The organism is Flavobacterium sp. U410, assembly GCF_053570605.1.
In genome coordinates this window covers 115,344-171,409 of sequence record NZ_JBSEFI010000001.1, presented here as the reverse complement: position 1 = coordinate 171,409, position 56,066 = coordinate 115,344, and the positions used below count along the sequence as shown (strand labels likewise).

General features: G+C 33.9%; 63 protein-coding genes, 1 tRNA gene and 1 pseudogene (2 of these 65 cut by a window edge). 49 read left to right on the top strand and 16 right to left on the bottom strand.

All coding sequences use genetic code 11. From position 1 onward, the window contains the following. Nucleotides 1–1,001, bottom strand: partial view of a DUF7619 domain-containing protein gene (locus ACUSJC_RS00855; RefSeq protein ID WP_449267658.1) — the beginning only. The gene continues 1,366 nt to the left of window position 1, outside the view; 1,001 of the gene's 2,367 nt are visible here — the first part of the coding sequence; it begins with the start codon at nt 999–1,001; its stop codon lies beyond the left edge, outside the window. A gap of 86 nt (nt 1,002–1,087) precedes the next feature. Between ACUSJC_RS00855 and ACUSJC_RS00850 the strand changes: the two genes are divergently transcribed. From ACUSJC_RS00850 to ACUSJC_RS00835, 4 genes are all read left to right on the top strand, one after another. Next, nucleotides 1,088–1,849, top strand: coding sequence for a Rossmann-like and DUF2520 domain-containing protein (locus ACUSJC_RS00850; RefSeq protein ID WP_449267657.1), 762 nt, complete (start codon nt 1,088–1,090; stop codon nt 1,847–1,849). Next, a complete protein-coding gene (locus ACUSJC_RS00845) occupies nt 1,830–2,360 on the top strand; it encodes a KdsC family phosphatase (protein WP_449267656.1) in 531 nt (176 codons plus the stop codon). The genes ACUSJC_RS00850 and ACUSJC_RS00845 overlap by 20 nt, the downstream gene beginning before the upstream one ends. A 110-nt stretch (nt 2,361–2,470) precedes the next feature. Beyond that, nucleotides 2,471–3,427, top strand: coding sequence for a geranylgeranylglycerol-phosphate geranylgeranyltransferase (locus tag ACUSJC_RS00840; RefSeq protein WP_449267655.1), 957 nt, complete (start codon nt 2,471–2,473; stop codon nt 3,425–3,427). Next, nucleotides 3,420–4,013 (top strand): Maf family nucleotide pyrophosphatase, encoded by a 594-nt coding sequence (locus ACUSJC_RS00835; RefSeq protein ID WP_449267654.1) that lies wholly within the window; start codon nt 3,420–3,422, stop codon nt 4,011–4,013. Before ACUSJC_RS00840 ends, ACUSJC_RS00835 begins: the two co-directional genes overlap by 8 nt. A gap of 42 nt (nt 4,014–4,055) precedes the next feature. On the opposite strand, the gene ACUSJC_RS00830 is transcribed toward ACUSJC_RS00835, so the two are convergent. From ACUSJC_RS00830 to ACUSJC_RS00800, 7 genes are all read right to left on the bottom strand, one after another. Then, nucleotides 4,056–5,738 (bottom strand): T9SS type A sorting domain-containing protein, encoded by a 1,683-nt coding sequence (locus ACUSJC_RS00830; RefSeq protein ID WP_449267653.1) that lies wholly within the window; start codon nt 5,736–5,738, stop codon nt 4,056–4,058. 72 nt (nt 5,739–5,810) lie between these two features. Beyond that, the gene (locus ACUSJC_RS00825) at nt 5,811–6,788 is read right to left on the bottom strand and encodes a DUF4892 domain-containing protein (protein WP_449267652.1); all 978 of its coding nucleotides are present in this window, start codon (nt 6,786–6,788) and stop codon (nt 5,811–5,813) included. Between the two features lie 125 nt (nt 6,789–6,913). Further along, nucleotides 6,914–7,516, bottom strand: coding sequence for a hypothetical protein (locus tag ACUSJC_RS00820; protein WP_449267651.1), 603 nt, complete (start codon nt 7,514–7,516; stop codon nt 6,914–6,916). A gap of 5 nt (nt 7,517–7,521) precedes the next feature. Beyond that, nucleotides 7,522–8,814 (bottom strand): hypothetical protein, encoded by a 1,293-nt coding sequence (locus tag ACUSJC_RS00815; protein WP_449267650.1) that lies wholly within the window; start codon nt 8,812–8,814, stop codon nt 7,522–7,524. Nucleotides 8,815–8,825: 11 nt separating this feature from the next. Further along, nucleotides 8,826–9,572 carry a hypothetical protein gene (locus ACUSJC_RS00810; protein WP_449267649.1) on the bottom strand — a complete coding sequence of 249 codons (747 nt, stop codon included), beginning with the start codon at nt 9,570–9,572 and terminating at the stop codon, nt 8,826–8,828. Between the two features lie 17 nt (nt 9,573–9,589). Next, entirely contained in the window at nt 9,590–10,213 is a 624-nt protein-coding gene (locus tag ACUSJC_RS00805) for a hypothetical protein (RefSeq protein ID WP_449267648.1), read from the bottom strand. Nucleotides 10,214–10,217: 4 nt separating this feature from the next. Then, nucleotides 10,218–11,102: a hypothetical protein gene (locus ACUSJC_RS00800; protein WP_449267647.1), complete on the bottom strand. Its 885-nt coding sequence runs from the start codon at nt 11,100–11,102 to the stop codon at nt 10,218–10,220. Between the two features lie 104 nt (nt 11,103–11,206). On the opposite strand from ACUSJC_RS00800, the gene ACUSJC_RS00795 reads away from it, so the two are divergent. Next, the gene (locus tag ACUSJC_RS00795; RefSeq protein WP_449267646.1) at nt 11,207–11,752 is read left to right on the top strand and encodes an RNA polymerase sigma factor; all 546 of its coding nucleotides are present in this window, start codon (nt 11,207–11,209) and stop codon (nt 11,750–11,752) included. Beyond that, nucleotides 11,749–12,459 carry a tetratricopeptide repeat protein gene (locus ACUSJC_RS00790; protein ID WP_449267645.1) on the top strand — a complete coding sequence of 237 codons (711 nt, stop codon included), beginning with the start codon at nt 11,749–11,751 and terminating at the stop codon, nt 12,457–12,459. Before ACUSJC_RS00795 ends, ACUSJC_RS00790 begins: the two co-directional genes overlap by 4 nt. Here the strand turns inward: ACUSJC_RS00790 and ACUSJC_RS00785 are convergent. Further along, nucleotides 12,442–15,069 carry a CHAT domain-containing protein gene (locus ACUSJC_RS00785; protein WP_449267644.1) on the bottom strand — a complete coding sequence of 876 codons (2,628 nt, stop codon included), beginning with the start codon at nt 15,067–15,069 and terminating at the stop codon, nt 12,442–12,444. The genes ACUSJC_RS00790 and ACUSJC_RS00785 overlap by 18 nt on opposite strands. 170 nt (nt 15,070–15,239) lie before the next feature. On the opposite strand from ACUSJC_RS00785, the gene ACUSJC_RS00780 reads away from it, so the two are divergent. The 9 genes from ACUSJC_RS00780 (at nt 15,240) to ACUSJC_RS00740 (ending at nt 25,114) form a co-directional block, all read left to right on the top strand. Continuing rightward, nucleotides 15,240–17,678, top strand: a complete 2,439-nt coding sequence (locus ACUSJC_RS00780; protein ID WP_449267643.1) for a PIG-L family deacetylase — start codon at nt 15,240–15,242, stop codon at nt 17,676–17,678. 108 nt (nt 17,679–17,786) lie between these two features. Next, on the top strand, nt 17,787–19,466 hold the full coding sequence (locus ACUSJC_RS00775) for a sodium:solute symporter (RefSeq protein ID WP_449267642.1): 1,680 nt from the start codon (nt 17,787–17,789) through the stop codon (nt 19,464–19,466). A 141-nt stretch (nt 19,467–19,607) separates the two neighbouring features. Continuing rightward, a complete protein-coding gene (locus ACUSJC_RS00770) occupies nt 19,608–20,198 on the top strand; it encodes a hypothetical protein (RefSeq protein ID WP_449267641.1) in 591 nt (196 codons plus the stop codon). 148 nt (nt 20,199–20,346) lie between these two features. Then, on the top strand, nt 20,347–21,501 hold the full coding sequence (locus ACUSJC_RS00765) for a hypothetical protein (RefSeq protein ID WP_449267640.1): 1,155 nt from the start codon (nt 20,347–20,349) through the stop codon (nt 21,499–21,501). 116 nt (nt 21,502–21,617) lie between these two features. Next, nucleotides 21,618–22,118, top strand: a complete 501-nt coding sequence (locus tag ACUSJC_RS00760; protein WP_449267639.1) for a hypothetical protein — start codon at nt 21,618–21,620, stop codon at nt 22,116–22,118. Between the two features lie 206 nt (nt 22,119–22,324). Next, a complete protein-coding gene (locus ACUSJC_RS00755; RefSeq protein WP_449267638.1) occupies nt 22,325–23,041 on the top strand; it encodes a phospholipase D family protein in 717 nt (238 codons plus the stop codon). 169 nt (nt 23,042–23,210) lie between these two features. Then, a complete protein-coding gene (locus ACUSJC_RS00750) occupies nt 23,211–23,888 on the top strand; it encodes a hypothetical protein (protein ID WP_449267637.1) in 678 nt (225 codons plus the stop codon). A gap of 130 nt (nt 23,889–24,018) precedes the next feature. Further along, entirely contained in the window at nt 24,019–24,465 is a 447-nt protein-coding gene (locus ACUSJC_RS00745; RefSeq protein ID WP_449267636.1) for a hypothetical protein, read from the top strand. Between the two features lie 238 nt (nt 24,466–24,703). Further along, the gene (locus ACUSJC_RS00740) at nt 24,704–25,114 is read left to right on the top strand and encodes a VOC family protein (RefSeq protein WP_449267635.1); all 411 of its coding nucleotides are present in this window, start codon (nt 24,704–24,706) and stop codon (nt 25,112–25,114) included. Nucleotides 25,115–25,433: 319 nt separating this feature from the next. Here the strand turns inward: ACUSJC_RS00740 and ACUSJC_RS00735 are convergent, their stop codons facing one another. Then, a complete protein-coding gene (locus tag ACUSJC_RS00735) occupies nt 25,434–26,000 on the bottom strand; it encodes a Crp/Fnr family transcriptional regulator (RefSeq protein WP_449267634.1) in 567 nt (188 codons plus the stop codon). A 76-nt stretch (nt 26,001–26,076) separates the two neighbouring features. On the opposite strand from ACUSJC_RS00735, the gene ACUSJC_RS00730 reads away from it, so the two are divergent. The 4 genes from ACUSJC_RS00730 to ACUSJC_RS00715 all read left to right on the top strand — a co-directional run bounded on the left by ACUSJC_RS00730 (nt 26,077) and on the right by ACUSJC_RS00715 (nt 29,084). Further along, complete coding sequence (locus tag ACUSJC_RS00730; protein WP_449267633.1) at nt 26,077–26,766, top strand: HAD family hydrolase; 690 nt, start codon at nt 26,077–26,079, stop codon at nt 26,764–26,766. A gap of 2 nt (nt 26,767–26,768) precedes the next feature. Beyond that, nucleotides 26,769–27,398, top strand: a complete 630-nt coding sequence (locus ACUSJC_RS00725; RefSeq protein WP_449267632.1) for a CatA-like O-acetyltransferase — start codon at nt 26,769–26,771, stop codon at nt 27,396–27,398. Between the two features lie 61 nt (nt 27,399–27,459). Then, nucleotides 27,460–28,089, top strand: a complete 630-nt coding sequence (gene catB, locus ACUSJC_RS00720) for a type B chloramphenicol O-acetyltransferase (RefSeq protein WP_449267631.1) — start codon at nt 27,460–27,462, stop codon at nt 28,087–28,089. Between the two features lie 371 nt (nt 28,090–28,460). Further along, nucleotides 28,461–29,084 (top strand): histidine phosphatase family protein, encoded by a 624-nt coding sequence (locus ACUSJC_RS00715; protein WP_449267630.1) that lies wholly within the window; start codon nt 28,461–28,463, stop codon nt 29,082–29,084. Nucleotides 29,085–29,099: 15 nt separating this feature from the next. Here the strand turns inward: ACUSJC_RS00715 and ACUSJC_RS00710 are convergent, their stop codons facing one another. Beyond that, nucleotides 29,100–29,534 (bottom strand): Lrp/AsnC family transcriptional regulator, encoded by a 435-nt coding sequence (locus tag ACUSJC_RS00710; protein WP_449267629.1) that lies wholly within the window; start codon nt 29,532–29,534, stop codon nt 29,100–29,102. A gap of 110 nt (nt 29,535–29,644) precedes the next feature. Between ACUSJC_RS00710 and ACUSJC_RS00705 the strand changes: the two genes are divergently transcribed. The 7 genes from ACUSJC_RS00705 (at nt 29,645) to ACUSJC_RS00675 (ending at nt 37,396) form a co-directional block, all read left to right on the top strand. Then, nucleotides 29,645–30,097: a carboxymuconolactone decarboxylase family protein gene (locus ACUSJC_RS00705; protein ID WP_449267628.1), complete on the top strand. Its 453-nt coding sequence runs from the start codon at nt 29,645–29,647 to the stop codon at nt 30,095–30,097. Further along, nucleotides 30,097–30,522: a GNAT family N-acetyltransferase gene (locus tag ACUSJC_RS00700; RefSeq protein WP_449267627.1), complete on the top strand. Its 426-nt coding sequence runs from the start codon at nt 30,097–30,099 to the stop codon at nt 30,520–30,522. The genes ACUSJC_RS00705 and ACUSJC_RS00700 overlap by 1 nt, the downstream gene beginning before the upstream one ends. 276 nt (nt 30,523–30,798) lie before the next feature. After that, on the top strand, nt 30,799–33,306 hold the full coding sequence (locus ACUSJC_RS00695) for a carboxypeptidase regulatory-like domain-containing protein (protein ID WP_449267626.1): 2,508 nt from the start codon (nt 30,799–30,801) through the stop codon (nt 33,304–33,306). Between the two features lie 29 nt (nt 33,307–33,335). Next, nucleotides 33,336–34,364, top strand: a complete 1,029-nt coding sequence (locus ACUSJC_RS00690) for a histidine kinase (protein WP_449267625.1) — start codon at nt 33,336–33,338, stop codon at nt 34,362–34,364. Next, nucleotides 34,361–35,428, top strand: coding sequence for a sensor histidine kinase (locus ACUSJC_RS00685; RefSeq protein ID WP_449267624.1), 1,068 nt, complete (start codon nt 34,361–34,363; stop codon nt 35,426–35,428). The genes ACUSJC_RS00690 and ACUSJC_RS00685 overlap by 4 nt, the downstream gene beginning before the upstream one ends. Continuing rightward, nucleotides 35,425–36,150, top strand: coding sequence for a LytR/AlgR family response regulator transcription factor (locus ACUSJC_RS00680; protein ID WP_449267623.1), 726 nt, complete (start codon nt 35,425–35,427; stop codon nt 36,148–36,150). Before ACUSJC_RS00685 ends, ACUSJC_RS00680 begins: the two co-directional genes overlap by 4 nt. Nucleotides 36,151–36,223: 73 nt before the next feature. Beyond that, nucleotides 36,224–37,396 (top strand): hypothetical protein, encoded by a 1,173-nt coding sequence (locus ACUSJC_RS00675; RefSeq protein ID WP_449267622.1) that lies wholly within the window; start codon nt 36,224–36,226, stop codon nt 37,394–37,396. 298 nt (nt 37,397–37,694) lie between these two features. Here ACUSJC_RS00675 and ACUSJC_RS00670 read toward each other — a convergent pair whose 3' ends face one another. Continuing rightward, entirely contained in the window at nt 37,695–38,792 is a 1,098-nt protein-coding gene (locus tag ACUSJC_RS00670) for a serine hydrolase domain-containing protein (RefSeq protein ID WP_449267621.1), read from the bottom strand. Between the two features lie 202 nt (nt 38,793–38,994). Between ACUSJC_RS00670 and ACUSJC_RS00665 the strand changes: the two genes are divergently transcribed. From ACUSJC_RS00665 to ACUSJC_RS00655, 3 genes and pseudogenes are all read left to right on the top strand, one after another. Next, on the top strand, nt 38,995–39,192 hold the full coding sequence (locus ACUSJC_RS00665; RefSeq protein ID WP_449267620.1) for a hypothetical protein: 198 nt from the start codon (nt 38,995–38,997) through the stop codon (nt 39,190–39,192). Then, nucleotides 39,147–39,566 (top strand): annotated as a pseudogene (locus ACUSJC_RS00660) (conjugal transfer protein TraG); the annotation flags it as partial. The gene ACUSJC_RS00665 and the pseudogene ACUSJC_RS00660, both read left to right, overlap by 46 nt. 80 nt (nt 39,567–39,646) lie before the next feature. After that, nucleotides 39,647–40,153 (top strand): nucleoside deaminase, encoded by a 507-nt coding sequence (locus ACUSJC_RS00655; protein WP_449267619.1) that lies wholly within the window; start codon nt 39,647–39,649, stop codon nt 40,151–40,153. 32 nt (nt 40,154–40,185) lie between these two features. Here ACUSJC_RS00655 and pdxR read toward each other — a convergent pair whose 3' ends face one another. Further along, nucleotides 40,186–41,607, bottom strand: coding sequence for a MocR-like pyridoxine biosynthesis transcription factor PdxR (gene pdxR / locus ACUSJC_RS00650; RefSeq protein ID WP_449267618.1), 1,422 nt, complete (start codon nt 41,605–41,607; stop codon nt 40,186–40,188). 99 nt (nt 41,608–41,706) lie between these two features. On the opposite strand from pdxR, the gene ACUSJC_RS00645 reads away from it, so the two are divergent. The 8 genes from ACUSJC_RS00645 (at nt 41,707) to ACUSJC_RS00610 (ending at nt 45,939) form a co-directional block, all read left to right on the top strand. Next, entirely contained in the window at nt 41,707–42,207 is a 501-nt protein-coding gene (locus tag ACUSJC_RS00645) for a cupin domain-containing protein (RefSeq protein ID WP_449267617.1), read from the top strand. A 21-nt stretch (nt 42,208–42,228) separates the two neighbouring features. Further along, the gene (locus tag ACUSJC_RS00640; protein WP_449267616.1) at nt 42,229–43,128 is read left to right on the top strand and encodes a dihydrodipicolinate synthase family protein; all 900 of its coding nucleotides are present in this window, start codon (nt 42,229–42,231) and stop codon (nt 43,126–43,128) included. Between the two features lie 20 nt (nt 43,129–43,148). Next, the gene (locus tag ACUSJC_RS00635) at nt 43,149–43,379 is read left to right on the top strand and encodes a thioredoxin family protein (RefSeq protein WP_163490640.1); all 231 of its coding nucleotides are present in this window, start codon (nt 43,149–43,151) and stop codon (nt 43,377–43,379) included. A gap of 77 nt (nt 43,380–43,456) precedes the next feature. Next, complete coding sequence (locus ACUSJC_RS00630; protein ID WP_449267615.1) at nt 43,457–43,903, top strand: GNAT family N-acetyltransferase; 447 nt, start codon at nt 43,457–43,459, stop codon at nt 43,901–43,903. 43 nt (nt 43,904–43,946) lie between these two features. Continuing rightward, nucleotides 43,947–44,017: transfer RNA gene (locus ACUSJC_RS00625), tRNA-Cys, on the top strand. A 19-nt stretch (nt 44,018–44,036) separates the two neighbouring features. Further along, a complete protein-coding gene (locus tag ACUSJC_RS00620) occupies nt 44,037–44,756 on the top strand; it encodes an AAA family ATPase (protein WP_449267614.1) in 720 nt (239 codons plus the stop codon). Beyond that, nucleotides 44,753–45,502, top strand: a complete 750-nt coding sequence (locus ACUSJC_RS00615; RefSeq protein ID WP_449267613.1) for a YggS family pyridoxal phosphate-dependent enzyme — start codon at nt 44,753–44,755, stop codon at nt 45,500–45,502. The genes ACUSJC_RS00620 and ACUSJC_RS00615 overlap by 4 nt, the downstream gene beginning before the upstream one ends. Next, complete coding sequence (locus ACUSJC_RS00610) at nt 45,499–45,939, top strand: carboxymuconolactone decarboxylase family protein (RefSeq protein ID WP_449267612.1); 441 nt, start codon at nt 45,499–45,501, stop codon at nt 45,937–45,939. The genes ACUSJC_RS00615 and ACUSJC_RS00610 overlap by 4 nt, the downstream gene beginning before the upstream one ends. A 96-nt stretch (nt 45,940–46,035) precedes the next feature. Here the strand turns inward: ACUSJC_RS00610 and ACUSJC_RS00605 are convergent, their stop codons facing one another. After that, the gene (locus ACUSJC_RS00605) at nt 46,036–46,635 is read right to left on the bottom strand and encodes a DNA alkylation repair protein (RefSeq protein ID WP_449267611.1); all 600 of its coding nucleotides are present in this window, start codon (nt 46,633–46,635) and stop codon (nt 46,036–46,038) included. A 37-nt stretch (nt 46,636–46,672) separates the two neighbouring features. Here ACUSJC_RS00605 and ACUSJC_RS00600 point away from each other — a divergent pair, with 37 nt between their 5' ends. The 5 genes from ACUSJC_RS00600 (at nt 46,673) to ACUSJC_RS00580 (ending at nt 49,250) form a co-directional block, all read left to right on the top strand. Then, on the top strand, nt 46,673–46,822 hold the full coding sequence (locus tag ACUSJC_RS00600) for a hypothetical protein (RefSeq protein WP_449267610.1): 150 nt from the start codon (nt 46,673–46,675) through the stop codon (nt 46,820–46,822). 97 nt (nt 46,823–46,919) lie between these two features. Then, nucleotides 46,920–47,624: a helix-turn-helix transcriptional regulator gene (locus tag ACUSJC_RS00595; RefSeq protein WP_449267609.1), complete on the top strand. Its 705-nt coding sequence runs from the start codon at nt 46,920–46,922 to the stop codon at nt 47,622–47,624. A gap of 69 nt (nt 47,625–47,693) precedes the next feature. Then, nucleotides 47,694–48,323, top strand: coding sequence for a hypothetical protein (locus tag ACUSJC_RS00590; RefSeq protein ID WP_449267608.1), 630 nt, complete (start codon nt 47,694–47,696; stop codon nt 48,321–48,323). A gap of 2 nt (nt 48,324–48,325) precedes the next feature. After that, nucleotides 48,326–48,799: a DUF1905 domain-containing protein gene (locus tag ACUSJC_RS00585; protein ID WP_449267607.1), complete on the top strand. Its 474-nt coding sequence runs from the start codon at nt 48,326–48,328 to the stop codon at nt 48,797–48,799. A gap of 7 nt (nt 48,800–48,806) precedes the next feature. After that, nucleotides 48,807–49,250: a GyrI-like domain-containing protein gene (locus ACUSJC_RS00580; RefSeq protein ID WP_449267606.1), complete on the top strand. Its 444-nt coding sequence runs from the start codon at nt 48,807–48,809 to the stop codon at nt 49,248–49,250. Between the two features lie 74 nt (nt 49,251–49,324). Here ACUSJC_RS00580 and ACUSJC_RS00575 read toward each other — a convergent pair whose 3' ends face one another. Continuing rightward, nucleotides 49,325–49,663 carry a winged helix-turn-helix transcriptional regulator gene (locus tag ACUSJC_RS00575; protein WP_449267605.1) on the bottom strand — a complete coding sequence of 113 codons (339 nt, stop codon included), beginning with the start codon at nt 49,661–49,663 and terminating at the stop codon, nt 49,325–49,327. 92 nt (nt 49,664–49,755) lie between these two features. On the opposite strand from ACUSJC_RS00575, the gene ACUSJC_RS00570 reads away from it, so the two are divergent. The 4 genes from ACUSJC_RS00570 to ACUSJC_RS00555 all read left to right on the top strand — a co-directional run bounded on the left by ACUSJC_RS00570 (nt 49,756) and on the right by ACUSJC_RS00555 (nt 52,474). Further along, entirely contained in the window at nt 49,756–50,394 is a 639-nt protein-coding gene (locus ACUSJC_RS00570; RefSeq protein WP_449267604.1) for a peroxiredoxin-like family protein, read from the top strand. Then, a complete protein-coding gene (locus ACUSJC_RS00565) occupies nt 50,391–51,191 on the top strand; it encodes a DNA alkylation repair protein (RefSeq protein WP_449267603.1) in 801 nt (266 codons plus the stop codon). Before ACUSJC_RS00570 ends, ACUSJC_RS00565 begins: the two co-directional genes overlap by 4 nt. Nucleotides 51,192–51,293: 102 nt before the next feature. Further along, nucleotides 51,294–52,058 (top strand): DUF6597 domain-containing transcriptional factor, encoded by a 765-nt coding sequence (locus ACUSJC_RS00560; RefSeq protein ID WP_449267602.1) that lies wholly within the window; start codon nt 51,294–51,296, stop codon nt 52,056–52,058. A 29-nt stretch (nt 52,059–52,087) separates the two neighbouring features. Then, on the top strand, nt 52,088–52,474 hold the full coding sequence (locus ACUSJC_RS00555; RefSeq protein ID WP_449267601.1) for a VOC family protein: 387 nt from the start codon (nt 52,088–52,090) through the stop codon (nt 52,472–52,474). A gap of 85 nt (nt 52,475–52,559) precedes the next feature. Here the strand turns inward: ACUSJC_RS00555 and ACUSJC_RS00550 are convergent, their stop codons facing one another. Continuing rightward, nucleotides 52,560–53,339 (bottom strand): helix-turn-helix domain-containing protein, encoded by a 780-nt coding sequence (locus ACUSJC_RS00550; protein WP_449267600.1) that lies wholly within the window; start codon nt 53,337–53,339, stop codon nt 52,560–52,562. Between the two features lie 92 nt (nt 53,340–53,431). On the opposite strand from ACUSJC_RS00550, the gene ACUSJC_RS00545 reads away from it, so the two are divergent. The 3 genes in view from ACUSJC_RS00545 to ACUSJC_RS00535 are tightly spaced (at most 10 nt apart) and all read left to right on the top strand, a layout consistent with a single transcriptional unit that may run on beyond the window. Continuing rightward, a complete protein-coding gene (locus tag ACUSJC_RS00545) occupies nt 53,432–53,692 on the top strand; it encodes a hypothetical protein (protein ID WP_133713638.1) in 261 nt (86 codons plus the stop codon). Beyond that, nucleotides 53,679–55,013, top strand: a complete 1,335-nt coding sequence (locus tag ACUSJC_RS00540; protein ID WP_449267599.1) for a TolC family protein — start codon at nt 53,679–53,681, stop codon at nt 55,011–55,013. Before ACUSJC_RS00545 ends, ACUSJC_RS00540 begins: the two co-directional genes overlap by 14 nt. A 10-nt stretch (nt 55,014–55,023) precedes the next feature. Then, a protein-coding gene (locus ACUSJC_RS00535; RefSeq protein ID WP_449267598.1) for an HlyD family secretion protein crosses the window boundary here: on the top strand, nt 55,024–56,066 show its 5' portion. The gene runs 4 nt beyond the window's last position; the window shows 1,043 of its 1,047 coding nt (coding positions 1–1,043); it begins with the start codon at nt 55,024–55,026; its stop codon lies beyond the right edge, outside the window.

Below are 56,066 nucleotides of genomic sequence, written 5' to 3'. Positions count from 1 at the left end.
TATGAATTTACATGACAGTTTGTATATCCATATGAATTTATTGCTTCCAGAATAAGCTCTGCTTGGAAACCTGTATCACTGACACAAATGTACCTCAGATCAGGATTTCCATTGAATTCATTAGCCAACCATACATCTATTCCATTTTTTAGATTCAAATATTCTAATCGATTATTATCACATGACAAAGCACTCATAAGAGGATTATTTCCAAAATCAAGACTAGTCAATAAATTATTATTACAAGTAACTTCAAACAAAACTAAATTTTGTGTAAAATCTAAAGTTTCTATAAAATTAGAGGAACAAACTAAACTAGATAACAACACATTATTACTTATATCTATACTTGTCAACAAATTATTAATAATTTGTAATTCTCTTAAATTAACATTTTGACTAACATCTATAGCTGATAACTGATTAAAATTACAGAAATAAGATTTCAATTCTATATTTTGAGAAACATCTAAACTTGTTAATTGATTAGATTCACAATACAATTCTTCTAATTGTACATTTTGAGAAACATCCAAACTTGTTAATTGATTATTATCACTGTGTAATTGTTCCAATTGTGTATTTTGAGAAACATCCAGATTAGACAATTGATTTTGGTTAACAGATAAATATCTTAAAAACGTATTAATATTAATATCCACTGATGACAAAACGTTATTTTCACAGTCTAAGAGTTCTAAATTAATAAATGCTTCTATACCGGTTAGATCTGAAATATTACTATTAGAAACATTTAAATATTTAATAGCCTCCGCTTCGCTCACTTGAATTTCTCCATCTCCATTAACATCAATAGAATTATAAGAAGTTACAATTGGCATCCCGACTTCATTATAAGTAAATGATTCTGTAGAAGCTATCTGATTATTAGAATTAGCTAATAATAGTTTAGCTTTAAAATTAGCATCGGGTATGTTTACAATTTGCGCATTAACAACTAAGCTAAATGTAAAAAATAATAAGGCGTAAAGTTTTTTCATATAACACTTTTAAAACGCAACAAAGATATGCTTTCAAAATTTCAAATCAACTTCTTAATATAAATTTAAAATAGTAATTTAGCCCCATGATTACAGTAACTGTCATAGGTAGCGGTAATGTAGCGCAACATTTAATTAAAGTCTTTTCAAAAACTGCCGGAATTGAGTTGATTCAAGCCTTTGCGCGTCAACCCGAAAGTTTGTTGCCTATATTGCCTAGCGAAAAAATCACAAATGATTATCAAACGCTTCAAAAAGCAGATGTTTATATTATTGCTGTGACCGATAACGCTATTGCTGAAGTTTCGGAGCAGCTTCCTTTTGAAAACCAATTGGTGGTTCACACTTCCGGAACATCTGATATTACGATTTTAAACGACAAAAATCGAAAAGGTGTTTTTTATCCGTTACAAACTTTTTCTAAAAATAAAGCTGTTGATTTCTCTGCTGTTCCGCTTTGTTTAGAAACGGAACATGAAGCCGATTTCAAAATTTTGGAACTTTTAGGTAACGCTATTTCCGAGAAAGTATATTCCATTTCTTCCGAACAGCGAAGAAGTTTGCATGTAGCTGCTGTTTTTGTATGTAATTTTGTGAATCATTTATATTATATTGGTAACGAAATTTGCCATGAAAATAGTGTTCCATTTGAAGTGTTGCATCCTTTAATTCAAGAAACGGCTCAAAAAATAATAGAATTATCACCCGAAGACGCACAAACAGGTCCGGCTAAACGAAATGATACTAAAACCATAAATAAGCATATTGAATTCTTAGCACATTCACAATATCAAGAAATTTATCAATTATTAACCCAATCTATTCAAAATGTCTCAAAAAAGCTATAAAGAACTCATGAACAACATCACTACTTTTATTTTTGATGTTGACGGCGTATTAACTGACGGTACCATTCATGTAACACAAACCGGTGAAATGTTACGCAATATGAATATACGAGATGGTTATGCTATGAAAGCCGCAGTTGAAAACGGTTATAATGTCTGTATTATTTCAGGAGGAAGTAATGAAGGCGTTCGAGTTCGTTTGCGTAATTTAGGAATTACAGATATTCACTTAGGTATTTCAGATAAAGTAGAAACTTTTAAAGAATATATTGATATTTACAATATTAATCCTAAGCAAGTTTTATATATGGGCGATGATATTCCGGATTATCATGTGATGCAATTGGTAGGTTTACCTACTTGTCCGCAAAATGCAGTTCCGGAAATCAAAGGAATTTCTAAATATGTTTCTCATAAAGACGGCGGAAAAGGCTGTGTAAGAGACGTTGTGGAACAAGTAATGAAAGTGCAGCACAAATGGATGGAACATTTTGATGCAAAGTACGATTAATTAAAATTGTCACTTCAAGTGGAGTCGAGAAGACAATTTTAACTACATTTTGGTCTCGAACCTGATCAACCCAGCAGACTTTTATCTTTTTACTTTAACCTTTAACAAGAATGAAATACCTAAAACTGATACGTATACAAAACTTAGCGATGATTGCTTTCATGCAAATTCTATTTCGCTATACTTTTATGAAAACCGGAACGTATACCGAACTAACACCTACATATAACTTTTTGGCATTATCGCATCTGCAGTTTTTTTTATTGGTTTTAGCAACAGTTTGTATAGCGGCTGCAGGTTATGTGATTAATGATATTTTAGACCAAGAAACCGATGCCATTGCTAAAAAACGTATTGTTGGTGTTTCAATTTCTGAAAGCGCAGCTTACAATTTGTATGTAGCCCTAAATGTTATCGGCGTAGGAATTGGATTTTATCTTTCCAATGCTATAAATAAACCTAGTTTTTCGGCTTTATTTATTATTACTGCTGCATTACTTTATGTTTATTCAACTTCTTTAAAGCAAATAGCCGTTGTCGGAAACATCATTGTTGCACTGATTGCATCGTTCAGTATTATCATTATCGGAATATTTGATTTAATTCCTTCAACACACGAAGGAAACATGTACTGGCAAGGGAACAAAGAGCAAATGAAACAAGTATTTAGTATTTTAACTGATTATGCCATTTTTGCTTTTATCATTAATTTTCTACGTGAATTAGTTAAAGATGTGGAAGATACTGATGCCGATTATGCTTCCGGAATTGCTACTTTACCCGTTTTAATTGGTAAAAACAGAACCGTGAAAATCATTTTTGGTCTTTCTTTTATTCCGATTATTACTTTAATTTATTATTTAAGTAAGAATTTGTATCTATATGATTATGTAGTATATTATGCTATAATATTTATCATTGCGCCTCTACTCTTTTTTACCATCAAAAGTTGGAATGCAAAAACGCAAAAAGAATTTCATAATTTAAGTACTTTGTTGAAGATCATCTTGTTTTTAGGAATTTTATCCATTTGGGTAATCACTTATGCTACGACACATCATGCTTAGAGAAAAATTACAACATAAACATATTATTTTGGCTTCGGGTTCACCACGACGTCAACAATTCTTTAAAGAATTAGACATTGATTTTGAGATTCGTTTAAAAGAAGTTGATGAAATTTATCCCGATCATCTTCAAGCTGAAGAGATCACCAATTTCTTAGCCGAACTGAAAGCAAATGTCTTTACGGAACTTCAGGAAAATAATATTTTAGTTACTAGTGATACGATTGTTTGGCACGAAGGAAAAGCTTTGGGTAAACCAAAAAACTATAAAGACGCTTTTTCCATGTTGCAATCGATGTGTGGAAAAACACATGAAGTTATAACTTCCGTTTGTTTTAAAACTACAACAACAAAAGATATTTTCTTTGAAAAGACTAAAGTGAGTTTTAAAAAACTATCGGATGAAGCTTTAGAATATTACATCAACACCTACCAGCCTTATGACAAAGCCGGAGCTTATGGAATTCAAGAATGGATTGGCTTAGTTGGAATCGATAAAATTGAAGGTTCGTATGCAAATGTTGTTGGAATGCCAATTGATAAGGTTTACGATAAGTTATTAAATTTTTCAAAAGACATTATATAAAAGAATGATAAAACCGGAAATTATCCGGTTTTTATTATTCTTTTATTGTTTTATTATTTTTTGGACTTTGGTTTGTTCATTAGATATTAATTTCAATAGATACACTCCATTTGTATAATGGCTGATATCTATTTTTGAATCTTTAGTTCTTAATATTTTTTTCCCTGATATATCATAAATTTCTACGGTAACTTCTTTATTTTCGAAAACTATGTTAATTATATCCTTTGTTGGATTTGGATAAACATTTATATCATTTTCTCCAAGTTCAAAATTAGTATTACTTAAAACTGTTTCAGTTAATTTCCATAATTCTACTCCATTTGAAGCTGAATTTGCACCAAAATACATACTATTATTTAAAATTATTGGTTTAAAATTTAGATTAGAAATTGGAACATTTGGCATTCCTGTATTAGTTAATTGTTGCGTTTCAGAGTTTGTTCCATCCGTAACCCAAACTTGTTGGACACCGTGATTAAAATATATTCTATTATTTATAATAGCATATTGTTTGTTATGTATTAAACTTGGAGAAAAACTTGTGTTTCCTAAAGCTGAATAGTCAACTACTTTTACAGTTCCTGAGGTAGTGCCGTCTGTCTTATAAATTTCATAAACATTACTTCCATTACTACCATCGCAAGCAGCAAAATGGAGTTCGTTATTAAATTCGAAGAAATAATTACGTTCATATGCCAAACTTTCATTTAAATTTCCCGGAAAAATATCCTTAATAAAAACGATTCCTTCTGTAGTGTTATAACGAAATAATTCTCTTCCTAAAATTTGATTTAAACCTACATCATACACATTAGCCGAAAAATATAGATCATTGTTATAAATATAAAAACCATTTGGAGAACTACTTTTGCCAAAAGCCGGATTTAAATTATTAGGAAAAATATCGGCTACTAATTCAACTGTTATTCCATCCGTTCTATATAACTCCTCACCTATTGTGCCATTATCTGCTGCAAAATATAAATAGCCATCATACACTTGAAAATGTCTAGGGTTTGAACCTGCTGCAAGTGTATTACTTGTACTCGGATTAATTTCAGCAAATAAGTTTGTCCCTGCCTCAGTTCCGTCTGTAACATATAATTCAGGGTTCATAGCATTTGTATTGTATCCTGTAAAATACCATTTTCCATTAAACTCTGTAAAATTATCACCAAAAACAAAACCAACTGGATCAAACACTTTTACAGTTCCTGTAGGAGTTCCATCAGTTTTCCAAAGTGAAAAAGCTGCCGGTTGGTCTCTTGCAGTAAAATACAATTCACCATTTTTTATAAAATATTGTTTCAAAGGATTTGGAGTTGCAAAAACTTGAGAACTTGCACTTCCTGACCAAATATCTTTAAGCATTATGGTACCTAATTCTGTACCATCAGTTACCCAAAGCTCTTCTCCTTCAGCTGTTGTGGTTGCTTTAAAAAACAATAAATTATTAAAAACAAATAATGGTTTTGGTACGGATGAAGCTCCTCCATTTATATTTTTTACCATTTGAATATTTCCAACTGAACCATTTGACTTATATAATTCTTCTTGATATTGATTCATGGCTCTAAAGTAGATTTCGCCATTATATTCAACAAAATCTCTTGGAGAACTGTTGTTTGTACCTGTCCATATATCGGCTACTTGTTCAAATTGGTATTGTGCATTAGCCAAAAACGTGATTAAAAAAAATAAAATAAATGTAATTGTTCTCATAAAAATAGGGTTTACTTTCTCCATTAGTAATAAACCAACAAAAAAGTAAACCCTAAAAATTTAAAACCATCCTTATTTCTTTTTTAATACAATCTCAACTCTACGGTTTTTCGATCTTCCTTCTTCGGTTTCGTTTGTCGCAACAGGGCAAACGGGCCCAACACCAATTGGAGTTATACGAGATTCAAAATTTCCGAATTGTTTCAAAGCTTCAGCAACTTTAATAGCTCGTCCTTCGGCTAATAATGTATTTTCTCCGAAGTTTCCAATGTCATCGGTATGTCCAACAATATAGATTTTAGCTTTTGGATTTTGCTTTAAATAATTCCCAATTAATGCTAATTCTTTTTCAGACTGTGGCTTTAAATCGGTTTTGCCAGTATCAAAAAGAATTCCGTAAAGCGCAATTTTTCCTTCTTTTTCCAATTTTTCCTTAAAAATATCGGCATTCAATTCTATCATTCCGGTTTGTATATTATCTACTTCAATAATTTCGACTAATATTTTAACCGGATTTTCATCATATTTAGGAGTAGCAGCCACAACAACATAATAAATTTTATCTGATGTAGTTACTTTAGCAAATAAATAACGTTGCGAAGCATGATACGCATTAAATGATTCGTAATGACTGATTTCTCCATTACTTTCTCTATTGGTTTCACCAAAAGTTGCATTAAAAAATTGGGCTGCATACCAAGTCGTTGTTCCATCGCACTCGCCTCCTTTACATTTGAATAAAATTTCGGCATTTTGTTTTTTAAAAGCATCTTCATAGTTTTTCATAATTTCTATGGTGCTTTTATTTTTAGGCGCTTCATATACAATTGAAGTTTGTTTACCAGAAACTTCTAACCATTTTTTGGGTTCTTTATCATATTCTGCCGATGCAATTGGATAACGCGTTTCATAATAATCACGTTCAAAATAATATTTGATTTCCGTGTCTGGATAACGTGTTAAAAGTTCGTGGTCTTTTGAACCTGAAATATCTTGGGCGTTTACAAAAACTATAAGTAATGTAAATAATAATGTTAAAGTATTTTTCATATTTGTAAAAATTAATTTTTAAGCGGTCATATGTCACCGCTTTTGTTTATTGATAGAAGTTGGCAGCAAACTTGTTGTTACTGAGGATTTCATACAATTAATTTATTGTATCTCAATTTCATACATTAAATTTTCAAATAAATATATTTTGCTATTTCCTTCATCTTTTTATTAATATCATCAGGAAAATTGTTCAAATTTGAATTGAAGGTTATTTCTACTAAATATTTATTATCCTTTTGAAATTTAATACGATGCAGCAACTGATTAGATTTCTGATTGACTTCGTATGCATTAGTTCCTAATCCTTCAATATTCATCGGTTGAATTACTTGACCTGAAAATCCCATTACACCTTTTTGTAAATCTACATGTAACATATCGGTAAATTTTGATGGGCGGGTTGCTAATTCGTTGTTAAGAAAAATAGTAATGGTTACTTGATTTGCCTTTCTTATTTCAACCGTGTCATTCCAAATAAATTGACATGATTTTGAATCTTCCCCATTTGCTTTTTCAAATTGTTCTAGACTTGAAATTTCCGGAATTGAGAAAATGGTAACGATTTCCTCTTTTTGTATCACATCACATGGATTAACAGATACTAGTGCAGTTGTTTGTTTTTCGTTTATAATTTCAACAGTTTCCGATTCTTGAACATTCTCCTTTTTGGTTTGACAAGAAACTAATGTTAAAACTGTAAATAATGCTATTTTTATTGTTTTCATTGTTATCAATCTATTTTTTCAATATAAAAAGTGACCATAATATGACCTCGTGTTCCGTGTTTTATATTTATGACTCCTTTATCTGTTGTTTTAGGTGAATTATTATAAGGCATTTTTTGAATAGGTGCTTCATTAAGTGGTATCATAATTCGTTCTTTTCCTAAAATATCATTAGAACTTGTCGAATCATAATCTTTTAATTCTACGGTAAGTTCTATTTTTGATTTTTTTAGTACTTCTTGAATATCTTTTGAACCATCTAATGGAATATCAAATGTTATTTTTTTATCAATTTCATATTGAGCACCCACTTTTAAATCGGTTCTTATATAATCTTTGGATTTAATTTCCCAAAACCTTCCATATGGATCAGAATACGTTACATCAAAAGGTTTAATTTGTTTTCCATTACTATCATAAGCTCTACACCAAGCGATACCATAGAGTTCATATCCACTAAAAATGCCTTCAGGCCCGTCTTCTACTCCTTCAATATAAATTCGATCTAATGTTAAGCGGTATCTTAAATCCTTTGAATTAGAAGTTAATAAAGATTTTACTCGGGTAAACTCTTGACTATTATTTGATAATTTTGCAGTTCCATAAGTAGCCGATTTAAATTCTGCAACCGACATGGGTTTTATAAATTTCATATAATAGCTCTTTTTATTGGTACCTTTTTCTATCCAAAAATTCCAAATTTGAGCAGGAAACTGGTCTCTATGTTTAGGACTTCCAGAGGTAATTTGGTGATTTGCTTGTAACGAATTATTTGCTTTATCTGCTATAAAACCATCTCTAAAATGCATCAAATCGGGCTTAAGATAGATACTTAAAGTGTATTTATCATCAAAAGATTTACCTTCAATTCTTAATCCCTTTTGTTCAATATTAAAAATAGTTTTAGTATTAAAATTGGATTCATATTGACCTGTATAGCGTTTATTGTTTTGAAGAATCGGAGTATTTTTATTTAATCTTTTTGCTGTCCAAGAATTGGTATCCCAAGATCCGTTACCAAATCGCCAACTTCCAATAAAACTATCATAACCATTAAGTACTAATGAAAGTTCTCCGTACTGATCCGGGTAAGCTTTATTTGTAAATCTTCCGATAATTTTTCCACCTTTTTCAATAGTAGCATCAATAACACCTTTATCTGCATAATCGCCATAAATTCTATTTCCTTCTTGAATTAATCGCAATTCACCATAAGAGCTAGTCCAAGTTCCTGTAAGGTTTTGCGAAAAGGATAAAAAAGAACAAACTATAAAAGTTAAAACTAGTATTTTTTTCATTGTATTAATTTTTAGTAAATAACCGAAACATCTAATATTTTTTGTTGGGAAGCAATATTAAAATACTCCGCAGAAGTTATACTTCCGTACATGGATTCATTGTGAATAGTAAAGGTATTGCCATCTAAAAAAACTTGGCTAAAAGCATTTACATCACAAAAGACTAAGTATAGAGGATTTGAAAGACTTTGAGTTCTAAGAAAGACCGATAAGAACTTATCTTGACCTGTAAAAATCCCTTTTACAGAGCTATCTATAATTTTTGAAAGCGCTACTTGATTTCCAATAGCATATTGTATAAGATTACCCTTTGAATCATATTTTATTGTAGCAGTACTACCTCCTGCTGTATAATCATAACTATCTGTTGTTGGATTATAATTTAAGGTAGTTGGATTTGCTTGTCCGGAAACTGAAATTGTAATCTCATCACCCGAGTATGAAATTGTTTTTACTACTTCATTAGTACCGGTAGTTTCTACAATTTGATTAATTCGTTTTTCGCCATCATAACTAATGGTTGTATTTACTACTCTAGTATCATTAATTTCTTTTATTGAAGTAATTAATTTGTTTTCGTTGTATCTAAACTCAAAAATTGATGAATCTGTTAAATTGCCTTCACTAGAATAATTATTTAAAATAACTTTTTTAGGATTTCCTAATGATGGATTACTATTATTAGTATCATCGTCTTTTGAACAGGAAACTAAAAATAAAGTTGTAATCGCTAATATGCCAGAAAGAATCTTTTTCATTTGTTGTTAATTGTGTATTAGTTATAGTATAATTGTTCTTTGCTTACTTTAATTCTGTTTATAATTGGAAACTGAATTTTAATTGTTCCTTCAATTGGTTTCCAAACAGTAGTATCATTTGCCTCCATAAAAGTTCCTGCTTTACCGGAAATGGATAATTGAATTTCATCTTCCAAAAATTTTACTATAGATATTTCTCCGTCATAAAAGTTGTAGCTAAATTCATTTTCCTTGGCAAAAAGTAAGCTTACTGCCGTTCCGTTTAAATCTTTTGGATCTAATTTTCCTTGTTCGCAAATTCCTTTTATTGGTTTTACTTGTAACATGTTTTGTAAGCCTGAAAATGTGATATTAATTTTTGCATCGTCATTCTCACTATCTAATGAAAAAACGATCATTCGGTCAGTTACATTCACGATTCCTGTAAAAACATCTTTTTCAAAAAGATTTTTTCCTTCTAAAGAAAGTTCAACCTGAGCCTCATTTTTATTAGCTCTTTCTATGTTTTCCGTAGCTACTCCTGCTTGTTCTAAGCTTTTTTCAATTACAGCATTGGTAATCGATTCTGATGCTTTGTCTTGTACATCTTTGCAACTAAATAGTGCAAAAGGCAATAAAAAAAGAATACGTCTAATCTTCATCTGTCTATATTTTTTGAATTGTAAATAAATCCATATTAATCATCCTAACTTTTTCTTCTAGTTTGATGACTTTCATAGAAGATTGTTTTTTATTTTCTTTTGTAAAAGCAGTCATTTCCATCACATATCCATATTGGGTATTCAATAATTGTGACGGATTCTCTTCTGCTTTCTTAGAAAACATTTTTGCCATTCCTCTTAAATAATCTTGGTATTCAAATTTAACATCGGGTGCAAACCATGCATTAATTTTTCCTGCTTCATGAAAAATATTGTATTCGTAACACGTGTATCCGTTTATTTTCTTTGTTTTACCTGTTTTTACTACTTTGGGTTGATTCACTGAGGTTTCATCAGTAGTATTACTTCCACTCATCATTTTTTCCATCCATTCTAGAGACATGACTTGTGCAGTTCCTGCTTTTATATCAAGCATTACTGCCGATTGATTTTTCATATCTACGATAATAGGAGTATTACCCGATTCCATTTCTGTTATCAATGATTGTTTGCCATAACCTTGTTTCATGGTCATTTTTTGAACATCTGCACTACTATCTTCTAATTCAATTGTCGCTGTAACCGGAAATAAATATTGGCTTTCATAATGGGTTTCACCTGAAAAAATATTTCCCGGAAATTGGGTTTCATCAACCGTAGGAGTTTCGTTTGGTAAAACGTCTTTTGTTTTTTTCTTTTTTGTAGCTTTTTTAGGTGCTTCAAAAACCTCATCTACAGCTTCTTCAGTAGTCTTTTCAACCTTTTCTTCTGTTTTTTTCTCAAAAGTTCTTTCTGCAGTTTTTTTCGCTTTATCTCCTAACTTCTTAAAGAATTGTCCCTGAGATACATTTACCATAAATAGTAAAAGAATAATAAATCTTAATTTCATAATTATCTTTTTTAATTTCCCATTTGTATAGAATGAAGAAAAAAGTAAACCCTGTTTATTTAATTTTTTATTTTTAAGTTTACCAAAATGATTTTTTTATACTAATGAGTAATCAATCTATAATTGAACGCATTAAAAGCAACGATGCTGAGTTACTTAAAAAGATTTATTTAGAGAATAAATTGTCTTTTTTTAAAATAGCAAATCAGTATCAATTACCGGAAGATGTTGCTCTTGATATTTATCAAGACAGCATGGTCGCATTAATTGAAAATGTGCGTAAAAATAAAATTGATGATTTGCAAAGTAGTATTAATACGTACTTCATAGGAATTGGTAAATTCATGATTTACAACCACTTGAAGTCAAATGAAAAAATGCGCTTTGATACTATTGATACTATTGAAATACATGAATACGATGACTTTTCTACCGATGAAAACACTTTAAATAGCAGAGAAAATGCTTTAAAAAAAGCTTACGAAACATTGGGAGAACAATGCCGGCAAATTTTAAATTTATTTTATTTTGAGAATAAGAAATTAGACGAAATACAAACCATTCTAAAATATGAAAATAAAGATGTTTTGAAGAGTCAAAAATCGAGATGCATTTCTCATTTAAAAAAACTGCTAAACTCAAAAAAATGAACGAATTAATTGAAAAATATTTTGAAAATGCGTTAACTTCGGAAGAACAAATTTTGTTTGATGAGAGGTTAAACCAAGATGCTGAATTTAAAGCAGAATTTGATTTTTATTCTGAACTAAAAAATGCTATAACTGTTTCGGAAAGACAAAAAATTAAAGCTCAAATTCAGACTTTTGAAAATCATGAAAAAGACACAATTAAAGTATTTAATTTAAGAAAGTTATTGCCCTATGCGGCTGTCTTAGTAATAGCTTTTTCCCTGGTTATGTATCTTGTTTTAAATCAAAATAATACAAATGATTTGTATGCTTCTAATTTTGAACCGTATCCAAATATTGAAGTGTCTAATTTAAGAAGCAGTACCGAAAAATCGCTAGAAAATGATGCTTTTACAGCTTATGACCTTGAAGATTATAAATTGGCTCAAGAATTATTCTCTAAATTATCAGCAACGGAACCAAAGGATTACATTTATTTCTATGATGGAATGTGTCTAATGCAATTGGAAAATTTTGATTTAGCTTTAGAACAACTAAATAGTATAAAAGAAACTCATTCAAAATATTATGAAAAAGCTATTTGGTTTAAAGCTTTAACGTATATGAAATTAAATGAAAAAGATAAAACAAAAGAATTATTAAACGAACTAATTGCTCATTATACATTTAAAAATTCAGAAGCAAGACATTTACTTTCTAAACTTTAAAAAGTAGATTAAACCGATAAAAAATAGCAATACTCCGATAAGAATTTCAACCCCATAACTTTTATTTTTAAGTAAAGCTTTCGGATTTCCGTTTAAAACAAATCCTGACCAATAATACGGATGTTTTAATTCTTCTGCGCTACATGTTTTTAGATATTCCACTTTGGCTTGTTGTAAAGCTTTACTTTTCGACAACCCTTTATTTAAGTTCGCATAAAACAATTGCATAAGTTCATAAGCTTGCTTATCCGGAATTTCCCATAAACTATGAACAGTTGAGGCTACACCGCTATAAGTAAAAGCTCGGGATAAACTCATCAAACCTTCTCCTTCAATGAACTTTCCTACTCCGGTTTCACAGGCACTTAATACAACTAAATCTAATGGTAAATTTTGCGAGTAAAAATCAGAAAAATAAAAGTTTTCATCATGAAATAGTAATCTTGAAACCTCTTCATCACTTTCATCAATAATAGCATGCATAGACAAGTGATAAACGTTAAAATGCGATACACCTTTAATAAAATTTTCTTTTGAAGCATTTTGACTAGAAAAAAGAGTCGAGTTGAATGTTTTTTGTAAAAACAATGCCTCTTTTTCTGCAAATGGTAAAATAGCTAAGTCTTTATTATTGTAATTGGGCTGAAAAATAGCTAGTTTAAAAGGTTCACTATTCTTGTGATTTCTCTGAATTTCATAAAGTGGTAACGAATTAGAATAATTGATTTCAAAATTTTCGACCAAATACTGCCCTTTCTCATCAACTAATAGCTCAAAGGGTAACTCATTTAAAAAAGAGTTTGCTATAATTGTTATTTGTGATGTTTTGACATCAAAAGGCTTTAATAATGTGGTAAATATCTTTTGAGATTGCTGCTTTATCGACATTTTATGATTAACCGCCAATACTAAATCTGAAACTTGTTTTTTTATTAGCGTAACTTCTCCTATTCGTTTTAAATGAATTCTATCTTTATTATCAATATAAATACCAAACAAACTAGTACTCGTACTATAATACCTAATTAATTGATCGGTATTTTTCTCTATAAATTTTTTGAAATCAAATCTCGGATTAAAAATGGAATTAAAATTCGGATGTTTTTCTACTAATCTTTTTTCTAAACTCTGAATTTGATTTTTAATATTCGTAGTATTCAAATCTCTATTCAAAGAAGATACTGTAGCTAACTTTAGTTTTAAGCTCTTAATTTCAGAAAGCTCGTTTATCAATTGTTCGTTGGCACAACTATTATTTACTAAATAATTCTTAAGTAAGAATTTGGATTGTATATTTTCAATTAACTCAATGGTTTCAATCAAGTTTGTATCCGACTTTAATCCGAGATTCAATAAACCTTCCGTAATATTATTTTTAAATTCTGCCAGTAACGGATTGAATAGGTCATTTTCATAAAAATCTTGAAATTGTTTTACCGAATACTTATAAGAACTAAAAGATGCTTGAAGTAGGGCTCTATTTCCTGTTTTTTCATAGATTTCGAAATATTTTTTAGATATTTCTATATTATAGGAAAGCAAATAAAAATCAGTATTCGCAATTCTTTTTATAAGTTCGTGTGCTTTATTAAAATAGAGTTCCGATTTTTTATAATTCTCCTCTAAAAAATAAATAATCCCTTTATTGATATATAAGCCTGCTAAATCCGTAAAATTATCTGGCTCGGTGATGTAAATAGCTTCATCTATTGATTGATCGGCCCAATTGTAATTTTTAGATTCTCTGGCAAAATAACTATAATAGGAATACACTGTAACAAGAGATAATTTATCACCTACTTTTTTATGCAAAACGATAGATTCTTCTAGCAGCTTAAATGCTTCATTTACTCTACCTGTATTAAAAATTGCCTCAGCATAATAATTAGTTGCATCCGCATAATAACTTAAAAGAAATGTTTTGTCTTTTATTAAACCAAAATAAGCTTTTAATTCATTATAAGTTTTATCAGAAACTGTGAAATCCTTCTCATATAATGCTATTCTCAAATGGTATAAATGATTAGCTAAAAAGAACTTATGAAATAAAACGCTATGTTGAGTACCGGAAAACTTCGAGAGATTCTTTAATTTCTGCAAATATAACTTGGCACTATCTACATCTCCATACTCTAAATAATTGTTTATTAGTTTTTCGTATGCTTCTATTAATTCATCTGTAAATTGCTCAGGATCTTTCTCTACTATTTCAACAGCTTTAATTAAATTCTTCTTAAAAAGCTTATTATTAGAAATAGCATAATAGAAAGCGCTTAGATCATTATAAAATTTTGCTTTTTCATCGTTTTTAATAACAACACCGCTTTCAAGCAGATTTTCAGATATTTGATAAAACGCTAAAGCTTTAAAAGTAAAACCTAAATTCTGATAGGATGAAGCAATTTGTTTTGCTAAATAAAATTGCTGAACAGCACTTAAAACTTCATTTTTTTTGGGATTATTCCAAACTAATAAAGTACTATCAAGCGATCTAAGATTTCTCTGTTTTTCTAAATTTTCTTCTTTACCAACTAAATAATTGATTTGAACTCCATTATTTTGGCTGTGTGCATAAAAAACAAATAAAATAAATAGATATCTAAAAATCATACATACGTCTGTTATCACAAAAATAAAAATATAATCTTTTTTACATAAATAAATTCTTAAATTCATAAACCTAGTCCTTGCTATGAAGTACTTATAGAAAAACAAATAAACTGTTAAAAAGAAGGCATTTTGAATTTCCTTTCTTTAATTTTGGTGAAACCCAATAAACTATGATAAAAAAAATAAGCTTTTTAGCATTTTTAATAACTTCAACACTTCTTGCTCAAGCTCCTGAAAAACTGACTTCTAACCAAATATATGAACGTGTTCAAAAACTAAATTTTCTTGGAAAAGTATTGTATGTTGCTGCTCATCCTGATGATGAGAATACCAAACTGATCTCCTACTTTTCTAATTATTATCATGCCGAAACAGCTTACCTTTCGCTAACGCGTGGCGATGGCGGTCAAAATTTAATTGGTCCCGAACTTCGTGAAAAATTAGGAGCTATACGAACGCAAGAGTTATTAGCTGCCCGAAGAGTAGATGGCGGAAAACAATTTTTTACCCGTGCCAATGATTTCGGATTCAGTAAAGAACCAACCGAAACATTCAGTATTTGGAATAAAGACCAAGTGCTAGCCGATGTGGTTCAAGCAATGGAAAATTTCAAACCCGATATTGTCATTAACCGTTTTGATCATCGTACACCGGGAACAACTCACGGACATCACACGGCTTCTGCTATTTTGAGCTTAGAAGCTTACAATAGAATTTCTGTTAAACCGCAACGCGTTTTCTTTAACACCTCATGGTGGTTTTATGGCAGCGAAGAAAACTTCGAAAAAGCAGACAAATCCAACCTTTTTTCAATTGAAGCCAATGTTTTTTATCCTTTAAAAGGAAAAAGTAACAGCGAAATAGCAGCTTTTAGTAGAAGTCAGCACAAATGTCAAGGTTTCGGAACTACCGGAACTCGTGGCGACGAAATGGAATATTTAGAACTTTTAAAAGGTTCGATGCCTAACCAAACTAATATTTTTGAAGGAATTGATACATCTTGGAATCGCGTGGAAGGCGGAGCAGCCATTGAAACTATTTTAAAACCTATTGAGCAGCATTTTAACTTCAACAATCCGTCGGAACATTTACCGGAATTGATTAAAGCCTATACGTTAATTAACCAATTGAAAGATGACAATTGGAAAAAACTAAAATCGGAACAAATTACAAGTATTATTGAAGCCTGTGCCGGATTGTATTTGGAAGCTAAAGCTTCTGTTCCGTATGTAACCAAAGGACAAGCGTTCAACTTAAATATTGAAGCCATCAACAGAAGTAATGCTCAAATTACGCTGAACGAAATTCAGTTACCCAATGCCAGTTTTACTCAAAATAGAACACTGACATTCAATAAAAAAAACGATTTTAGCCTTGAAAATTACAATTTACCGGCCAATGAAACCTATAGTAATTTGTTTTGGCTAAATGAAAAGCCAACCGTTGGTATGTACGCCGTTCCCGATGAATCAGAGCGAAATTTACCCGAAATCCAAACACCTTTTCCGGTAACTTTTCTATTGACTATAGACGGTAAACCCTTTTCGGTAACCCAAAATATCAAATACAAAACCAATACGCCTGAAAACGGAGAAACCTACTACCCTTTTACACTTTTACCTGATGTTTCAGTAAGTTTAGTGGATAAAGTAAACATCTTTAAACCAAAGCAAACCAAAGAAATAAAAGTAAAAATAAAAGCGAACAAAACTAATTTTAAAGGAATAGTAAAACTCGATTTAAACACAGAATGGTCGGTTTATCCGAGTCAACAAGAAGTGAGCATTGCACAAAAAGGGGATGAAAAAATCTATACATTTAAAGTAAAATCGCCTTCACAAGAGCAAAATGTACAACTTTTAGCAAAAGTAACTTCTGCCGAAAATCAAATCTTCAGCAAGCAAGTCATTGAAATTGATTATTCGCATATTCCTAAACAAACAATTTTAGAAGATGCTGAAGCCAAAATGGTAACTTTGGACATCAAAACCAAAAAAGAAAGCATTGGTTACTTAACCGGAGCGGGCGACGAAGTGGGACGTTATTTGGAAAATTTAAACTACACTATCACCTATTTATCTCCAAAAGATTTAACGTTAGAAAACTTAAAACAATTTGACGCTATTATTTTAGGAATCAGGGCTTTTAATGTACTTCCTGAATTGCAATACAAAAACAAAATATTGTTTCAATATGTAGAAAATGGCGGAAATTTAATTGTACAATACAACACCGATCATCATTTGGTAACCAATGACATTGCGCCTTACAACTTAAGTTTATCACGTGACAGAGTGACCAATGAAAATGCCAAAGTAAACTTTTTAGATTTTAAATGTACCGCCTTAAATTCGCCAAATACCATTACCCAAAAAGATTTTGACGGTTGGGTTCAGGAAAGAGGTTTGTATTTCCCTAGCGAATGGAGTTCTGAGTTCCAACCCATTTTGGCGACTGCCGATGTGGGCGAAACAGAGAAAAAAGGCTGCTTACTCGTTGCAAAATATGGCAAAGGAAATTATTGCTACACCGGATTGAGTTTCTTCAGACAGCTTCCGGAAGGTGTAAGCGGTGCGTATAAACTTTTGGCTAACCTTATAGCATTATAATTATGGAAGACGAAAAACAACATTGGAAAATGAGCTACACAGTGGTTTTACTACTAAATGCTTTATACATTTTAATTTTCTATTTACTAATGGAAATCTTCTCATAATATGGAAAGTTTAGATTGGATCGTATTAAGCTGTACCTTGCTTTTTATTGTAATTTATGGTGCTTTAAAAACCAAAGGCAGTGCTAATGTTAAAGATTATTTACTAGACAATAATGAAACACCTTGGTTTACCGTAGGAATTTCAGTTATGGCTACTCAGGCAAGTGCCATTACATTTCTTTCGACACCGGGTCAGGCGTATCATGACGGCATGGGATTTGTTCAATTTTATTTTGGACTTCCCTTAGCCATGATTGTCATTGCGTACACGTTTATCCCTATTTATCACAAATTACAGGTATACACCGCTTATGAATATTTAGAACAACGTTTTGATGTTAAAACGCGTTCCTTAGCCGCCATTTTGTTTTTAATCCAACGCGGATTAGGAACTGGTTTAACCATTTATGCGCCTTCCATCATTCTGTCGGCATTATTGGGTTGGAATTTAACCATGCTTAATATCGTAATTGGAATATTAGTGATTGTTTATACCGTTTCGGGCGGAACCAAAGCCGTAAACGTGACACAAAAACAGCAGATGTTTATCATTATGCTCGGAATGTTTTTGACGTTTTTTACCATTTTATCCTATTTGCCGGAAGATTTGAATTTCAGCAATGCGATGCATGTGGCGGGAGCCAACGGAAAAATGAATATCTTAGATTTTTCATACAATCCGGAAACGCGTTATACTTTTTGGAGCGGAATTACCGGCGGTTTCTTCTTGATGTTGTCTTATTTTGGTACAGACCAATCCCAAGTGGGACGTTATTTATCGGGAAAATCCATTAAAGAAAGTCAAATGGGATTAATCATGAACGGAATTTTAAAAGTTCCGATGCAGTTTTTTATCCTTTTAACCGGAGTCTTGGTTTTTGTTTTCTTTCAGTTCAACGACACACCGCTGCACTTTAATCCCACAAATGTGGAAAAAGTAAAGCAATCGAGCTATAAAGCAGATTATGAAAATCTGGAGCAAAAATTGGAACAGATCAACATTGATAAAAAAGTAGTCAATAAAATTTACATCGAACAATTAGAACATAACGACTACGACAATCCTACTTTGCGCAAACAAATGGTCGCTTTATCCAATAAAGAAAAAGATTTACGCGAGGAAGCCAAATCTTTAATTGCCACCGTAGACAAATCTTCGGAAACCAATGATAAAGATTATGTTTTCTTGTATTTTATTTTGCATTATTTACCCAAAGGATTGCTTGGTCTGTTGTTAGCCGTAATTTTCAGTGCTGCGATGTCTTCGAGTGCCTCCGGATTGAATTCCTTGGCAGCCACTACAGCTATTGATATTTACAAAAGAAATGTTCCTGAGAAAGATGATAAACACTATGTGTATGCAACGCAGTTTTTCACTTTATTCTGGGGAATCATTGCTATATTATTTGCCTGTATCGGGACTTTATTTGAAAACCTGATCCAGTTGGTCAACATCATTGGTTCTATTTTCTACGGAACAGTTTTAGGAATTTTCTTGGTTGGTTTCTACATCAAATATATAAAAGCTAAAGCTATTTTCTTAGGTGCCGGTATTACACAATTGATCATTTTCTATATTTATTACATAGACGTTGTGAGTTTCCTTTGGCTGAATTTTATTGGCGCATTGCTGACCATTCTTTTATCATTAGGATTTCAGGCAATATATAATAGAAAGTAGATTATTAATAAACTAAAAATAATTTTTCAACCACTCCATTCGAGTGGTTTTTTATTACAAAAAGTTATATATATTTGTTGATATTTACTAGTTAGTGGCAAGCAACTGACGACACACATAGACATAAGCGACCAATAGAAAATGACGACAAAAAATAAAAATATAGATGACTTTTTACTGACAGGAAATGTTACTGTTGGACAAGCACGTGAGTGGATTAAGAAAAAGGACGACAACGCAAAAGCCAATTTAGTTAACCTTATACATCACAGATTTCAGAACCGATACATCAAACACGTAAAAAAAATTGACAGTGGATTTCTAAAAATGGCTGTTGCTTGCTTGACAATTGAAACATTGGAATCATTTAGACAAGGGAAAAAGGATACAAATGGAAAAGGTGTTGGGCGAAAAATGTTCAAGGACTTTTTTACGACAGAAAACAAACTTTTTGGTGGTTTTAAAGACATTGCAGACGACTTTTATAAAAATATTCGCTGTGGAATTTTACACCAAGCAGAAACTACAAATGCGTGGAGAATTTTACGAAAAGACGCTTTACTTGACAAAACAAATAGAACAATCAATGCGACAAAATTTGTGAAGGCATTGGAAAAGTCATTAGACAACTATGTTGACAGTTTGAAAGCACACGACTTTAACACGACAATTTGGAAAAATGCGATACTTAAAATTGAAGACATATGCGACAATTGTAATGCCAGCCACTAACAAGGGTTTTGCGTCAGGCGGGCTGAAGTGCTAAATTGAGCTTTTGTGCTTTCTAAAAACATTTGTACATTAGCCAAGCGGTAGTGCATTTAAACCCGCCCGAACGCAAAGCCCTAGAACGTTAGTGGCAATTTATGAGAACCGTACAATGAAAAATATTTTACTCATATTGACAACTTTTTTGACTTTGGCTTGCAACGGACAAGACTCAAAGCAAGATAAATTTGCATTGACCGTTTCGCCAATTATTGACAAGACCGACAAAACGAATCAGACAATTATTGAAACTTTGACAGAGTTTCTAAAAACTAAAAACAGTTCTTTGACTGAAAATAAAAATTGGATTCAATCCGATTTTCAAAAATTCATTTATCCTTATCTTGACATTTATAACATAGAAAACTCAAAGTACGGAAGCGATTTTTTTAGACCGACTTTAATGGAAATTATTCCGACAGAAAAACCAAGTCAAAAAGTTGTGAAAATTGCTTTTATTGGACATAACAATGAAACGAAAGAAAATCAGCTAAAATCAATATATAATATTATTGCAAATATTCACCAAGACAAAGTTTTGTTCAGCAGATACCTTAACTTCACAACCCAAAAATGGAAAACTGTTACAAAAGGAAGTTTAACCTATAAAATATCACCCAATAAAATCATAAACGATACTGAAATCACTGAACAGGAAAAAGATATTGACAAGATTTGTAATTTCTTTCAATGCAAACCAATATCAATAACCTATTATTCTTGTATAAACCCAAAAGAACTTTTTGAAATCAAAGGGTTTGACTACAATCCAATGATGTATGTAGATGAAACTGGTGGTCTTGCTGATTACGGAAACATTATTTTTTCAGGAAATAACTCAGAAATCTATACTCACGAAATAGTACACATTTATACTAATACCTTATTTCCAAATATCAATAAGTTCTTGGACGAAGGAATAGCCACTTACATTGCAGGAAGTGGAAAATTCGATTATTTGTGGCATAGAGAAAAGTTTGACAAGTTTCTAACAGAAAACAAGGATTTTGATTTTAAGGAACATATAGACCCATATGAACGACTGTACTTTGAAGGAGAAACTTCAATTCCTTATTTGACAGCCGCTTTAATCTTAGAACGTACAAAAAGGGTTTACGGTGACAAAAAAATTATTGAGTTATTAAAATCAGAAAAAGAGTTTTGGCAGACTTTAAATTTAGTAGGTTTGACCCAAGAGAATATAAACGAAGAATTACGAAAAGAAATAAAACTGCCACTAACACGGGTTTTGCGTCAGGCGGGGTGAAGTGCAAACTTGGAGCTTTGTGCTTCTAATAAACTTTAGTTATAAATTGAAACTTTGTGCTCCGAATCCCGCCCTCGCTAAGCCCCGAACCGTTGTAAAGCATTTTGAAAAAGATAATGAAACAAAATCCATTTAGAGAAGAATTTACAACTGAATTGAAAATTGGAAAAAAAGAATTTATTGAAAAATTCAATAAAAAATTCGAACATTCTGATATAAATTTTTTTTCTGAGTTCTTCAAATCTTTAAGTTCAAGAAAAGTAAATAAATCATTAATTGGAAATATTGAAAAAGATTCTTTTAAACTTAAAAGAAATTCAAAAATGAATAGCTTTAATTATGCAACTGCAGTTGCAAAAGGAAAAATTTCTGATTCTGAAAACGGAACTATCATTGAAGTAAAAATAAATGGATTTGATTATGCTTTCATCCCTTTATATACAATTTTGGGAATTGTTTTTTTTATTTCTTTTATTGGAATGTTTGGTGATTTCCAATTTGGAATCGGTGTATTTTTAAGTTTTGGAATTTACTTGTTTACTCGAAATAATATGTTGAAAGATTTAAAAAAATTAAAGATAGAATTGACAAACACTTTTGAAAATCTAAATGAATAAAAACGCTTTACAACATCGGCTATAAATCATGGCTAGGTTTGCGCATTTTTCCGAATTTTGCTGCGCCAGTTCGCACTTTTGTGCTCGGGTCTCCGAAAATTCGAAAGTATTTGTATATTTGGTTTGGCTAGTAACTAAATACCACAACATCAGCTAGCCAAGGATCGTTGTGCACAAGTTTAACAAAAATGTATACTAAAAAATAAATGGCAGAATTTTTAACTACAAATGGAACTTCTTATCATATTGAAAATATAATTATTGGAGCTGAAAAAAAATTAGTTTTAGTTTCACCTTATTTGCAGATTTCTAAAACCTTTTACGAAAGACTTAAAGATGCATCAAAAAAGAATGTTGAAATAAAAATTATCTTTGGAAAAGATGAATTAAAACCAAATGAAAGAAATTCATTAGCTGAACTTAAAAACCTTGAATTACTTTTTTTTGAAAACTTGCACGCCAAATGCTATTTCAACGAAAAGGAAATGGTAATAACTTCAATGAACATGTATGAATTCTCAGAGAAAAACAATAGAGAAATGGGAGTTTTTATTACTCGACAAAATGACAAAAATATTTTTGACAAAGCTGTAAACGAAACTCTTTCGATAATTCAATCTTCTGAGATTATACAACTAACAAAAACGAATAGAAAATTATTTGAAAATAAAAATAACTCAAATGAAAAAGTAAAAAGAAAACCGACAAGAGGATATTGTATAAGATGTGAAGAGAGAATTCCATATGATACCGAAAAACCTTATTGTTGGAACTGTTTTTCAATTTGGTCACAGTTTGGTAATCCCGATTATATGGAAAACGTTTGTCACAGTTGTGGAGAATTTGAGCCTACTTCTATGAACAAGCCTGAATGTTATGATTGTTTCATTGAAAATAAAAAACCAGTACACAACATTGGTTAGCTGATATTGTGGCTTCTCGCCTACTTCCGAATTTTGCTACGCCAGTTCACTTCGTTCGTGTCTCCAAAAATCCGAAAGTATTTGTATATTTGGTTTGGCTCGGTCTTGGCAACACGCCACTACTTTGTAGCCGAGGGCCGTTGACAACAATAAAAACACATACGGAAATTTGAATCACCAGTTTTACAGAAAAAATAAAAAAGAACAAAATAGAATTCTATTTATAATAGCAATTTGTTTCCTTGTAATTATATTGTTATCTATTATAATATCCATTTATTCAGGAATTTACTTAATTGGGATTCTGATATTTACCATAGCCTTATCAATCATTGCACCATTCTTTGATATGCCTTCCCTCAAAAAAAGTGGGAAAATAATTTATCATTCCCCCTTGTTGATCACCGAAAAACCTAAAAACGAATTAATTAAAATTCACGGAGGTACTTTATTTGATTATTTTTTTGTGATTGATAAAGATATGAATGGTAAACAGAGAACAGATTTTATAATACAGCAGTATTTAATCGGACTATTATCCATTATGGAAATACATAAAAACGATAAAGGAATAAAAATACGGGGAACGAGTCATATTATTAATGAAAGAACAGCAAAAAAACTTGGTTTTAAGATTGTAGAAACCGATTTTATTCAAAGAATAATTTTAACATATAATTATTTCAATATTATGATTTCAAGCTCTATCGCAAAAAACAAACTAATTTTTCCAAAATTAAACAGAATCATAACTTTTGAGACAGACATCTGTCAATTGCTTGAACGGAAAGAATATATCGAAAAATTGAATAAAACATTGAAAAATACTGTTGCCAACAATGTATAACCGCAATTACGGCGGATTCGACTACGTCCGGATCTACTCGGAATTGCTAACGTCAATGCTAAACCGAAAATTAGTAACTTTAATCCCTTAACTGACGGTTATACGAGACCGTTGTATGTAATTTTAAAAAATGATGCTTTCAATAGAAAAAATTAAACAAGAATTTGAATTTTTACCCAAAAGCGATAGTTATGATGATCATAGTTATTGTGGAATCTGGAAATTTGAAAGACTTGACAGATCTACTGAATTATTTTTTGTAACTAAAGACGGAAACATTTCTACAAATCAAATTGACAATTTTAATTATTTAGTTCAAAAAATTCAAGATATTGTTCTTCAAACCGAAAATTACATATCAGAAGATTTAAAAAGAAAGAAAATTAAAAATTATGAGACTTTTTTAAAAGGAAAATTGCAAATTGATATAATTACCGTTTTCCAAGAAAATGGTGAATCTGATATTGAAATTATTTGCTCCAAAAATTACAAAAAGCTTTTATGGAATAAAAGCATAGAATACGTAATATCTATAAATAATCACAATGTCTCTGAGATTATCAAGTTAGGTGAATAAAAACTACATACAATATCATCTATAAATGATGGCTTAGTTACGCATTTTTTCGAAGTTTGTTTCACCAGTTCACTTCGTTCGTATCTCTAAAAATTCAACAAACAGAGTCAAAATTCACGCCTCACAAACTTACTTTACAAGAGTATTTAGCTGAAAAATAAAAAAAGTTTAAGTCCCCTGACATACCGTTGTCATGACGTGAAATTAGTTTTGTGCCGTAATTTAAAAAAACATTAAAATGAATTTAGTATCAATTCGCATCATTACAGCCGACATAAATGGCTTGGTAAAATTTTATGAGCAAATAACAGGTGCGTCGGTGGCACAATATACACCTGACTTTGCCGAACTACAAACAAAAACAGCGACCTTAGCCATTGGAAGCACAAAAACATTACAATTTTTTGGTGGCGAAAGTGTTGCACTATCAGCACAAAACCGTAGTGCCATTATTGAATTTTTAGTAGAAGATGTAGAAAAAGACTATGAAAGATTAGCTAATTTTTTACAGCCCTACATTGTTCAGAAACCGACAACAATGCCTTGGGGAAATAAATCGCTTTTATTCCGTGACCCTGATGGAAACTTAGTAAATTTGTTCACACCTGTGACAGAACAAGCAATAAAAAAATTTGACAGTAAAAAATAAGTACTAACCGCCAACATCTGTTTGATGTTATGACGGTTGATATCCAAAGACTCAACGGAAGTAATTCTTTTGAGTTTTTGTACTATATATAGGCTGAAGATTTTCGCTTGTTGCCACAAAAGTCAAGCTGTGAACCTATTACTATCAATTATGAAAAAAAATAACTGATGGCAACAATTGCTATTACAGGCTTATCCTGAAAATTCCTGCGGAATTTTCAGTTCGGAGTGTACTTGCAACAAAGTTAACTGCTAAACCACACCACTTTCTTTAGCCGAGTATCGTTAAACGTCATACTAGAAAACGCTGTGATAAAATCTTATTCAATAGCTTTTAGAGCTCTATTTAAGCTTCTAGTAGTAATTCCTAAATATGCAGCCATATCTTCCTTTGAAATTGTAATATTCTGTTTTTTTTGAAATTCTATAAGTTTAGATAGACCATGTTCTAAAGTAAATAACTGCTGAAACGAAGCTCGACTACTCGTATTGATAATTCTTTCAGCTAATTCATTTACTAATAAGTTATTAAAAGCTAAATTTTCTTTCATCAAAGATTCGAAAAAAGAAAAATTAAATTGATAAACCTTTATATCGGTAATCGCTTCAATACTACAAAGACAGTTAATTTTTCTTATCACTTCAATATCACCAATAATTTCGCCTTCTCCTAAAAACTCAACAATAAAATCTTTTCCATTCTCTTCGCTAAAAAAACATTTTGTAATCCCTTCTTTAACAATAAATATTTTAGCAATCTTTCGCCCCTGTTCTAATATCAGTGACCCCTTCTTAAATTCTTTTAAAACTATTTTATCATTCAATCGCTCATCAGCCTTAAGAAGACTTTCTATAAAGGATAAAAAATCGAGATTTGTTCTTAACATATTTATCTTGGGACAAATGTCCTTTTCTTGATTATATTTTTAAATCAATTTTGCACATGAAAAATATAAAATAAAAATGAAAGAAAAAATTAAAGTTATAGCATTTGATGCAGATGATACGTTGTGGGTGAATGAACCCTATTTTCAGGAAGCAGAAAAACAATTCTGCACATTACTTGAAAATTACCTGCCCCAACATGCTGTATCGCAGGAATTGTTTAAAACCGAAATGAAGAACTTGCATCTCTACGGCTATGGAGTAAAAGGTTTTGTATTGTGTATGGTTGAAACCGCAAGCAGGATTTCCAACCGTACCGTTTCGTTGGAACTGATTGATAAAATCATAGCCATTGGGCAGGAACTTTTGCTAAAACCCATCGAATTACTATCCGGCGTATCCGAAACTTTGGATAAGCTGAAAGGCAATTACAGATTGATCGTAGCGACTAAAGGCGATTTGCTGGATCAGGAACGGAAACTGAAAAATTCAGGATTGGAACCCTATTTTCATCATATTGAAATAATGAGCGACAAAAAGGTTAGTGATTATCAAAAGCTGTTAAAACATTTGGACTGCAAACCTGAAAATTTCCTGATGTTGGGCAATTCCATTAAATCGGATATACTACCTGTTTTGGAGTTGGGCGGATATGGTGGACACATTCCCTATCATACCACGTGGTTACACGAAAGACACGAGCACCAGCTACAACACAATAATTTTGTCGAACTGAAAAGCATTGACAGCATTCTAAATTATTTATAGAAATGAAAACATTGATAGATGCTGAACAATGGAATAGAAAAGAACAATTTTTGTTTTTCTCCCGATTTGAAGAATCGTTTTTTGGCGTTACGGTAAATATAAATTGCACGCAGGCATATAAAATTGCAAAGCAAAAGGGCAATTCATTTTTTCTGTATTATTTATTCAGAGCATTAAAAGCAGCCAATGAAACAGAAAATTTTCGATACAGAATTATTGACAAGCAGGTGTATCTCTTTGACTATATAAATGCTTCGCCTACCATCAACAGACCAGACGGCACTTTTGGCTTCGCCTATATGGATTATTGTCAGAACGAAAACGATTTTTATACAGGGGCTTTGAAAGAGATTGACAGCGTACAGCAGTCTAATGATTTAATCCCTGCAGTTTCAGGAGAAAACGTCATACATTTTTCAGCAATTCCCTGGGTAAACTTTACAGCCCTTTCGCACGCCAGAAGTTTTTCCTTTCCCGACAGTTCGCCTAAAGTATCTTTTGGAAAAGTTATTGAATATAATGGAATAAAAACAATGCCTGTTTCTATACATGCACATCACGGATTAATGGACGGCTTCCACGTAGGACTTTTTGTGGATAGGTTTCAGGAACTGATGCATGATATCGAGTAAGAAACGAGAAGATAATCCTATGTTTTTTACTTTTGTATCATTAAAACAATTACGTATTTAAATGGAAAATTTCTTCGAAAGTCCTTTCAAGGGAAAAATCATAAAGGATCATATTAAAAATACAAATATAATCGCAGGTAAATATTCTTATTATTCAGGATACTATCACGGGCATTCGTTTGATGATTGTGCAAGATATCTCATGCCTGACAGGGAAGATGTAGACAAGCTGATTATCGGCTCCTTTTGTTCAATAGGCAGTGGCGTAAGTTTTATAATGGCAGGAAACCAAGGCCATCGACATGATTGGATATCCACCTTCCCCTTTTTTTATATGTCGGAATTGGACATTTTTAAACGAGCCACGGATGGATTTGAAAAAGCAGGTGATACAGTCGTAGGCAATGATGTATGGATTGGCAGTGAAGCCATGATTATGCCCGGAATTACGATTGGAGACGGAGCAGTAATTGGCAGCAGAGCCTTGATCACCAAAGATGTTTCACCTTATACAATTGTCGGTGGTAATCCCGCAAAACAGATAAAGAAAAGATTTTCCGAGGAACATATTAATAAGCTCCTGAAAATGCAGTGGTGGAATTGGGATGAAGAGCTTCTGAAGAAAGCAATACCTATGCTATGTGATAGCAATATCAACGACTTATATGATTTTTATAAAAGATATTTTTAATGCCTGAGATTTTTTCTAAATTCAGGAACAGATGGCTTTGATCAGGTTTAATTAACAATCTAACAATTTCAGTACGAAAAATATTCTGGGACAATCCCTTTCAGAGTGAGATGAAAACAAGTGTTACAGGAGTATCAGATAACGTGGAAAAATTAAAGGAGACCAGAACCTTTGCATTTTCCGGTGGACAACAGTCTGATGGCGGAACGATCAACGACTTTAAAAAAGTAAGGTGCAAAAATCGGGCAAAGAAATTTTCTACACGATTGAGCAAGGACATAATCTGAAATCTGTTGATATTGTACGCTTGAAAATTTATCTAACCTAAAAAAATTGCTTATCATTCTAATTTTCTTTTAAACAATAAGTCAATGCTTTTAAATAAAAACATCATTACCATACAACACCCTGAATCCATTCATCATACAAATGGTATGATCGGCTCATGGACTGACTGGGAACTGACTGAAAAGGGAATTCGGCAGGCAGAAAACATAGCGCTCAACATCAAGAAAGAAGTTCAGGACATCCAATACGCAATCTATTCATCACCTCTCAAAAGGACAAGAAAAACTGCCGAGATTCTTGGGAAAGAATTACATAGCACGCCCAAGCTGAGCCATGCTCTAAAAGAGAGAAGTCTTGGCAAGGCTATCGGAAAATCTGTCCAATGGCTGAAAGACAATATTGAGAACGAAGAAAAAACAATCTACGACAAGTGTTTTAGCGATGCAGAATCCAGATTTGATGTTTGGAACAGATTACTACCTTTCTACAATGAAATCATGTCAAATGATGAGGAAAATATCATCCTTGTTTCCCATGGCGATACCCTGAGCATCTTCAATGTGATGTGGTTAGGCTTAGATCCGGAAACACTCCATGATATTGACCTATCCGGAGTCAGTGGCGGGGTTTCTTTCCTGTACCGAAAAGCATGTGGCAAGAAAATCATTAAAAGGCTGAGCGATACTTCATATATATTACCTTTTTAGTCTTTTTCTTCGGTTTTAAATTTTCTGCCGGTTTATTTCTGAAAGCTGAATGGATGTCGTTGGGATTCCATAGGGAATAAGTCTGTCTATGAGGTTTTCAAGGTGAGAACTGTCCCGTAAGATACATTCGGTAATCAGGCAATATTCGCCCGTTACTCTTTTGCAATTGACAACTTCCGGAAATTTTTCCAAATCTGCCGTAAATTTTCTGAAATCATCATTTTTAAATTTCATACTGATCAGCACTTTCAGATCATAACCTAATTTCTGATGGTCTATCTCCACGCTGAACTGGCGTATGATCCCATTATCTACCAAATTCATCACGCGCTCTTTTGTAGCAGATTGTGACAGCGAAATCAGCCTTCCAATTTCGGCATAACTAAGCCTCGAATTCTGGCTTAGGATCCGAAGGATTTTGTGGTCAAAATCATCTAAAATTATTTTCATTTAAAAATTACATTTTAGCAATTAAATCAATCAAAATTAATGAATAATTCCATTAATTTCGCTTTGTGATGTTTTTTAAAATATTGAAATTTGTGATATAAATAAATAATATGGCACGAATCAAATTTTCTAACATAGGAAACACTCCATTTGAAAAACTTATTGGACACAATACCGATTTTCTTAAAAAGTGGAACGATCTGGAGGAAACCTTATGGAAGAAAACGTTGCTGGACCCGGATTTGTTAGAGCAGGTTCGTAGAACAATGGCTTTTGGAAATGGTTGTGAATACTGCATGGTAAAAGGCGGAAAACCTGATTTTGACGAATCGCAGCTAAAAATCTCTACGGCGGCTTCTTTTGCAGAATTGTTTTGCATAGACCACCGTTCTATCTCGGTTGCACATTTTGACATGCTTAAGGAATATTTTTCGGATGAAGAAATTTCGGAATTATGTGTTTTCATTTCCTTCATAAATGCGTCGCAAAAGCTCGGGAAAACACTGAACTTAACAGAAGACCTACAAGCAGAAGCAGTTGTTAAATTAAAAGATATAGAATAATGCGAATTGAAATTTTATATAAAAGCAGTCTTACTGCAAATTTTCAGGATCAGGTTTTTACGCTATTTAAGCAACTTAGTCCTAACAAAAAACAGTTGAAACTGGATGAGATTTTAATGGAGGACAACCCGGTTACATTGGTTGGATGTTTCATAGGGGATCGAATCGTAGGAATCGCCTCCATGGCGATCTATAAAGTGATTTCGGGGAACAAAGGCTGGATTGAAGATGTGATTGTTGATGAGAATTGTCGTGGAATGGGAATTGGGTTGAAGCTTATAGAAAAATTGCTGTCTATCTCAAACGAGAAACAACTAAGTGAAGTCTTGCTTTTTACCGAAGAGCACCGAACTGCGGCCATCAGTTTGTATGAAAAGTTGGGTTTCAGTAAAAAGGAAAGCAACATTTATATACTAAGGAAATAAAGTAAATTAGAAAAATGGCAATCGGAAACTTGTCGTATAAGTAAAATCTTGTCAGCGTATAAATTGTAAGTGAGATTTACATTTGATAATGCTTCGAAAACATAATCTATAATTTTTATAGCAATTTGCCTAAAAGAAGTGCATTTCTAAAGTACCTCTCACTATCGAAACGTATTTCTAATACTTTCTGTCGCAGAAAACCGTGCTTCTGTCTCATATTTCTATCCTCCCTTTTGATGTCTTCTAATTTTACGGCATCAATTAGATCAATAGAAAATGAACAGAAAAGAGACCATATCAAAAGTGTCTGAACGATCACAGGTTAGTAGTTCGGATTGTGAAAAAGTATTGGATGCGCTGGAAAGTGTCCTAAAAGACGAGTTGGCCCAGAGAAAAGGAATACGCAGCCTTTTCCTTTTGGCCTATAAAATGATGAGCCGGATAAAAAACGGAATGTCGGTTCTTCTTGTAGGGCTTTTTCTCTCCAGCGCTGTTTACGGCCAACAAACCACACAAAATATAAGAGGGATTGTTACCGATTATTTGTCGGGCGAAACGCTAACTTCGGTTTCGCTTTCTGTTCTCGAATATCCGAATGCGCAGGGAACATCCGGTGATAAAGGACAATTCGTACTACAGAACATACCGGTGGGCCGTTATACTGTCCAAGCTACACGAGTTGGCTATGAACCTGTACTTATAAATGAAGTGCTCCTGAATTCTACCAAAGAAGTGTTTCTCGAAATCGGAATGAACCCGAACACGATCGTATTGGACGAAATTGTCGTAACGCCCCGTACCAACAAAGATCAGGTTTTGAACAAAATGGCTCTGACAGGCGCTCACCCTTTGCGTATGGAAGAAGCCCGTCGGTTCGCAGGCGGAATGGACGATCCCGCCCGTTTGGTAAGCGCTTTTGCCGGCATTTCGCCGAGTTTGGGCAACAATGGGATCTCGGTTCACGGCAATGCTCCCAGCTTGTTGCAGTGGCGGTTGGAGGGTGTGGAAATCCCAAACCCGAATCACTTTGCCGACATTGCCACTTTGGGCGGAGGTATCCTCTCCTCGTTGAGTGCAAATGTGTTGGGGCGTTCCGATTTTTATAATAGTGCATTTCCTGCCGAATACAACAATGCCGTTTCGGGGGTGTTCGATATGAAAATGAGAAATGGAAACAACCGCAATTACGAACATACCGTTCAATTGGGCCTCTTGGGCCTGGATTTTGCCTCCGAAGGTCCGTTTAGCCCCCAAAGTAATGCTTCCTACCTGTTCAATTATAGATATTCGACCACGGGGCTGATGCACAAATTGGGCGGTGGCGATCAAAAAAATCAATTGCTGGATTATCAGGACTTGAATTTTAAACTGAACTTTCCTACCCAAAAAAGCGGTATGTTTTCCATTTGGGGAACCGGATTGATCGACAAGTTCAACACAAAGAAAGAAGACGAAGCTGACTGGACATACAGCGATGACGGGAAACACTCCGAAATGCAACAAACCTCGGCAGCAGCGGGCATCAACCATCTTTTTTATTTTGATGGCGGTGGCATACTACGCACCACATTGGCTTCCACTTTTTCCCAAAACGATGCAAAAGAACAGTATTATGATAATTCCCCGAACACGATACCGCATTTGGATCTGGACAGTCGCTTTAACAACCTGATCCTTACGTCGTCGTTCGACAAAAAGTATAACGATTGGCATGTCAATAAAACAGGATTTACCCTGACCAATATGCGCTACGATATGCATTTGGAACTGGCCCCGGGCATTGGCGAACCCTTACAGACGCTGTCCCAAGGAAAAGGAAATACCAATCTGATTGCAGTGTACAGTAGTTCTTTGTTCCGATTGAATCCGAACCTGACGGCCACTTTGGGCATCAACTCCCAACTCCTTACATTGAATAACAGCTGGGTATTAGAACCCCGGGCTTCCCTCAAATGGCAATCTTCATCAAAAACATCTTTTGCCATGGCATATGGCTTACACAGCCGAATGGAAAAGCTGGATGTATATTTTGTGCAGGATAAACTTACCGGGCAGCCACTCAACAAAGATCTTGATTTTACCAAAACTCATCATCTTTCGATGTCGTACAACCATAAGATCAATGAAAATTTGAACCTGAAGGTAGAGCCTTATTTTCAATATTTGTTCAATGTTCCCGTTATTGCGGATAGTTCTTATTCCGTGCTCAACCGCAGTTTGTTTTATGTAGAAGATGCTTTGGTGAATAAAGGAAAGGGACGTAATATCGGCGTGGATGTAACTTTGGAAAAATATCTGAATAAGGGTTTTTATTATTTGTTGACGGCATCCGTTTTCGATTCAAAGTATAAAGGCGGCGATGGTATTTGGTATAATACGAAATACAACAATCGGTTTATTATTAATGGACTGGCAGGTAAAGAATGGACAATGGGCAGTAAAAAAAGAGATCTATTGGGTGTCAATTTGAAATTAACCTTACAGGGAGGTCAACGATATTCGCCTGTAGATGAGGCTTCCTCTTTTATGCATACTGACAGAGAGACACAATACGATGAAACCCAGGCGTATGCCAAGCAGTTCGATCCTTTTTTTGTAGCCAATTATACCATCACGTACCGAATGAACCGATCAAAACGTTCGCACGAATTCGCTATAAAATGGCTGAATGCAACCGGCGCAAAGGAATATTACGGACATGCCTACAATCTTAATACCCACGCCTTTGAAGCAAAAAAACAGGCCACTTCAATATTCAATGTTTTATATAGAATTGATTTTTAATGTAATTTTATAGCCATTGTAGAAAACCAATGAAAGATAGTCCAATGTATCGTTTTATCGTAGATCCAAATTTTAGATTGTGGCGGCATTTATGCTTCATTATCACTTTGGGCATCATTACCTTTAACCAGGTTTTTATAGCTTATCAAAAGGATATCATCTATTTGGGGCCTAAGATTTATTGGATCTGTCTGGCTTCGTTTTCTACCTATCTTTTGGCGACGTATGTTAATTATTTTGTGTTGATCCCACGATTTTTGGTTCGGGAAAAATATACCATTTACCTCATCTTACTCATCGTTTGCGTTTTTGCATTACTGTTTGCCAATGTCTTTTTGGAATATAAAATACGAACGTTTTTAGGATTGACACATCGGATACGATCCTACCAGAATCCTCTTGTTTTCGTCGACAACCTGTCTTCATCCGTGATCACGATCGTCTGCTTTTGGAGTATGTCAGCCATCGAATTGTTTCGTACCTGGACTCAGAAAAAGGAGCAAATCATCGCATTGGAACATCAATTTCTGGAAGCGGAAGTGAACAAACTCAAAGGACAGGTTTCTCCCGTATTGTTATCCGAAGCTTTGCAAAAAGCATCTGCCTTGGCTGCGACGCAACCCAAAATATCTTCAACTATTTTGATGCAGCTTGGTCAACTTTTACGGTATCAATTGTACGATTGCGATAGAGAAAAGGTAATCCTTCAGTCAGAAATACATTTTATATCCGATTTTTTGAAGTTATATCAGTTGATAGTTGATCGTCATTTCGATTATTCACTGGTTATAAAAGGGCAAACCAATCAATACTTGATCACTCCTTTGTTGCTGATCGTGCTGGTGCAAGCTTTAGTCGAAAAACAATCCATCTCTCATCTTCGGATAGCAATGGAAACAAAAGACCAACACTTGAACGTTGATTGTGCCTTCGCAGAAAAATGCTGTTTGACCGATACGGACCTGGCCGGTCTAAAGAATAAATTTGATAGGCTGCATCCTCAAGTTTATCAATTAAAATCACAAACAGGAAATGTACAACTTCAATTGACTTTATGATGATGGAATTAACAGAAGAACAAAATAAAGGCATTTCTTTTTTGACCGATCATAGATATCGTTTGCATCGGCACATGGCTTTGCAGCTTTTGATCTTCTTGATCAGCATCGGTGTATTTTTTGATGCACCTGATACCCTAAACTTGTCGTTTAACCGCTTTTGTGGATGGGCCGCCTACTATTTATTCATGGGCATGTTGGTCTATGGCAATGTATATGTGCTGTTTCCTTATTTTATGACCAACGGCAGAATCTTGCAATACACGATAGCTCTACTGCTATTTACGGTTGTCTCGATGATAATAATGGTAATCCTGCAAGATTTATTTTACGACATCGCTGTTAGTCGCCAGCACCCCGGTTCAGTAGCCATTTTTCTGAGTATCACCTCATCATTTTCCGCGATCCTGCTATTTATGCTGGGAATGTCGGCACTTTTGTTGTTCAAGCCGCTCATGCAAAGTCATTTCAGGGAGAAGGAACTGCAAAAATCAACAACCGAGTCGCAACTCCAGTTTCTGAAAAGTCAGATCAATCCTCATTTCTTGTTTAACACCATCAATAATGCGAATATATTGATTGAAGATGAACCTAAATTGGCTACTCAAATTTTAACCAAATTGGATGATCTGCTCATGTATCAATGGCAAGATAGCCATAGAGAAAAAGTGAATCTTAAGGATGATATTCGCTTGTTGTCGGATTACCTGGATCTGGAAAAAATACGGCGTGATGAATTTGATTTTAGTATAGAAACCCAGGGAGATTTAGATACCGTTGAAGTCGCTCCCTTGCTTTTCATTCCTTTTGTGGAGAACGCTGTAAAGCATAATCTCGATAGCAACGCCTCGTCCTATGTCAAATTGATTTTCAGGCAAGAAAATGATATGCTGATCTTTGTATGTGAGAATTCAAAGCCATTGTTTTCAAAACCGAAACAAACCGGTGGTCTTGGTTTAAACAATATCGTTCGCAGATTGGATCTGCTTTACGCGAACAGGTATCGTTTGGAGAAAAATGAAACGGAGCAAATTTACACCGTAAAATTAACTGTGAAAGTATGAAATGTATTATAGTCGACGATGAACCTATCGCACGAAAAGGGATTGCCAAAAACGTAAGTGCGATTCCACAATTAAAATTGCTGGACACATTTAATAGTGCGAAATCAGCAGCGGTCTTTTTGCAGGACAAGCAGGTTGACTTGATTTTTCTGGACATCAATATGCCGGGCATCAATGGAATCGAGTTTGCACGAACAATTCCCAAAACCACGTTGGTTATTTTCACTACGGCCTATTCCGAATATGCGGTGGATAGCTATGACTTGGATGCTGTCGATTATTTGGTGAAACCTATTGATACAGCTCGTTTTCGTAAAGCGGTAGATAAAGCGATCACCTATCATGCTTTGCTTATGGGTGAAGAAAATAAAAGTTTAGAAAAAGGGACCGACGACTATATTTTCGTGAAATCGGACCGAAGATTTCACAAAATAAATCTCGCAAGCATTCTCTTTATCGAAGGGCTTAAGGATTATATTATCATTCAGATGGAAAATAGCCGGATTATCACGCGAATGACCATCAAGAATATTTATGAATGGCTTCCCAAGGAAGTTTTCCTGCGGGTCAATCGTTCATTTATCGTCAACAAAGAAAAAATTGATTCGTTCGACAACAATGATATTTACATCCAAAAATATGAAATCGCTATTGGCAATTTCTACAGGGATGAATTTTTTAGAGGTATCATGGGAGATGATGCCGGTAAAACACGTTCCTGAATTAAATGAAGGGAAGAAATTCTTGAAACAATGGAGACGTTAAGTTTAAAATAATAAGTAAAAAAAGTTAAAAATGAGAGTAAAAATAGTACTGATATTCTGCTTTCTTATAGCAGTTCAATTGTCATACGCTCAAAAAGCAAAAGTTGTAATACTGGGAGTTGGCCATTCTACACAGCTAATCAATTATAATCAGCAACCTGCGGCCATAAGAGCATTTATAGATAAAGTAAATCCTTCTGCTATCTGTATTGAAAGATCACCCGAAGAATTTTCCAGGAATGATTTTTATGAATTTACATACGAACAGCAATACACAATAATTCCTTATGCCCAAAAAAACAAAATTCCTCTACATCCGATTGATTGGCTGCCTTCTGACCAAGATCTAGATCTTGCTTTTGGACTTAAAGATTTAGAAATTCCGAAATTTACGAGACAAAAAAACGGCTTTCTTGGTTTTACCACATTTACAGAAGAAAATGATTTTGAAGCGGAATTTTATTTTGCAGACCACAAAAAATATATAGACAGTATCGCCGCCTGGTACACAAATCATCCCGAAAAAAATGCATTTGATTTTCCGCGAAGATTATTTTTATATCGCACTTTTCTACAATCCAAGCGAATACAAAAAGTACTCGAAAATCATTCTCAATCAGACACCATATTGGTAGTGATTGGAGCTTTTCACAAAAACGATATTGAAAAAAACCTGAAAGAGAATGGATATGAAATCATTCAACCAAACACTTTTGGGGCAATAACTGATGAAGATATAAGGAGTCATTTTTTACCAGAAGATGCTTATGCTATTCTATCGTTTAATTTATTGGGAATGCAACATCAACTAAAGAAAGTGAACAAAAAACTAATTGATTTTGCATTTCAATCTTTGAAAGATACGAATACAGTCGAAAAACAATTTTTCACCATTAAAAATGCATCCTTTACCAATGTTCTTTCATCCAAACAGTGCATTTCTGAATATCTTTCACTTTTAGAGCAAGTAAATAACGAAAAATTTAGCTGGACCGGTGTAAAAGATTTTTCCCGAATAGATTCTTACTTTGATCCTTTCGGAAATTTATCTTTGAAAAAAAGAATCAGACTTGAATTAGCAAGAGAATATCGAAAATCATCTAAACAAAAAGAGTTTACTAAAGAAATAGCCATGGTTTTGGATGGTTTAACCGACTACAAAAAGCAAATGCTAAATCTATATATCGAAAAATATTTGTTTTAAGAATGCTAAGTTGCTACAAAGCATCAATTTCATTTGTAACTTGTCATTGTTCTCAAATTCAAAGGAGCTTTCTTTTTTATTTAGCAAAATTTAAGAGTCTTTTTTTATTCAATCTTTGCTTTCTATTCCTTTAACCAGTGCGGTGTTTCTTTTATTGAGAGGTTTGTAAATGTGTAATACTTTTCAAAGCAAAGTCTCAAAACAGCGTTTTTTATTAATTCATAATAAATATCACCGGAAAATATTAAATGCTTTTCAATTTGTACAATTCCTATCTCCCAAAAATGATTATAATTTATTATTTCAAAAAATTCACCAGATTACTTGTTAGTAAGCTCAGATCAGCTTTACTATTTGTAAGAATAATAAATCCTGAATTTTTTGATGGGATTACAACGCACATAGCCGTAAATCCACCTGTAGAACCTTCGTGCCAAAATAACAATTCGTTCTTTTTAAGTTCATTTATACCCCACCCCAAGGCATTTCCGTCTTGATTGCTTCCATAAGTTTTTGGATGTGCTAATCTTATGACTGCATTTTCCTTTAAATTATACTCAACATATTTGAGCATATCATCGACTGTGGATCGTATTCCTCCGGCAGGAACAAATTCTTTACAATCCCAGTAAGATGTTTGCTTTCCCTTTTTGTTGTAACCGATAGCAAATCTTTTATATTCTTTTTCTGTAAGTGATACTTTAGTATCGGACATGTTGTTAGGTGTAAGTATATATTTTTTCACAGCATCCAAATAAGTCATTTTGTACTGTTTAGCAATGATTTTGCCCAAAAGGGCTACTCCCATGTTAGAATAAGTTTGTTTTGTTCCTGGAATAGTATCAAGTACAACGCTATGTAAACCTTCATCAAACATCGCATCTGTATAATTGGCGAATGGATTGGTTATATCAAAAGGTTTTTGGTCTTCAATATTGTCTGTATTGCTCGGAATACGTGAGGTATGATTGCTTAACTGAACTATTTTAATTGGATGATTTTGGTACTGAAGATTGGGATAATCTCCATCTAAATACTTTCGTATATCGTCGTATAGATTCAGTTTCTTATCTAAAACGGCCTGAGCTAGTAAAACTCCTGTCAAGGTTTTGCTGATTGAACCAATTTCATATATAGTATTCGATTTCGGCAAATCGTATGAGCCCTTTTGGGTCTCACCATAATTGTAAGTGTGTGACTTTCCATTTTGAATAATACCAATAGAAACTCCGACGGCAAGAGAATCTTTAAAATAATTTTGAACACTTCTACTGACAATTGAATCTAAAGATGATTGAAATTTATTATCTCCGAGGATCGGCTTTGATATTTGTAACTGACCGAATAAATTATTGCTTAATATAATTACTGCAAATGCCAAGAGAATTTTTTTCATTTTAGTAGTTTTTTGATTAAAGTAAAGGAATAGATAAACAATTTAAAAATAAATTCTATCATTCTTTGATAAAAGTCTGTTAAGCAAAGATATTGTAAAAATGAGATTTGTCTATATTCATCGTTACGAGAAAAGAAAATCCAAAACAGTTAAACCAAACAGACCTTAAAATCTACTTTTAATTTAACGCAAAAAAATACGAGTGACAAACAGAAACTTAAAAAAGGAATTAGCTGAGCATGACATCAATGTTGTAGTACGCAGGAACGGCATCATATTTATAGAATATAATTCCAAAGCAAATTGGAATGGCTCACGTTTAGCAACCGAACTTTCTGTCAACACCTTTAATGATTATTGGAACGCTTTGGTAAAGTATTGCAGAAACGCCAAAGTATGACCATTAACCGCAACGATAAATCTACATCTATCTCCACACAGTTAGACAGCCTTATACCTGCATCGAAAATCTCAACTTTGACACAGGGTATGTTTGTAGGTTCGGTATCGGATAACTTTGATGAGCGTATCGACCAGAAAATCTTCCACGCTGAAATCGTAGTAGATAACGAAAAGATAGCAGTTGAAACCAAAGCCTATCAGCAGATACCGCAAATCCTATCTTTTGTAAATGAGCAGGGCGAGGATAAGATAAAACAGGAAATTGAGGGTAACTACAAACAGATAAAATCAGATATCCTGAACATTGTCAAAAATGAATTAGAGCGTATCAAGAACGATCCTGATTTACAGCATTTGATACCGCAAGGATAGTTTTAAAGGATAATTAGCGTTGATAACTATATAGATTAACCGGATAGATTGAATAAATTTGCCATTCAAATGAGGAAACAATGGAGGAAACGATCGACCCAGACTATAACCCTAAATTTATGTTGAAAGCAATTGAGCTTTCAGAAATTGCATACGAAAGTGGTAAAGGGCTTCCTATTGGTTGCGTGATTGTCAGAAATGGCGAAATTATCGGAGAGGGACATAATGAAATATTTGAGAGGGTCAATCCTACATCACACGGCGAAATGGTTGCTATTGAAAGGGCTTGCAGGAACATCAATAATCTTCAATTGTCTGAATGTCAAATGTACACTACGCTAGAGCCCTGCCCTATGTGTTTAGGTGCTATTTATTGGGCAAAAATCAATAAAGTGTATTACGCAAATACCAATGCGGATGCTTCTAAAGTTGGATTTGATGACACATTTATATTTGATGAGTTGCGAAAAAATGCCAAAGAACGTAAGATTAATTTCTTATACGTTCCCGATAAAAGTGCAATGACCATTTTGGAAGAATGGAAATCCAAAGACTTAACATCTGCCCAGCCGTGGAATGATAAGTAATGCTAATCAATCTTGGTAATCCAATCTGAAGATCATAGCATTTTTGCTAATGCCATAATCCCTTCTTCCAAATCCTTTTCAGAAAGCGAGCCATAGCCCAATCTAATACCGTTTATACACTCATTAAAGCTATACGTATCGGGCGTAATGATTTTAATGCCCTTATTTTCTAGTTTCTTGGAAATATGTAACCAATCCATTTTCTTATTAGGAACGACCCAAAATGCCAAACCGCCTTCCGGAATGGTATATGTAGCTTTGTCTTTAAGGTATTTTTTCAGCAGGTTAGTTGCCAAATCTCTTTTGGCTCTATAGTAATTTGTTGCTTTTTTGATATGTCTTTTAATTATTCCGTCTTTAATCAGTTGCAAAACAGCCTGTTCCATAATGCTATCGCCCTGTACATCAATAATTTTTCGTAAACTACCTACCTTTTCAATCAAAGTGATGTCGTTGCTTGCCAAATAGCCGATACGTAGAGCAGGTGCAACCACTTTGCTCATTGTTCCAATGTAAACGTAGTTTTTTAGTTCTGTAAAGCTCGACAAAGGCAATACCGGGCGATACCCGAAATGAAACTCATTATCGTAATCATCTTCTATAATCGTGAAACTATATTTGTTGGAAAGTTTTATCAGTTCCAGTCTTCTTTTTAGGCTCAATGTTACTGTAGTTGGATATTGATGATGAGGTGTAACATAAATTGCCTTTATTTTTTTGCCGGATTTTAGATAAGTTATCACATCGTCGATCAGCAATCCGTCCTTATCCACACTTACAGGCAACAGTTTTGCCCCTGCATGTTCAAATGCTTTCCATGCGGGTTTGTATCCCGGGTTCTCTATCATCACATAATCCCCTTTGGTAAACAGACATTGAGCGATCAGATACATGGCCATTTGACTCCCCCGAGTGATACAGATATTTTGTTCGTTTATCTGCATCCCTCTTTGATGATTGAGCATTTGAACAATGGCTTTTCGAAATTCAAGATCACCATATTCATTGCCATAACCCATCATCTGCCATTTTGCTTTTTGGTTGAAAATTTGACGGTAAGCCCTTGCCAGTTCCGTAATAGGTGCAATTTTACTGTCTGGATGCCCGTCGTCAAACTGTAAATAATAATGCTTACTCTTTATACTATCTGAGCTCGCAGGTATGTGCTGGTTATATTGCACTTCTTTAAAACCGGGTAATGTATCGGCAACAAACGTACCCTGCCTTTCTGTGGAAACCAGCCAACCTTCAATCAGCAAGACATTAAGGGCTTCTACAACCGTGTTCCGATTGACTTTTAAAAGTTGGGCAAGATTTCTGCTCCCCGGTAAAGCGTCTCCGGTCTTTAGCCTACCCGAGTGGATATCTTTTATAAGGGCATCGGCAATTTGCAGATAAATGGCTTTATCTGATTTTTCATCTAACTGTATTTCAAACTTCCAATCTCGTAACATCTGGACTATCTGTTTTTATAAAAACTGTATCACTATGACAGTCCAAAGATACGATACTTTTGTAGTGCAATAATGCAACAGAACTATAAAAAATCAGTTATGTCAAAATTAGAAACAGCAGAAGCCGTAAAGAAATCAATCCACGCTGAGCAAAAGCAATTTAGCTCAAAAGATTTTCATCAGACCTTTGCCAGGCCAACCTACGTAAAGCCTTCTCACGTTATTCACAAAAACGTTGAAAATGCAGGTGTACACAACCAATTTTCGGAGGAAAGAAAACACCCGGTGTTCTTCGTTGACCTGCCGAGTAAAAATGTAAGTATGACCATCGGTGGTTTATTGCCCGGACAAAAAACACACCTGCACCGCCACACCTATGAAACCGTTTTGTATGTACTCGAAGGTAAGGGTTGGACAAAAGTAGAAGATGAGATCGTAGAATGGGAAGCAGGTGATGCAGTTTACATTCCGTCCTGGGCATGGCATCAGCACCAGAATTTGAGCGAGAGCGAACCGGCCAAATACATCGCTTGCGAAAATGCCCCTCAACTTCAAAACCTTGGCGTAGCATTACGTGAGGAAGAGGGCAGAGATTTTTAACCTTTAAAATAAGATTACAAAATGAATAACGTACCATTTAAAGGTGTGATTGCCTATCCGATTACACCCTTTGACGACAATGAGCAGATAGATATTCCCTTGTTCAAAAAACAAGTGGAACGGTTGGTCGCCACCGGTGCCCACGGTATTGCTCCGCTTGGAAGTACAGGTGTAATGCCTTACCTGAATGATACCGAAAAAGAGGCCATAACCGAGGCAACGATGCAACAGGTGGCAGGAAGAGTACCGACATTGGTAGGCGTTTCAAACCTTACAACCGAGCGAACCGTTTATCACGCAAAATTTGCTGAAAAAGCAGGTGCTACAGCCGTAATGATCATCCCGATGAGTTATTGGAAACTAACCGATGATGAAATTGTGAAACACTATGATACAGTAGCCTCCAAAATTGCTATTCCTATTATGGCGTACAACAATCCGGCTACAGGTGGTGTGGATATGTCACCTACATTACTGAAGCGTTTACTGGAAATCCCGAACGTAACGATGATAAAGGAAAGTACAGGCGATATACAGCGTATGCACTACCTGAGAAAGGAATTGGGCGAAGAGGTCGCATTTTTCAACGGCTCCAATCCGCTGGCATTAGCCGCATTTTCTGCCGGAGCAAGAGGCTGGTGTACAGCTGCTCCCAATCTGATACCCGAGCTGAATTTGGCACTCTATGATGCCATACAGGAAAATGATCTGGAGAAAGCGAGAACCGTATTCTACAAACAAGTTGATCTGTTGAAATTCATTGTAGCCAAAGGGTTGCCACGTTCCATTAAAGCAGGTCTGGATTTGTTGGGTGTAGGCGGTGGAGGTTTTAAAAGTCCCATTCAACCACTTAGTCAAAATGAAATAGCGGAACTGGATCGCATCCTTTCCGCCATAGAAAACGAAGTTTATCAAAGTTAAATCGCTAAAAACAAAGCAAAATGACAAAAGCAATTTTTTATCACGCAGGTTGCCCTGTATGTGTAAGTGCAGAACAGGATATTTTAAGTTTCATTCCAGAGAACCAGGTAGAAGTAATTCATTTGGGAGAAGATAAAGCCAAAGTAAAGGATGCAGAAGTGGCAGGTGTACAATCCGTTCCGGCATTGGTACTATCTAACGGGAATGTATTACACATCAACTTTGGAGCTTCTATCGAAGATTTAAAGTAAAAAAGATTAAGCCTGAAGGAAAATCTTTCAGGCTAATCTTGATTCAAGTCAATTAATTTCTTATATACAAATTATAAATGAATTACGAAATCAAAAAAGCCAATCTTGAAGACTTGGACACAGCATCGGAGCTGTTCAACCTTTATCGCATTTTTTATCGCCAAGCAGACGATTTAGAAAAATGTAAACAATTTATCAAAGAACGATTAGACAACGACCAATCGAATATTTTTGTCGTGTACGCAGACGGCAAAGCGGTGGGGTTTGTCCAGTTGTACAAACTCTATCATTACATTAAATTACAAAAACAGTGGTTGTTGAGCGATTTGTTTGTGCATCCTGATTATAGAGGACAAGGGCTTTCGGTAGCATTAATAGACAGAGCAAAGCAATGGTGTGATGAAACAGGAGCCTGCGGATTGATGCTTGAAACCGAAAAGACAAACGACATCGGTAATAAACTCTATCCACGTTGCGGTTTTGAGTATGATGGCAACCATAATTATTACTATTGGTGGAAGTAACGGACAAGGTAGACTAAATCTGTTCGCCTTGTTATAAAAAAATGGTCGGGTGGTCGAGTGGTCAGACAAGGGTACGCAATACCTTTCACAGTGGTTCAAATCCATTCCCGACCTCACTTAATCCTATGTTTTGATGAACATATTTGACCTTATTATAAACGACAACGAAAAGGTATCATTAAAAGATATTTTCCTTGATGAAGCTAACAGACAAAAGTTTGAGCAGCTTATCAAAGAACATCAGTATATGGGAGAATTAAGCCGGTACGGACTGCCTGTAAATAACAAAATATTGCTTCAGGGCAGTTCGGGTTGTGGCAAGACAATGACTGCCAAAGCCATTGCAAATGCATTGGATAAAAATATACTCATACTCAATTTAAGCAATATAGTCTGTTCCCGCATAGGAGAGACATCGCAAAATATCAAACAGGTATTTGACAAAGCAGGCAGGGAAAAAGCTGTTTTGTTTTTAGATGAATTTGACCAGATTGGAAAAGCCAGGGGCAGCGATGATAAAGATGTAGGCGAAATGCGAAGATTGGTAAATACCTTGATACAGTTAATAGATTACTTTCCTGAAAAAGCATTGTTGCTATGTGCCACTAACCACCCCGAAATTATTGATACTGCTTTGCTAAGGCGGTTTCAGCTGCGGATCAATTTTGAAATGCCTGCACAACAGGTTTTAGACGAGTATTACAACAAACTACTATCCGGGTTTCCAACAGCATTACAGAGTATAAAACGTAAATACAACATCTCATTTGCTGAAGCGAAAGACCATACGTTTACACTGGTAAAATCGGAACTGATAAGAACCCTGGAAGAAAAAAAATGTATGGAAGTATGAACGAAGAAATTTTACAAAACATTGCCGTTATACAAGAACGAATAAACAATGCCTGCATAAAAAGTAACAGAAATCCCAACGAAATAAAATTACTATTGGCAACCAAAACCGTTCCTTCGGAACGTATCAAAATTGCATTGCAGGCAGGATATACACTAATAGCCGAAAACAAGGTGCAGGAACTAAAAGAAAAATACGGGGCATTAAAAGAAGTTCCGCATACCAATCACTTTATCGGGCATTTGCAAACCAATAAAATTAAAGACCTGTTGAAATATAATGTGTCCTGCATTCAGTCGCTTGACCGTTTGGATTTGGCAGAGAAATTACACAAACGCTTACAGTTTGAAAACAAGATCATAGAAGTATTGATACAGGTGAATACTTCTAATGAAGAAAGTAAATTTGGTATAATTCCTGATAATGCCATTGAATTGATAAAACAGGTTGCACAGTTGGAAACCCTAAAAATAAAGGGTTTGATGACCATAGGTCTGTTTAGTGCCGAAACCGAGAAAGTAAGGCTATGTTTTAAATTATTGAAAAGTATTCAACAGGAAATTATTGCTTTAAATATTCCCAATGTAGAGATGCAAGAATTATCTATGGGAATGAGCGGAGATTTGGAAACAGCCATAGAAGAAGGTGCAACCATTGTAAGGGTTGGAACCGCTATATTTGGACAGAGAATATATCCCGATAGTTATTATTGGAATGAAAACCATCATTTAAAACAGAAAAAATGAAACAACGTATCAACATTAGCCAACTGGAGCCAACTGCTTATAAAATATTGTTTGAAATGGAAGGTTACCTATCACGGACAGATGTATCTTTTGCAATTCGCGAACTCATTAAAATACGCGTATCCCAGATCAATAAATGTGCTTATTGTATCACAATTCATACGAAAGATGCAAGAAAGGCGGGAGAAACCGAACAGCGAATTTATGCTTTATCTGCCTGGGAAGAAAGTCCACTGTTCTCAGATGAAGAACGTGCAGTACTTGCCTTTACGGAAGAAGTGACTAAAATATCAGAACACGGCGTAACGGATAAAACTTACCACAATATGCAGCAATATTTTACAGATCACCAGATTGCTCAAATCACTATAGCCATTGGCCAGATCAATTTTTGGAATCGCATAGCAGTAACTTCCAAAATTTTCCATCAGAATTGATGAAGAAATCTAATAAGACATAAGTAAAAGCCAAGAGTTCCAAGATATGAGGGCTTCCGTCCGATTTTATCTTTTACTGATGTGCCGTTCTGCTCTTTATTTCGTTTTGGTAAGTTTATAAGTAAATGCTGTTTTTTTATCTGTCAAGTCCCAGGTCGAGGTTTCAACTAATACTTTCTCAGGATGTTTTTTACTGATATCCCTAAGTGCATTGCCAACGGATTTTCGTAAGTATTCACTATCATCAGATTTGTGTGAACTGATGAGTTGTATGGCTACGTTAGGATTATCTTTAAAATAAGGACGACTTGTCCAGATGCGTAGTCCTTCAATAACAGCTCTTTTTATATTTGCATTTTTGTCTGACAGCCACTTTTGTATGGTTGGTAGACTTTTTTCATAGCCAATGGTCTGGCAGTAATAATCAAATGCTTTTGCCAGCATTTCCTGCACTCTCCAATTGGTATCATCTGCAATCCGTGTTTCAAGCATTTCAAGTGCTTGAGAATTGTCTGCAGAAAGCTGACCGAACAAATAGGTAGCCAGCATCCGTACCTGATAATGTTCATCGGTTGAGAAGCCTACAGCTAGGTCAAAAGGACTATACGATTTATCTTTTAAAATAAGATCACCAGCTTCGATAATGTGCTTAAAGCCGTGTTCAATTTTCTTAATACCTTCCAATAGTTGATCCATATTACCCAGTTTATTGACTTAACCGTAATCATTCTTGATGTGGAAAAGTATAACAAACTTAGTGAAAAGTTATGTAATCCCTTCTTCATTTAAAAATCCGTATGGAACTTTGTTCACTTTAGGCTTTAACAATGCCACTTATTACCCTTTATTTGATAATTTTGGAGACCATTATAATGATTTATAGACAAGAGGCAAATCGTTATTTTCGATGAAAAATTAATTAGACAACCTACTTTCTTAAATTTGAAAGAATAATATTAACGATCATTAAGTGTTTCCAAATGAGTGATAACGACACAAAACGGCTTTCCAGATTAACGGCTATATTAACTCAATTACAGACAAAACGACTTTTAACAGCTAACGAATTGGCTGAAAAGTTTTCAATTAGTAAACGCACTATATACAGAGATATTAAAGCCCTAGAACAAGCAGGAGTTCCCATTTTAACAGAAGAAGGAAAAGGATATACACTGATGGAAGGATACAGAATTCCACCCGTGATGTTTTCTGAAAACGAAGCCAACGCACTGATTACAGCTGAACAATTGGTGTTGAAAAACAAAGACGAATCTTTTGTCAGGGATTACACCAGTGCAATCAACAAAATAAAGTCCGTATTGAGAAACAACACAAAAGAGAAAGCCAACCTGCTTTCTGAAAGAACAATGTCAGGACATAATTGGGAAAACAACCGAACGAGTAACAATTTGTCCATTTTACAATTAGCATTAACTAATTTCAACCTCGTAAATATTACCTATTATTCACCAGATAGTCACCAGACTACAGAACGAACGATAGAACCTTTTGCCCTATACACCACACAAGAAAATTGGCTGTTAATAGCTTTTTGTCGCTTAAGAAAAGATTATAGAGCTTTTAGATTAGATCGTATAAAAATATTAAAGATTCAGAATGAAACATTTGAGCCACATAAATTAACATTTCAGGAATACATTGACATGGTTAATAAAAAATGTTAAGCACCCTTGCCATACTGTTGTCATCTTCCCATTCTAACTTTGCATCAGTATTAATTTAATAAGATAAAAATGATTAGAATAAGTAGTAAGGCGGCCAAAGCAATGGAATTTACACGTTTTAGAAAAAAAGAAAATGTTTCTGATGACGAAATCCTATTTGCTGCATTAGAATTCGAAAAAACTATTGCTTCTCAGAATGGATTAATTTTTCATTGTTTGGTTCGTAATTATGATAATGAGTATGCTAACGTGCTGTTCAGTGAATCTATTCAAAGTTTAAAAGATTTAGAAACCAATTTTGGGCAACATACCGCAGCGAAAAACTTCTTTCAATTAATAGAAATGTCTTCTGTGAAAGTGGAATGTCACGAGATCAAAAAAGAACATTTTTTAATTCCATCTGATTTTTCGTGTATCGAAAAAGGAACTTTTTCTCTGAATACAACTGATGATGTACGGAAATTACAGTCCATTTCTGAAGATATTGAAACCAGATATTTAAATCAATTTGAGAATACAAAGGCACATTTTATTGGGCAAATAGATAGTAATTTGTTTTCAGAGATAACCATCGGAAAAACACTTGCCAAAACAAAGCAGATCTGTTTTGGCTATTTTGATAATCCTTATGGTCTGGAATTATTAAATCGTGCCGATAAAGAAAGTATGGAACTGGATTTTTGGTATCTGATTGCATAAAAATGGTAAAACAAATCCCATTGGTTGACAAAATTTATATTCTTGAAAAGTTTCAAGGAAAGGGAGGTTGGACGTTTGTAAGAATTCCTGAAATTGCTCCAAATAAAAACTCATCTTTTGGCTGGGTAAGAGTTACCGGAACCATTGACGGTTGCGAGATCCGAAACTATAATTTGCAATCCATGGGAAATGGTCTTCTTTTTCTTCCGATAAAATCAGCAATTAGAAAAAAGATCAATAAGCAGGAAGGTGATCCGGTTCACATCATATTGTATGAAGATGTGAATCCAATCGTAATCCCAGAAGAATTAATTCTTTGTATGAAAGAAGTGGAAGGTGTTTACGAAATATTTGCAGCATATTCTGAAAGAAAGAAGATAACAATTCTGAATTGCATCTACTCGGCTAAAACAGACCAAACCAAAGTTAATCGTATAGCAAAAACGATCAACGAAATAATTAAAAAAATCAAATAACTTAAAAATGGAAAATATAACGATTCAGAAATTTTATATAATAGGAATTTCAACAAGAACTATCAACACCAACGGACAATCTGCTATTGATATTGAAACATTATGGCAAAAATTCTGGGGAGAAGAGATCCAAAACCATATTCCCAACAAAATCAATAATGACATCTATGCTGTTTACACCGAATATGAATCCGATTTTACCGGAGAATATACGACAATAATTGGTTTACCAGTTAGTTCTTTAGAAGACATCCCGATAGATATGGTTGGTATCAATATTGAAACCAATAACTATCAAAAAATAGTTTCTAAAGGAAAAATGCCGGAAGCAATTGGAAATACTTGGTTAGAAATTTGGGCAGATAAAGAGCTAGATTCTAAACGAGCTTACAAAGCTGATTTTAGCATTCACGGCGAAAAGTATTATGAAGGTGATAATGCGCGGAGGTAGTAACCTATCTTTCTGTTAAAGAATAATCGGCCATTAAGGATACCTACGTAACCGAGACTGTGAGAAATAAAGTTTTACATGTTTTTAGTTTCTAATAATAAATCACCCCAATCGTTCAGTTTCCAAAGCACATCTACTAATTTTTCACCAAGTGGAGTTAGCGAATACTCTACACGAGGCGGTAATTCATTAAATGATTGTTTGGTTAAAATTCCGTCCGCAATCATTTCGTTTAATTGTTGGTTCAAAACACGTCTGTCCACTTTGGCTATTCCACGCAACATTTCACTTGGTCGTTTCTCACCTTCATTGATACGCCATACAATAGGGATTTTCCATTTTCCACTAATGGCATTTACAGCTATTTCAAGTGGGCAAATTTTTTCTTCTATCGCTCTTTCCTTTGTACTCATAAAATTGACTTTTTTATCCCATAGGGACAATTATATGCGGTATTGTCGTTCTGAATTTAGTTTCAAAACTTTGCAAAAATATAAAAGAATATATGAAAAATTTAAACCAACAGATTGAGGAACTAAACGAAAATTTAGCAGTTCAACTTTCAACAGAAATTTTAGAAGTATTGGGTCAATCTATTCAAGACTTGAAATCCAAAAATATTGAAGAAAATTGTATCGGCATAGGCGATTTGTTTCCCGATTTTAACTTGCCAAATTCGAATATCGAAATAGTACGATTAAAAGAGCTTTTACAAAAAGGAAAAGTGATTGTAGCTTTTTTTCGTGGTAGTTGGTGTCCTTATTGCAACCTCGAATTAAAAGCATTGCAGGACAGCCTAAAACAAATTACCGACAAAAAAACAACTCTTGTGGCAATATCACCGCAAACACCCGATTACAGCAAAGAATTAAAAGGCAATCATAATTTAGATTTTGAAGTATTGACAGACAAGAACAGTACTTTGGCTAAACAGCTTGGCATTTCGTTTAAACTTCAGGATTATGTAGTTCCTGTTTACGAAAATTTAGGTATAGAACTGTCTGAATACAATGGAAATGATAATATTGAATTACCTGTACCTGCTGTATTTCTAATAGATATAAATGGTAGCATTACATACAAATTTATTGATTCCAATTATATGAACAGAATCAATATTCAGGAATTAATTAAACAGTTATGATAGAAGTAAAAAGAAAAGGTGCAAGAAGTACAAAAGACATTCCCGCAGATATTTTAGCAAGTCTCAATCGTGGTGAAATCGAAACCGCCAATCTTGTGGAATGGTTAGCGGTAAACCAACGGCTTTTATTGGAAAATCTACTTAAACAAAATCAAAGAACGGATTATTTAAAACCTGTTCTGTTGAAAATTGACCAACTGAAAAAGCAAACGGTAAATACGATAAATGAAGCTATCGGGACGGGTATTTTTGAGCAGGCAATAAAGAACAATGACAGTGAATTTTTAATGATATTGTCAAAGCATAAAGCCGATTTAGTTCGTTGTTGGGCAACTTATACCATTGGGAAAAACGAAACTTTAAGCATAACAGAAACTCTTAGCAAAATTCAACCCTTTGCAGCAGATAAGCATTTTGGCGTAAGGGAAATAAGCTGGTTGGCTGTAAGAAATAAAATTACTCAAAATCTTACCAAAAGCATTGAGATACTTTCCAAATGGACGACAAGCCAAGATGAGAATATAAGAAGGTTTACTACAGAAGCAACCCGACCACGAGGCGTTTGGTGTAAACATATTGAAGAACTAAAACAAAATCCCGAATTAGCTTTATCAATTTTAGAACCTTTAAAATCCGACACCTCTAAATATGTTCAGGATAGTGTCGGAAATTGGTTAAATGATGCCAGTAAAAGCAATTCTCATTTTGTAATAGAACTTTGTAAAAATTGGGAGATAGAAAGTGATACGAAAGAAACAAAGTACATCATTAAAAAAGCATTAAGAACCAAAAAATAATATTCAATCAGAAAATCAAGAACTAACTATGAATATTTTCTTTAAAAAAATAACTAATTTTAAGTTAAGTTTTGAAGTAAATGATCATTATTAATTGCAAAAATGAATTCTTCCGAAAATCAATTAGAATATATTTCGCGTAAGCCCGATAATTCGTTAACCGATATTGTAGAAAGCATCTGGATGGTAAAAAACAACTCTGATGAAGAAAAAGAAGGCATTATAGTTCCGGATGGAAAAATAGATTTATTTCTGCTAGCTGATGAAAATGGAAATTTTGAAATTTTCATTTCCGGAATATGTTCTGCTCCTATCACCAAACCTCCATTTCCAAAATCTACAATGTTTGCAATCAGCTTTTATCCCATCGCTGCCGAATATATTTTCAAACAATCTTTTGCGGATTTAAATAACACCAAGAAAACACTTCAGACAGGTTACTGGGGATTTTCAAGAGATGATCTAAACGATTTCAACCAATTTTACCATAAAGCTGTTAAGGTTATTTCTTCGTTATTATCCAAAGAAATAGAAGAGCGAAAAAAGAAATTATTTAAACTCATTTATGCGTCTAAAGGAGAAATTACGGTAAAAGAAATCGAAGAAAATGTTTTTTGGAGTAGCAGACAAATGAACCGTTATTTCCATAAATGGTTAGGCGTAACGCTTAAAACTTATCTGAATATTATCCGTTTCTCCAACTCATTAAAACAACTAAAAAATGGAGATTTCTATCCCAAACTCGATTATGCAGACCAATCACATTTTATAAGGGAAGTGAAAAAATTTGCTGGAGTAAAACCAATTATCTTAAATAAAAACGAAAACGACCGATTTATCCAATTTAGCCTGATGCCCGAAAAGTAATTTTGTTCTGTAATTAAAACAAGAATAAAATGAATTTGAATCACATCAATATCGTTGTAAAAGACGTTGAGAAGGCTGTCCATTTGTTTACACAACACTTAGGGTTTAGTTTAATTGTCAATAGAAACAGTAAAATGGCAGTTATGGAAAATAGCAATAATTTTGCCTTAGTTATTTGGGGTCAGGAATTGAACCACAAAGAAAATATACCTGAATATCCGGAAAATTTCCACATCGGATTTTATCAGAAGGATGAGCAAGCAGTTTGGGATATTTATGAAAAATTAAAAACAGAACCTACCTTACAATTTGATAGTGAACCTAAGAAAATTAGGAATACGTTTGGTTTCTATTTCTTTTTTGAAAAGTTGATGATAGAAATAAGTGTTAATCCATTTAAGGATAATATTGCTTAACGTAGTTAGTCGATAGCCCATAAACCACTGAATTTAAAATCATATTTTGAGGGAAGATTATGGTTATGACTACTAGCCATACCTCTTACTTGGTTTTAAATTCAGTAGGTCTCACGTTGGTCAGTTGCTGAAAGTTATTGCTAAACGCAGATATATTCGAATATCCGATTTCATAAGCTATCTCGGTCATGTTCAAATCTGTATCATTAATCAATTCCATTGCTCTTATAATACGTAGCATCTTTAAGTATTGAACAAAAGTGATATGCAATTTGGTTTGGAATAATCTGGTCAAACTTCTCACACTTATTCCTGATTGTTGGGCAATACTATCTAAACTTAGACTTTCATTTAATCGATTTCTAAAGCCGTCGATTATTGCATTAAGCCTTTGATCGTCCGTTGTAGGAAGTTGGATAGAAAATTTTTTGAGATTTTCCTTTGACAATACGCTTTTAAGCGTAGTTAAAAACTCAAATTCCCATGAACCTTCGTAATAATCACCTTGCCATTTCTCGCTAAATGAGAGCATTTCTGCCAGAAGCTTACTAACAGGATAAATACCCAATTCACCATAAAAACTATCTGCTTTTTCATCTGGAAAATAAATATTTATAATGTATAAATCCTGTGTATTAAACATCAGATTGTGAGGGTAGTTTTTGGGTATCCATATATAATGATTAGACGGAATATAGAAATCTTTTGTGTCTGTTTGTAAATAAGCAATTCCCCCATAAACCAATAATAACTGAGCCTTATCGTGCTGATGAGCAGGTAAACGCTGCTCAGTTTGTTGTCGCATCACTAGAATTGACTCAGGATTTTGATCCACAATATTTATTAATTGGCTAAGAATTTCCATATGGCCAAATATAGCAAATATTAGGCTAATTATATAGAAAAATAGCTTGGCATCTTGAATAATTTTGTTGTGTTAATAATCGTAGAATCGTTATGAAACATAAAATCATAAAACCCGACAAAGATTCTGAGCTTGAAATACAAGCTCAAAAATCTGAACATAAATTAATTCGTACAGATGAAGAAATAGATAAAGCCAGCATCTACTGGCTGGCTTGTGCCTATTCCAGTCCCTTTATGCCAATGGTCGATTTAAGCTTTGCTTTCGATGAGTTGAAAAAGCTTATAAAACAATGGTTAGAAAAGAGAAAGAAACCAATCATTTATAAAAACAAAACTAATGAAACAATATAAAACAGTTCCGATCCTGGGTGTACTGATGCTGTTACTTGCACCTCATATTTATGCTCAGCATACAGAAAAAGTCCAACCTTTAAGTTTGGAAGAAATATGGAAAGTTGCAGAAATGAATAATCGACAACTGAAACTATCTGATCTAAATCTTCAGCAAAGTAAAATAGAAATATTGGAAGCCAAAGACCGTTTGTTGCCCGAACTTTCAGTAGGTGGAGACATAAAACTCAATTCTAAATTTCTGATTTACGACAATGGATTATTCTCCTCTCCACAAGATGTGCCTGTAAAAAGTTATGGGTACGGAATGGGATACAACTTAAACTATAACCTCTACAACGGAGGTAAGGACAAGAGAAACGTAGCCATGAAAAAGGAAGAAGAGACACGAAAACAATATGAAGTTGATCTGCAAAAGCATAGTGTAAAATATAATGTTACAGTTGCTTATTTTGATTTATATAAGTTTTTGCATTTCTATGATTTTCTAAATGCAGAGATTGAAGCAGAAAAAAAGCAATTGAGATTGATAGAAAGCCTGCATAAAAACGGCACCGTACTAAAGAGTGATGTACTGAGAACCTCTGTGAAATTGTCTCAACTGGAACTTAATCTTTCCGATGTTACGAAAAAGATTGAAATCGCCAAACAACGGCTCAATATTCTGATGGGACGTGAAAATGATATGGGGCTAGCAATCAAATACGAAGATAGAATTGAATTAAACGCTATCACAGAAGGTGACTACAATGACTATGTAGACATTGCTATCAACAAATCTCCAGAATACAAAATAGCTGGTAGTGACATCAAATGGAGCGAACTGAATGTAAAACAAGTGAAAGCTACGCTATTGCCCAAAGTTTCTTTGTACTCTAACTATAATTACAACTATCCACAGATTTCCTTTTATCCGTATTCAAATGACTTGTGGGGATTTGGTCAGACAGGAATTAAAGTACAGTATTCGATTGATAATTTGTACAAAAGCAAACATACCATTGCTCGTGCCCAGGTTGTCAGCAATCAGGCTAAAGAAAAAGCAGAAATGAAGAAGGACGAAATCTCTCTTCAGGTAAAAGAAGCTTATTTACAACAAAAACAGGCTTTGGAGAGCGTGGAAACGGCAGAACAAAATATTATTAAAACTACTGAAACTGTCCGTGTTATCAGAAGTAGCTATCTAAATCAAGAATCACTACTAACCGATCTTTTGGAAGCAGAAAATGCTTTATTGGAAGCAAAATTCAATCTTACATCAGCACAAACAAACGTAAAAGTAACCCATATCAGACTATTAGCAATTATAGGAATTCTTTAATACAAATATTATGAACAAAAATAAAACAGATAAAATTATTGTAAGTCTAACCAAATGGTTTGGTATCGCATTATTCGTAGGGATCATTATTTGGGGAGCTACCTATTTCTTAAAAGGGTATCGCTATGAACAGACCAATGATGCACAGGTAGATGCTTATCTTTCACCGATAAACGCAAAAGTGGGTGGCTATATCAGCAAAATATATTACAAGGACAATCAGCTTGTTAAAAAAGGCGATACGCTTGTGGTCATTGAGTTGGACGAGTATGGACTGAAAAAAGATGCTGCATCAGCAGAGCTCATGAGTTCACACGCCAAATTACCTATTTTGACCGCAAACGAAGAAACACAGCTTAAAAGCATTGAGGTTATAAAAGCACAATTGGCAGGAGCTAAAGCAAGATTGAACCAACAGCAAAAAGAATTTGACCGTTATAAAAATTTATTGGCGGATGAATCTACCACACAACAGAAATTCGATAACATCAGTGCTTCTTTATCCATTGCACAGTCAGATTATGATCAGGCTAAAGCTTCTTTACAAGTAGCAGAATCTAAACTCAATGATTTTAGAGCTCAACATAATGCGATACAGGCAGAGATAAAAATTAAAGAAACACTTGTTCAAAGACAGGAATTAGACATTAGATACACGGTTATCACTGCACCTTTTGATGGACAAATTGGTAAAAAGACTATTCAGGAAGGTCAACTGATACAAGCTGGGCAAACATTGGCTTTTCTGGTGAACAAAGCCGAGGAAAAATGGGTGATTGCAAATTTTAAAGAAACACAGATTGGCAACTTCAAGATTGGACAAGCGGTATCCATAGAAGTTGATGCCTTTCCAAATGAAAAATTCAATGGTACTATCGAATCACTTTCGCCCACCACAGGTTCACGTTATTCCCTACTGCCACCGGATAATGCTACAGGCAATTTTGTCAAAATCATCCAACGGATTCCTGTAAGAATTAAACTAACCGATACGCCTGAAAAATTAGGGAAACTCTCTGCCGGAATGAATGCCAATGTTTATGTTTTAAAAGA

What these genes read in the sequence shown, in the direction of transcription:
- ACUSJC_RS00850 (WP_449267657.1), top strand. Translation starts at nt 1,088, where the DNA reads ATGATTACAGTAACTGTCATAGGTAGCGGTAATGTAGCGCAACATTTA.
- ACUSJC_RS00845 (WP_449267656.1), top strand. Translation starts at nt 1,830, where the DNA reads ATGTCTCAAAAAAGCTATAAAGAACTCATGAACAACATCACTACTTTT.
- ACUSJC_RS00840 (WP_449267655.1), top strand. Translation starts at nt 2,471, where the DNA reads ATGAAATACCTAAAACTGATACGTATACAAAACTTAGCGATGATTGCT.
- ACUSJC_RS00835 (WP_449267654.1), top strand. Translation starts at nt 3,420, where the DNA reads ATGCTTAGAGAAAAATTACAACATAAACATATTATTTTGGCTTCGGGT.
- ACUSJC_RS00830 (WP_449267653.1), bottom strand. Translation starts at nt 5,738, where the DNA reads ATGAGAACAATTACATTTATTTTATTTTTTTTAATCACGTTTTTGGCT.
- ACUSJC_RS00825 (WP_449267652.1), bottom strand. Translation starts at nt 6,788, where the DNA reads ATGAAAAATACTTTAACATTATTATTTACATTACTTATAGTTTTTGTA.
- ACUSJC_RS00820 (WP_449267651.1), bottom strand. Translation starts at nt 7,516, where the DNA reads ATGAAAACAATAAAAATAGCATTATTTACAGTTTTAACATTAGTTTCT.
- ACUSJC_RS00815 (WP_449267650.1), bottom strand. Translation starts at nt 8,814, where the DNA reads ATGAAAAAAATACTAGTTTTAACTTTTATAGTTTGTTCTTTTTTATCC.
- ACUSJC_RS00810 (WP_449267649.1), bottom strand. Translation starts at nt 9,572, where the DNA reads ATGAAAAAGATTCTTTCTGGCATATTAGCGATTACAACTTTATTTTTA.
- ACUSJC_RS00805 (WP_449267648.1), bottom strand. Translation starts at nt 10,213, where the DNA reads ATGAAGATTAGACGTATTCTTTTTTTATTGCCTTTTGCACTATTTAGT.
- ACUSJC_RS00800 (WP_449267647.1), bottom strand. Translation starts at nt 11,102, where the DNA reads ATGAAATTAAGATTTATTATTCTTTTACTATTTATGGTAAATGTATCT.
- ACUSJC_RS00795 (WP_449267646.1), top strand. Translation starts at nt 11,207, where the DNA reads ATGAGTAATCAATCTATAATTGAACGCATTAAAAGCAACGATGCTGAG.
- ACUSJC_RS00790 (WP_449267645.1), top strand. Translation starts at nt 11,749, where the DNA reads ATGAACGAATTAATTGAAAAATATTTTGAAAATGCGTTAACTTCGGAA.
- ACUSJC_RS00785 (WP_449267644.1), bottom strand. Translation starts at nt 15,069, where the DNA reads ATGATTTTTAGATATCTATTTATTTTATTTGTTTTTTATGCACACAGC.
- ACUSJC_RS00780 (WP_449267643.1), top strand. Translation starts at nt 15,240, where the DNA reads ATGATAAAAAAAATAAGCTTTTTAGCATTTTTAATAACTTCAACACTT.
- ACUSJC_RS00775 (WP_449267642.1), top strand. Translation starts at nt 17,787, where the DNA reads ATGGAAAGTTTAGATTGGATCGTATTAAGCTGTACCTTGCTTTTTATT.
- ACUSJC_RS00770 (WP_449267641.1), top strand. Translation starts at nt 19,608, where the DNA reads ATGACGACAAAAAATAAAAATATAGATGACTTTTTACTGACAGGAAAT.
- ACUSJC_RS00765 (WP_449267640.1), top strand. Translation starts at nt 20,347, where the DNA reads ATGAAAAATATTTTACTCATATTGACAACTTTTTTGACTTTGGCTTGC.
- ACUSJC_RS00760 (WP_449267639.1), top strand. Translation starts at nt 21,618, where the DNA reads ATGAAACAAAATCCATTTAGAGAAGAATTTACAACTGAATTGAAAATT.
- ACUSJC_RS00755 (WP_449267638.1), top strand. Translation starts at nt 22,325, where the DNA reads ATGGCAGAATTTTTAACTACAAATGGAACTTCTTATCATATTGAAAAT.
- ACUSJC_RS00745 (WP_449267636.1), top strand. Translation starts at nt 24,019, where the DNA reads ATGATGCTTTCAATAGAAAAAATTAAACAAGAATTTGAATTTTTACCC.
- ACUSJC_RS00740 (WP_449267635.1), top strand. Translation starts at nt 24,704, where the DNA reads ATGAATTTAGTATCAATTCGCATCATTACAGCCGACATAAATGGCTTG.
- ACUSJC_RS00735 (WP_449267634.1), bottom strand. Translation starts at nt 26,000, where the DNA reads ATGTTAAGAACAAATCTCGATTTTTTATCCTTTATAGAAAGTCTTCTT.
- ACUSJC_RS00730 (WP_449267633.1), top strand. Translation starts at nt 26,077, where the DNA reads ATGAAAGAAAAAATTAAAGTTATAGCATTTGATGCAGATGATACGTTG.
- ACUSJC_RS00725 (WP_449267632.1), top strand. Translation starts at nt 26,769, where the DNA reads ATGAAAACATTGATAGATGCTGAACAATGGAATAGAAAAGAACAATTT.
- catB (WP_449267631.1), top strand. Translation starts at nt 27,460, where the DNA reads ATGGAAAATTTCTTCGAAAGTCCTTTCAAGGGAAAAATCATAAAGGAT.
- ACUSJC_RS00715 (WP_449267630.1), top strand. Translation starts at nt 28,461, where the DNA reads ATGCTTTTAAATAAAAACATCATTACCATACAACACCCTGAATCCATT.
- ACUSJC_RS00710 (WP_449267629.1), bottom strand. Translation starts at nt 29,534, where the DNA reads ATGAAAATAATTTTAGATGATTTTGACCACAAAATCCTTCGGATCCTA.
- ACUSJC_RS00705 (WP_449267628.1), top strand. Translation starts at nt 29,645, where the DNA reads ATGGCACGAATCAAATTTTCTAACATAGGAAACACTCCATTTGAAAAA.
- ACUSJC_RS00700 (WP_449267627.1), top strand. Translation starts at nt 30,097, where the DNA reads ATGCGAATTGAAATTTTATATAAAAGCAGTCTTACTGCAAATTTTCAG.
- ACUSJC_RS00695 (WP_449267626.1), top strand. Translation starts at nt 30,799, where the DNA reads ATGAACAGAAAAGAGACCATATCAAAAGTGTCTGAACGATCACAGGTT.
- ACUSJC_RS00690 (WP_449267625.1), top strand. Translation starts at nt 33,336, where the DNA reads ATGAAAGATAGTCCAATGTATCGTTTTATCGTAGATCCAAATTTTAGA.
- ACUSJC_RS00685 (WP_449267624.1), top strand. Translation starts at nt 34,361, where the DNA reads ATGATGATGGAATTAACAGAAGAACAAAATAAAGGCATTTCTTTTTTG.
- ACUSJC_RS00680 (WP_449267623.1), top strand. Translation starts at nt 35,425, where the DNA reads ATGAAATGTATTATAGTCGACGATGAACCTATCGCACGAAAAGGGATT.
- ACUSJC_RS00675 (WP_449267622.1), top strand. Translation starts at nt 36,224, where the DNA reads ATGAGAGTAAAAATAGTACTGATATTCTGCTTTCTTATAGCAGTTCAA.
- ACUSJC_RS00670 (WP_449267621.1), bottom strand. Translation starts at nt 38,792, where the DNA reads ATGAAAAAAATTCTCTTGGCATTTGCAGTAATTATATTAAGCAATAAT.
- ACUSJC_RS00655 (WP_449267619.1), top strand. Translation starts at nt 39,647, where the DNA reads ATGGAGGAAACGATCGACCCAGACTATAACCCTAAATTTATGTTGAAA.
- pdxR (WP_449267618.1), bottom strand. Translation starts at nt 41,607, where the DNA reads ATGTTACGAGATTGGAAGTTTGAAATACAGTTAGATGAAAAATCAGAT.
- ACUSJC_RS00645 (WP_449267617.1), top strand. Translation starts at nt 41,707, where the DNA reads ATGTCAAAATTAGAAACAGCAGAAGCCGTAAAGAAATCAATCCACGCT.
- ACUSJC_RS00640 (WP_449267616.1), top strand. Translation starts at nt 42,229, where the DNA reads ATGAATAACGTACCATTTAAAGGTGTGATTGCCTATCCGATTACACCC.
- ACUSJC_RS00635 (WP_163490640.1), top strand. Translation starts at nt 43,149, where the DNA reads ATGACAAAAGCAATTTTTTATCACGCAGGTTGCCCTGTATGTGTAAGT.
- ACUSJC_RS00630 (WP_449267615.1), top strand. Translation starts at nt 43,457, where the DNA reads ATGAATTACGAAATCAAAAAAGCCAATCTTGAAGACTTGGACACAGCA.
- ACUSJC_RS00620 (WP_449267614.1), top strand. Translation starts at nt 44,037, where the DNA reads ATGAACATATTTGACCTTATTATAAACGACAACGAAAAGGTATCATTA.
- ACUSJC_RS00615 (WP_449267613.1), top strand. Translation starts at nt 44,753, where the DNA reads ATGAACGAAGAAATTTTACAAAACATTGCCGTTATACAAGAACGAATA.
- ACUSJC_RS00610 (WP_449267612.1), top strand. Translation starts at nt 45,499, where the DNA reads ATGAAACAACGTATCAACATTAGCCAACTGGAGCCAACTGCTTATAAA.
- ACUSJC_RS00605 (WP_449267611.1), bottom strand. Translation starts at nt 46,635, where the DNA reads ATGGATCAACTATTGGAAGGTATTAAGAAAATTGAACACGGCTTTAAG.
- ACUSJC_RS00600 (WP_449267610.1), top strand. Translation starts at nt 46,673, where the DNA reads ATGTGGAAAAGTATAACAAACTTAGTGAAAAGTTATGTAATCCCTTCT.
- ACUSJC_RS00595 (WP_449267609.1), top strand. Translation starts at nt 46,920, where the DNA reads ATGAGTGATAACGACACAAAACGGCTTTCCAGATTAACGGCTATATTA.
- ACUSJC_RS00590 (WP_449267608.1), top strand. Translation starts at nt 47,694, where the DNA reads ATGATTAGAATAAGTAGTAAGGCGGCCAAAGCAATGGAATTTACACGT.
- ACUSJC_RS00585 (WP_449267607.1), top strand. Translation starts at nt 48,326, where the DNA reads ATGGTAAAACAAATCCCATTGGTTGACAAAATTTATATTCTTGAAAAG.
- ACUSJC_RS00580 (WP_449267606.1), top strand. Translation starts at nt 48,807, where the DNA reads ATGGAAAATATAACGATTCAGAAATTTTATATAATAGGAATTTCAACA.
- ACUSJC_RS00575 (WP_449267605.1), bottom strand. Translation starts at nt 49,663, where the DNA reads ATGAGTACAAAGGAAAGAGCGATAGAAGAAAAAATTTGCCCACTTGAA.
- ACUSJC_RS00570 (WP_449267604.1), top strand. Translation starts at nt 49,756, where the DNA reads ATGAAAAATTTAAACCAACAGATTGAGGAACTAAACGAAAATTTAGCA.
- ACUSJC_RS00565 (WP_449267603.1), top strand. Translation starts at nt 50,391, where the DNA reads ATGATAGAAGTAAAAAGAAAAGGTGCAAGAAGTACAAAAGACATTCCC.
- ACUSJC_RS00560 (WP_449267602.1), top strand. Translation starts at nt 51,294, where the DNA reads ATGAATTCTTCCGAAAATCAATTAGAATATATTTCGCGTAAGCCCGAT.
- ACUSJC_RS00555 (WP_449267601.1), top strand. Translation starts at nt 52,088, where the DNA reads ATGAATTTGAATCACATCAATATCGTTGTAAAAGACGTTGAGAAGGCT.
- ACUSJC_RS00550 (WP_449267600.1), bottom strand. Translation starts at nt 53,339, where the DNA reads ATGGAAATTCTTAGCCAATTAATAAATATTGTGGATCAAAATCCTGAG.
- ACUSJC_RS00545 (WP_133713638.1), top strand. Translation starts at nt 53,432, where the DNA reads ATGAAACATAAAATCATAAAACCCGACAAAGATTCTGAGCTTGAAATA.
- ACUSJC_RS00540 (WP_449267599.1), top strand. Translation starts at nt 53,679, where the DNA reads ATGAAACAATATAAAACAGTTCCGATCCTGGGTGTACTGATGCTGTTA.